54 protein-coding genes and 1 tRNA gene (1 of these 55 cut by a window edge) are annotated in these 56,746 nt (G+C 74.3%); 15 read left to right on the top strand and 40 right to left on the bottom strand.

The window, feature by feature from the left end; genetic code table 11:
* The 8 genes from ACYVJ4_RS00275 to ACYVJ4_RS00240 all read right to left on the bottom strand — a co-directional run.
* Window positions 1-403, bottom strand: partial view of a GspE/PulE family protein gene (locus tag ACYVJ4_RS00275; protein ID WP_460458094.1) — the 5' end (the start) only. 1,262 nt of this gene lie to the left of the window's left edge; the window shows 403 of its 1,665 coding nt (coding positions 1-403); the start codon lies at window positions 401-403; its stop codon lies off the left edge, out of view.
* A gap of 87 nt (window positions 404-490) precedes the next feature.
* Complete coding sequence (locus ACYVJ4_RS00270; protein WP_460458093.1) at window positions 491-1,345, bottom strand: shikimate dehydrogenase; 855 nt, start codon at window positions 1,343-1,345, stop codon at window positions 491-493.
* A 22-nt stretch (window positions 1,346-1,367) separates the two neighbouring features.
* Window positions 1,368-2,549 (bottom strand): endolytic transglycosylase MltG, encoded by a 1,182-nt coding sequence (gene mltG, locus ACYVJ4_RS00265; protein WP_460458092.1) that lies wholly within the window; start codon window positions 2,547-2,549, stop codon window positions 1,368-1,370.
* The gene (gene ruvX / locus ACYVJ4_RS00260) at window positions 2,542-3,126 is read right to left on the bottom strand and encodes a Holliday junction resolvase RuvX (protein WP_460458091.1); all 585 of its coding nucleotides are present in this window, start codon (window positions 3,124-3,126) and stop codon (window positions 2,542-2,544) included. The genes mltG and ruvX overlap by 8 nt, the downstream gene beginning before the upstream one ends.
* Before the next feature lie 7 nt (window positions 3,127-3,133).
* Window positions 3,134-5,809 (bottom strand): alanine--tRNA ligase, encoded by a 2,676-nt coding sequence (gene alaS, locus ACYVJ4_RS00255; RefSeq protein ID WP_460458090.1) that lies wholly within the window; start codon window positions 5,807-5,809, stop codon window positions 3,134-3,136.
* 55 nt (window positions 5,810-5,864) lie between these two features.
* Complete coding sequence (locus ACYVJ4_RS00250; RefSeq protein WP_460458089.1) at window positions 5,865-6,224, bottom strand: hypothetical protein; 360 nt, start codon at window positions 6,222-6,224, stop codon at window positions 5,865-5,867.
* A gap of 5 nt (window positions 6,225-6,229) precedes the next feature.
* The gene (locus ACYVJ4_RS00245; RefSeq protein ID WP_460458088.1) at window positions 6,230-6,616 is read right to left on the bottom strand and encodes a DUF948 domain-containing protein; all 387 of its coding nucleotides are present in this window, start codon (window positions 6,614-6,616) and stop codon (window positions 6,230-6,232) included.
* A gap of 141 nt (window positions 6,617-6,757) precedes the next feature.
* Window positions 6,758-8,050, bottom strand: coding sequence for a replication-associated recombination protein A (locus tag ACYVJ4_RS00240; protein WP_460458101.1), 1,293 nt, complete (start codon window positions 8,048-8,050; stop codon window positions 6,758-6,760).
* Between the two features lie 119 nt (window positions 8,051-8,169).
* Here ACYVJ4_RS00240 and ACYVJ4_RS00235 point away from each other — a divergent pair, with 119 nt between their 5' ends.
* The 4 genes from ACYVJ4_RS00235 to ACYVJ4_RS00220 are packed head-to-tail and all read left to right on the top strand — an operon-like array spanning window position 8,170 to window position 14,301.
* Window positions 8,170-9,855, top strand: coding sequence for an NAD(P)/FAD-dependent oxidoreductase (locus ACYVJ4_RS00235; protein ID WP_460458087.1), 1,686 nt, complete (start codon window positions 8,170-8,172; stop codon window positions 9,853-9,855).
* 4 nt (window positions 9,856-9,859) lie between these two features.
* Window positions 9,860-11,287, top strand: coding sequence for an ATP-binding protein (locus tag ACYVJ4_RS00230; protein ID WP_460458086.1), 1,428 nt, complete (start codon window positions 9,860-9,862; stop codon window positions 11,285-11,287).
* A gap of 42 nt (window positions 11,288-11,329) precedes the next feature.
* Window positions 11,330-13,546, top strand: a complete 2,217-nt coding sequence (locus tag ACYVJ4_RS00225) for an MMPL family transporter (RefSeq protein ID WP_460458085.1) — start codon at window positions 11,330-11,332, stop codon at window positions 13,544-13,546.
* Window positions 13,546-14,301 carry a GNAT family N-acetyltransferase gene (locus tag ACYVJ4_RS00220; protein WP_460458084.1) on the top strand — a complete coding sequence of 252 codons (756 nt, stop codon included), beginning with the start codon at window positions 13,546-13,548 and terminating at the stop codon, window positions 14,299-14,301. Before ACYVJ4_RS00225 ends, ACYVJ4_RS00220 begins: the two co-directional genes overlap by 1 nt.
* On the opposite strand, the gene ACYVJ4_RS00215 is transcribed toward ACYVJ4_RS00220, so the two are convergent.
* Window positions 14,277-14,936, bottom strand: a complete 660-nt coding sequence (locus ACYVJ4_RS00215) for an SRPBCC domain-containing protein (protein WP_460458083.1) — start codon at window positions 14,934-14,936, stop codon at window positions 14,277-14,279. The genes ACYVJ4_RS00220 and ACYVJ4_RS00215 overlap by 25 nt on opposite strands.
* Before the next feature lie 62 nt (window positions 14,937-14,998).
* A complete protein-coding gene (gene aspS / locus ACYVJ4_RS00210; RefSeq protein ID WP_460458082.1) occupies window positions 14,999-16,822 on the bottom strand; it encodes an aspartate--tRNA ligase in 1,824 nt (607 codons plus the stop codon).
* A 194-nt stretch (window positions 16,823-17,016) separates the two neighbouring features.
* Here aspS and ACYVJ4_RS00205 point away from each other — a divergent pair, with 194 nt between their 5' ends.
* The gene (locus ACYVJ4_RS00205) at window positions 17,017-17,721 is read left to right on the top strand and encodes a PilZ domain-containing protein (RefSeq protein WP_460458081.1); all 705 of its coding nucleotides are present in this window, start codon (window positions 17,017-17,019) and stop codon (window positions 17,719-17,721) included.
* Between the two features lie 35 nt (window positions 17,722-17,756).
* Here ACYVJ4_RS00205 and hisS read toward each other — a convergent pair whose 3' ends face one another.
* Window positions 17,757-19,112: a histidine--tRNA ligase gene (gene hisS, locus ACYVJ4_RS00200; protein ID WP_460458080.1), complete on the bottom strand. Its 1,356-nt coding sequence runs from the start codon at window positions 19,110-19,112 to the stop codon at window positions 17,757-17,759.
* A 14-nt stretch (window positions 19,113-19,126) separates the two neighbouring features.
* Window positions 19,127-19,831 carry an MBL fold metallo-hydrolase gene (locus ACYVJ4_RS00195; protein WP_460458079.1) on the bottom strand — a complete coding sequence of 235 codons (705 nt, stop codon included), beginning with the start codon at window positions 19,829-19,831 and terminating at the stop codon, window positions 19,127-19,129.
* A gap of 158 nt (window positions 19,832-19,989) precedes the next feature.
* Here ACYVJ4_RS00195 and ACYVJ4_RS00190 point away from each other — a divergent pair, with 158 nt between their 5' ends.
* A complete protein-coding gene (locus tag ACYVJ4_RS00190) occupies window positions 19,990-20,784 on the top strand; it encodes a peptidylprolyl isomerase (RefSeq protein ID WP_460458078.1) in 795 nt (264 codons plus the stop codon).
* Window positions 20,785-21,077: 293 nt separating this feature from the next.
* Entirely contained in the window at window positions 21,078-22,442 is a 1,365-nt protein-coding gene (locus tag ACYVJ4_RS00185) for a DUF349 domain-containing protein (protein WP_460458077.1), read from the top strand.
* Here ACYVJ4_RS00185 and ACYVJ4_RS00180 read toward each other — a convergent pair.
* The 11 genes from ACYVJ4_RS00180 to pdxT all read right to left on the bottom strand — a co-directional run bounded on the left by ACYVJ4_RS00180 (window position 22,422) and on the right by pdxT (window position 34,518).
* Window positions 22,422-24,017, bottom strand: a complete 1,596-nt coding sequence (locus ACYVJ4_RS00180) for a GGDEF domain-containing protein (RefSeq protein ID WP_460458076.1) — start codon at window positions 24,015-24,017, stop codon at window positions 22,422-22,424. The genes ACYVJ4_RS00185 and ACYVJ4_RS00180 overlap by 21 nt on opposite strands.
* Window positions 24,018-24,175: 158 nt before the next feature.
* The gene (locus tag ACYVJ4_RS00175) at window positions 24,176-26,452 is read right to left on the bottom strand and encodes a RelA/SpoT family protein (RefSeq protein WP_460458100.1); all 2,277 of its coding nucleotides are present in this window, start codon (window positions 26,450-26,452) and stop codon (window positions 24,176-24,178) included.
* 158 nt (window positions 26,453-26,610) lie between these two features.
* The gene (locus tag ACYVJ4_RS00170) at window positions 26,611-27,138 is read right to left on the bottom strand and encodes an adenine phosphoribosyltransferase (protein ID WP_460458075.1); all 528 of its coding nucleotides are present in this window, start codon (window positions 27,136-27,138) and stop codon (window positions 26,611-26,613) included.
* Window positions 27,135-28,301: a protein translocase subunit SecF gene (secF, locus tag ACYVJ4_RS00165; protein WP_460458074.1), complete on the bottom strand. Its 1,167-nt coding sequence runs from the start codon at window positions 28,299-28,301 to the stop codon at window positions 27,135-27,137. Before secF ends, ACYVJ4_RS00170 begins: the two co-directional genes overlap by 4 nt.
* Window positions 28,301-30,127: a protein translocase subunit SecD gene (secD, locus tag ACYVJ4_RS00160; RefSeq protein ID WP_460458073.1), complete on the bottom strand. Its 1,827-nt coding sequence runs from the start codon at window positions 30,125-30,127 to the stop codon at window positions 28,301-28,303. Before secD ends, secF begins: the two co-directional genes overlap by 1 nt.
* 9 nt (window positions 30,128-30,136) lie before the next feature.
* Window positions 30,137-30,496 (bottom strand): preprotein translocase subunit YajC, encoded by a 360-nt coding sequence (gene yajC / locus ACYVJ4_RS00155; protein ID WP_460458072.1) that lies wholly within the window; start codon window positions 30,494-30,496, stop codon window positions 30,137-30,139.
* Window positions 30,497-30,650: 154 nt separating this feature from the next.
* Window positions 30,651-31,769 (bottom strand): Holliday junction branch migration DNA helicase RuvB, encoded by a 1,119-nt coding sequence (ruvB, locus tag ACYVJ4_RS00150; RefSeq protein ID WP_460458071.1) that lies wholly within the window; start codon window positions 31,767-31,769, stop codon window positions 30,651-30,653.
* Window positions 31,766-32,374 carry a Holliday junction branch migration protein RuvA gene (gene ruvA, locus ACYVJ4_RS00145; RefSeq protein WP_460458070.1) on the bottom strand — a complete coding sequence of 203 codons (609 nt, stop codon included), beginning with the start codon at window positions 32,372-32,374 and terminating at the stop codon, window positions 31,766-31,768. The genes ruvB and ruvA overlap by 4 nt, the downstream gene beginning before the upstream one ends.
* Window positions 32,371-32,892, bottom strand: a complete 522-nt coding sequence (ruvC, locus tag ACYVJ4_RS00140) for a crossover junction endodeoxyribonuclease RuvC (protein WP_460458069.1) — start codon at window positions 32,890-32,892, stop codon at window positions 32,371-32,373. Before ruvC ends, ruvA begins: the two co-directional genes overlap by 4 nt.
* Before the next feature lie 253 nt (window positions 32,893-33,145).
* Window positions 33,146-33,910, bottom strand: a complete 765-nt coding sequence (locus ACYVJ4_RS00135; RefSeq protein WP_460458068.1) for a YebC/PmpR family DNA-binding transcriptional regulator — start codon at window positions 33,908-33,910, stop codon at window positions 33,146-33,148.
* Window positions 33,907-34,518, bottom strand: a complete 612-nt coding sequence (gene pdxT / locus ACYVJ4_RS00130) for a pyridoxal 5'-phosphate synthase glutaminase subunit PdxT (RefSeq protein WP_460458067.1) — start codon at window positions 34,516-34,518, stop codon at window positions 33,907-33,909. Before pdxT ends, ACYVJ4_RS00135 begins: the two co-directional genes overlap by 4 nt.
* A 35-nt stretch (window positions 34,519-34,553) precedes the next feature.
* Between pdxT and ACYVJ4_RS00125 the strand changes: the two genes are divergently transcribed.
* Entirely contained in the window at window positions 34,554-35,156 is a 603-nt protein-coding gene (locus ACYVJ4_RS00125; RefSeq protein WP_460458066.1) for a GNAT family N-acetyltransferase, read from the top strand.
* Here ACYVJ4_RS00125 and ACYVJ4_RS00120 read toward each other — a convergent pair.
* Window positions 35,116-35,283, bottom strand: coding sequence for a hypothetical protein (locus ACYVJ4_RS00120; RefSeq protein WP_460458065.1), 168 nt, complete (start codon window positions 35,281-35,283; stop codon window positions 35,116-35,118). The genes ACYVJ4_RS00125 and ACYVJ4_RS00120 overlap by 41 nt on opposite strands.
* Window positions 35,280-36,197 (bottom strand): ABC transporter substrate-binding protein, encoded by a 918-nt coding sequence (locus ACYVJ4_RS00115; protein ID WP_460458064.1) that lies wholly within the window; start codon window positions 36,195-36,197, stop codon window positions 35,280-35,282. Before ACYVJ4_RS00115 ends, ACYVJ4_RS00120 begins: the two co-directional genes overlap by 4 nt.
* A 38-nt stretch (window positions 36,198-36,235) precedes the next feature.
* On the opposite strand from ACYVJ4_RS00115, the gene kynU reads away from it, so the two are divergent.
* Window positions 36,236-37,480: a kynureninase gene (kynU, locus tag ACYVJ4_RS00110; protein WP_460458063.1), complete on the top strand. Its 1,245-nt coding sequence runs from the start codon at window positions 36,236-36,238 to the stop codon at window positions 37,478-37,480.
* A 183-nt stretch (window positions 37,481-37,663) separates the two neighbouring features.
* Here the strand turns inward: kynU and pdxS are convergent, their stop codons facing one another.
* The 5 genes from pdxS to pgsA form a co-directional block, all read right to left on the bottom strand.
* Window positions 37,664-38,566 (bottom strand): pyridoxal 5'-phosphate synthase lyase subunit PdxS, encoded by a 903-nt coding sequence (gene pdxS / locus ACYVJ4_RS00105; RefSeq protein WP_460458062.1) that lies wholly within the window; start codon window positions 38,564-38,566, stop codon window positions 37,664-37,666.
* 119 nt (window positions 38,567-38,685) lie between these two features.
* On the bottom strand, window positions 38,686-39,255 hold the full coding sequence (locus tag ACYVJ4_RS00100; protein WP_460458061.1) for a hypothetical protein: 570 nt from the start codon (window positions 39,253-39,255) through the stop codon (window positions 38,686-38,688).
* 10 nt (window positions 39,256-39,265) lie between these two features.
* Window positions 39,266-40,384 carry a glycosyltransferase family 4 protein gene (locus tag ACYVJ4_RS00095; protein WP_460458060.1) on the bottom strand — a complete coding sequence of 373 codons (1,119 nt, stop codon included), beginning with the start codon at window positions 40,382-40,384 and terminating at the stop codon, window positions 39,266-39,268.
* On the bottom strand, window positions 40,381-41,307 hold the full coding sequence (locus ACYVJ4_RS00090; protein ID WP_460458059.1) for a phosphatidylinositol mannoside acyltransferase: 927 nt from the start codon (window positions 41,305-41,307) through the stop codon (window positions 40,381-40,383). The genes ACYVJ4_RS00095 and ACYVJ4_RS00090 overlap by 4 nt, the downstream gene beginning before the upstream one ends.
* On the bottom strand, window positions 41,304-41,930 hold the full coding sequence (gene pgsA, locus ACYVJ4_RS00085; protein WP_460458058.1) for a phosphatidylinositol phosphate synthase: 627 nt from the start codon (window positions 41,928-41,930) through the stop codon (window positions 41,304-41,306). The genes ACYVJ4_RS00090 and pgsA overlap by 4 nt, the downstream gene beginning before the upstream one ends.
* A 118-nt stretch (window positions 41,931-42,048) precedes the next feature.
* On the opposite strand from pgsA, the gene ACYVJ4_RS00080 reads away from it, so the two are divergent.
* The 3 genes from ACYVJ4_RS00080 to ACYVJ4_RS00070 are packed head-to-tail and all read left to right on the top strand — an operon-like array spanning window position 42,049 to window position 45,569.
* The gene (locus tag ACYVJ4_RS00080) at window positions 42,049-44,199 is read left to right on the top strand and encodes an elongation factor G-like protein EF-G2 (RefSeq protein WP_460458057.1); all 2,151 of its coding nucleotides are present in this window, start codon (window positions 42,049-42,051) and stop codon (window positions 44,197-44,199) included.
* A 9-nt stretch (window positions 44,200-44,208) separates the two neighbouring features.
* Window positions 44,209-44,694 (top strand): hypothetical protein, encoded by a 486-nt coding sequence (locus tag ACYVJ4_RS00075; protein ID WP_460458056.1) that lies wholly within the window; start codon window positions 44,209-44,211, stop codon window positions 44,692-44,694.
* The gene (locus tag ACYVJ4_RS00070) at window positions 44,691-45,569 is read left to right on the top strand and encodes an MFS transporter permease (protein ID WP_460458055.1); all 879 of its coding nucleotides are present in this window, start codon (window positions 44,691-44,693) and stop codon (window positions 45,567-45,569) included. Before ACYVJ4_RS00075 ends, ACYVJ4_RS00070 begins: the two co-directional genes overlap by 4 nt.
* 16 nt (window positions 45,570-45,585) lie before the next feature.
* On the opposite strand, the gene ACYVJ4_RS00065 is transcribed toward ACYVJ4_RS00070, so the two are convergent.
* The 6 genes from ACYVJ4_RS00065 to ACYVJ4_RS00040 all read right to left on the bottom strand — a co-directional run bounded on the left by ACYVJ4_RS00065 (window position 45,586) and on the right by ACYVJ4_RS00040 (window position 50,234).
* Window positions 45,586-46,275: a maleylpyruvate isomerase N-terminal domain-containing protein gene (locus ACYVJ4_RS00065; RefSeq protein ID WP_460458054.1), complete on the bottom strand. Its 690-nt coding sequence runs from the start codon at window positions 46,273-46,275 to the stop codon at window positions 45,586-45,588.
* A 4-nt stretch (window positions 46,276-46,279) separates the two neighbouring features.
* Window positions 46,280-46,837, bottom strand: a complete 558-nt coding sequence (locus ACYVJ4_RS00060; protein WP_460458099.1) for an HIT family protein — start codon at window positions 46,835-46,837, stop codon at window positions 46,280-46,282.
* 5 nt (window positions 46,838-46,842) lie between these two features.
* Window positions 46,843-48,837 (bottom strand): threonine--tRNA ligase, encoded by a 1,995-nt coding sequence (thrS, locus tag ACYVJ4_RS00055; protein WP_460458053.1) that lies wholly within the window; start codon window positions 48,835-48,837, stop codon window positions 46,843-46,845.
* Window positions 48,838-48,939: 102 nt separating this feature from the next.
* Window positions 48,940-49,590, bottom strand: coding sequence for an MOSC N-terminal beta barrel domain-containing protein (locus ACYVJ4_RS00050; protein WP_460458052.1), 651 nt, complete (start codon window positions 49,588-49,590; stop codon window positions 48,940-48,942).
* 34 nt (window positions 49,591-49,624) lie between these two features.
* Window positions 49,625-49,699: transfer RNA gene (locus ACYVJ4_RS00045), tRNA-Val, on the bottom strand.
* 76 nt (window positions 49,700-49,775) lie between these two features.
* Window positions 49,776-50,234 carry a TIGR02611 family protein gene (locus tag ACYVJ4_RS00040; protein ID WP_460458051.1) on the bottom strand — a complete coding sequence of 153 codons (459 nt, stop codon included), beginning with the start codon at window positions 50,232-50,234 and terminating at the stop codon, window positions 49,776-49,778.
* A 221-nt stretch (window positions 50,235-50,455) separates the two neighbouring features.
* Between ACYVJ4_RS00040 and ACYVJ4_RS00035 the strand changes: the two genes are divergently transcribed.
* A complete protein-coding gene (locus ACYVJ4_RS00035; protein WP_460458050.1) occupies window positions 50,456-50,869 on the top strand; it encodes an SsgA family sporulation/cell division regulator in 414 nt (137 codons plus the stop codon).
* 16 nt (window positions 50,870-50,885) lie between these two features.
* On the opposite strand, the gene ACYVJ4_RS00030 is transcribed toward ACYVJ4_RS00035, so the two are convergent.
* From ACYVJ4_RS00030 to ACYVJ4_RS00015, 4 genes are read right to left on the bottom strand one after another with little or no spacing between them, the layout of a single operon-like run.
* Window positions 50,886-51,722 (bottom strand): aminotransferase class IV, encoded by an 837-nt coding sequence (locus ACYVJ4_RS00030; RefSeq protein WP_460458098.1) that lies wholly within the window; start codon window positions 51,720-51,722, stop codon window positions 50,886-50,888.
* Between the two features lie 44 nt (window positions 51,723-51,766).
* A complete protein-coding gene (locus ACYVJ4_RS00025; protein ID WP_460458049.1) occupies window positions 51,767-52,366 on the bottom strand; it encodes a class I SAM-dependent methyltransferase in 600 nt (199 codons plus the stop codon).
* Between the two features lie 28 nt (window positions 52,367-52,394).
* On the bottom strand, window positions 52,395-53,441 hold the full coding sequence (locus ACYVJ4_RS00020; protein WP_460458048.1) for a chorismate-binding protein: 1,047 nt from the start codon (window positions 53,439-53,441) through the stop codon (window positions 52,395-52,397).
* 8 nt (window positions 53,442-53,449) lie between these two features.
* The gene (locus ACYVJ4_RS00015) at window positions 53,450-53,929 is read right to left on the bottom strand and encodes a GNAT family N-acetyltransferase (protein ID WP_460458047.1); all 480 of its coding nucleotides are present in this window, start codon (window positions 53,927-53,929) and stop codon (window positions 53,450-53,452) included.
* A 176-nt stretch (window positions 53,930-54,105) separates the two neighbouring features.
* On the opposite strand from ACYVJ4_RS00015, the gene ACYVJ4_RS00010 reads away from it, so the two are divergent.
* A complete protein-coding gene (locus ACYVJ4_RS00010; protein ID WP_460458046.1) occupies window positions 54,106-54,828 on the top strand; it encodes a hypothetical protein in 723 nt (240 codons plus the stop codon).
* Window positions 54,825-56,746 (top strand): hypothetical protein (locus tag ACYVJ4_RS00005; protein WP_460458045.1); only part of this gene is annotated, 1,922 nt, incomplete at its 3' end. The genes ACYVJ4_RS00010 and ACYVJ4_RS00005, both read left to right, overlap by 4 nt.

The following is a 56,746-nucleotide window of genomic DNA, read 5'->3' as shown; positions in this document are numbered from 1 at the left end:
CGATCGCGGCGATGACGTCGGCGCGCGTCGCGACGACCGGGCGCACCTCGAGACCGGTCATCGACCGGATGTCGTCCAGCGCGAAGACGTTGCCGGGGTCGGCCATCGCCACGAGCAGCTTGCCGTCCTCGGCATAGCCGATCGGCAGGCAGTTGTGGCGGCGGACGACGGCCCCGGGCACGCGCCCGGTGGCCGACCCGTCGACCTGGTAGTCCTGCAGGTCGACGAAGGGCAGACCGATCTGCTGCGCGAGCGCGGCGACGAGCTGGGTCTCGGTGAGCACGCCCTGGTCGACCAGGACCCGCCCGAGGCTGCGGCCCACCCTCTGGTGCTCGTCGAAGGCGGCGCTGAGCTGCCCCTCGTCGACCAGACCGTCAGCGAGCAGGATCTCGGCAAGCTGCATGAGTCGTGCGCTCCCTGGGGTCCGGACCGGTTTCGCCTGATGATCGGTCGTGGCGCGCGTCACCTTGAGCGCAGGCCCCCGGAGCCGTCAGCGACGGGCGAGCTCGGCGGCGCCGGCCGCCCGCACGGCCTCGACGTCCGGGACCCGACCGGTCATCAGGCGCACCTGCGCGACCGCCTGGTGCAGCAGCATCCCGAACCCGCCGGTGGCCGCCCCCCCGGCGGCCTGCCACGCCTCGGCGACCGCGGTCGGCCACGGGTCGTAGGTGACGTCGAGCAGCAGGCCGCGCACGGGACCGGCCGCCCGCACGACCGGCAGCACCGCCTCGTGACCGGACGACGGCACCGTGCTCACGACGACGTCCGCCGCCGCCAGCTCGACCGCTGCCGTCTCCCAGGGCACCAGCCGCACCGGCGTGCCCAGCGTCTCGCCGGCCGCGACCACCTGGCCCGCCCGCTGCGGTGACCGGACGACGACCGCCGGGCTGGCGCAGCCCAGCTGCCCGAGGGCCGCCACCGCCGAGGCCGCCGTGGCTCCCCCTCCGAGCACGACGCCGGCCCCGCCCGACGCCAGACCCGCCTCGCGCAGCGCCACGACCAGCCCCTCGACGTCCGTGTTGTCGCCGAGCAGCCGCCCGTCGCCGCCTCGCACGACCGTGTTGACCGACCCGGTGGCGCGGGCGAGCGGCGAGAGCTCGTCCAGGAGCGGCTGCACCAGCCGCTTGAGCGGCATGGTCAGCGACAGCCCCGCCCAGCCCTCGTCGAGGCCGCGAACGAGCACCGCCAGCGCGTCGGCGTCCGCGACGTCGACCGCGTCGTACCCCCAGCCGACCAGCCCGAGCGAGGCGTACGCCGCGCGGTGCAGCACCGGCGACAGGCTGTGCGCGACCGGGTGCCCGAGCACGGCAGCGCGGCGCGCCGGCGCAGCGCTCCCGGGACCCACGGACGTCACAGCGGGCGCCGCGTCAGCAGGTGCCGGGGTGGTCCTGGCACCAGGCGCGGAACTGCTGCACGTTGGCCTGGTGCTCGGCGTCGGTCGTGGCGAACTTGGTCTCGCCCGTCGACGGGTTCACCGTGACGAAGTACAGCCACGGACCCGGCGTCGGGTCGAGCGCGCCCTGGATCGCCGCCTTGCCCGGGTTGCTGATCGGCCCGGCGGGCAGCCCGGGGAACTTGTAGGTGTTGTACGGCGAGTCGACGTCGCGGTCGGCGGCGGTGGTCGTGATGGTCCGCTTGCCCACCGCGTAGCTGACCGTCGAGTCCAGCTGCAGCCGGCCGCCGTTGCCGAGCTTGTTCTCGAGCCGGTTCTCGATGACGCGCGCGACCTTGGCGTAGTCCTCGGCCGAGCTGGCCTCGACCTCGTTGATGCTCGCGATCGTCAGGACCCGCTGGGCCTGGGCGTCCGAGACGCCGAGCTCGTCGAGGACGTCGTGGGTGTGCGCGACCATGCGCTGCAGCTGCTGGGCAGCGGTGACCTGGGTGCCGAACTCGTAGGTGTCGGGGAACAGCCAGCCCTCGACCTTGCCCTTGGCCGACGACGGCAGCCCCAGGGCTTCGGCGTCCTTCAGCGCGGCCGCGTAGTCGGCGGCCGGCCGGCCGGTCTCCTTGGCCAGCAGGGCCACGACCTCCTTGGCGCGCAACCCTTCTCGCACCGTGACCCGCTCGGCGCTGCGAGCCTTCGGGTCGAGCAGCAGCGAGATGGCCGAGGCGGCACTCATCTGCTTGCGGAGCTGGTACTCCCCCGGCTGGATCGAGCTGGCCTTGGTGTTCTTGGCGCTGGCGTCGACGAACGCCTTGGCCGACTTCACGACGCCCGCCTGCTCGAGGGTGCGGCCGATCTCGCGGCCGGTCGCCCCGTCGGCGATGGTGACGGTGACCTTGCCGGTGCCCGACCCGGTGTAGTCGTCGCTGGCCGTCAGGTGCGAGTAGATCGGTTTGAGCCCCGCGTACGCGCCGATCGCACCGAGCGCGACGACGAGCAGCGTGACGACCAGCACGCCGCCGCGACGGCCCTTGCGGCGTCGCCGCCGCGCGTGGTGCGCCTGGGCCGCCCGGCGCTCGGACCGGCTCGCGTAGCCCGGCTGCCCGTGCGCGTCGGCCAGCACGGACCCCAGGTCGTGGTGGTCGTCCGGGTGCTGGTCAGACATCGCGCTCGCTCATGTCGCGCTGGTCCATCGCGGGCAGAGCCTCCGGTCGGTCGGGTGCGGCCGAGCCGGCCGCGGGGCCCCCACCGCGGGTCGAGGGTACCTGCTCGACCTGCTCGCCCGGCGCAGCGCCGCTCGCGCGCTCGGCGTCCAGGGCGGCCTGCAGCAGCACGACGGCGGCCACCTGGTCGACCACGGCCCGCTGCTTGCGCCCCTTGACGCCGGACTCGCGCAGGGAGCGGTGGGCGGCGACGGTCGAGAGCCGCTCGTCGACCAGCCGCACGGGGACGTCGAGCCCCGCGGCCGCCAGCCGCTGCACCAGCTGCTCGGCCCACGCGCGCGCCGCGGTCGCCGCCGGACCCTCTCGCCCGGACAGCGACCGCGGCAGCCCCACGCACACCTCGAGCACCTCGCGCTCGACGACCTCGCGCACCACGCGGTCCTGGTCGGCCCGCCCGTCGACGTCCCGGGCGAGCGTCTCGACCGGCGTGGCCAGGAACCCGCTCGGGTCGCTCGCCGCCAGCCCCACCCGCACGGCGCCGACGTCGACCCCGAGCCGCACCCCGCGCCGCGTGGTCACCGCGAGGTCACCGCTGGGTGACCCGCTCGCCGACGACGTGCTCGATCCGGGCCAGCGCCTCGGCCGTGCGGGAGGCGTCGGTGCCGCCGCCCTGCGCGACGTCGTCCTTGCCGCCGCCCCCACCGCCGAGCACCTGCGCGGCCTCGCGCACCAGCTCGCCCGCCTTGACGCCCCAGCGGCGCGCCTCCTCGTTGGTGGCGACCACGACCACCGGGCGGCCCTTGGCCACCGCGGTGCCGGCGACCACCGACGGACGGTCGCCGGGCAGCCGGCCGCGGACGTCGAGCACCAGCGAGCGCAGCCCGTCGGGCGCGATCTCACCCGCGTCGTGCCCGACGTACGACACGCCGTACACGTCGCGCGCGGACGCCGCGAGCCCCGCCGCTGCGGCCAGCACCTGCTGCTGGCGCATGGTGGCGATCTCCTTCTCGGCCTCGCGCAGCCGGGCCAGGATCGAGCCGACCCGGTCGGGCAGCTCGTCCGGGCGCACCTTCAGCACCTCGGTGAGCTGGCCGACGAGCGCGTGCTCGCGCGCCAGGTAGTCGTAGGCGTCGGTGCCCACCAGCGCCTCGACGCGGCGCACGCCCGAGCCGATGGACGACTCGCCGAGCAGCGAGACCAGGCCGAGCTGGCCCGAGCGCTGCGCGTGCGTGCCGCCGCAGAGCTCGCGGGCCCAGTCGCCGACCGAGACCACGCGCACCTCGTCGCCGTACTTCTCGCCGAACAGCGCCATGGCGCCGATGTCGACCGCCTGGGCCTGGGTCATCGTCTCGGCGTGCACCTCGAGGTCCTCGGCGAGCAGCGCGTTGACGCGCGCCTCGACGTCGCGCAGGACCGACGGCGGCACCGCGGCGTTCGCGCTGAAGTCGAACCGGAACCGGCCGGGCGCGTTCTCGGAGCCCGCCTGCGTCGCCGTCTCGCCGAGCGCCTCGCGGATCGCCTTGTGCACCATGTGCGTCGCCGTGTGGGCGCGCGAGATCGCCCGACGGCGGTGGACGTCGACGAGCGAGCGCCCGACGTCGCCGACCGTGACCTCGCCGCTGAGCACCTTCGCCCGGTGCACGACGAGCTGGCCCAGGGGCTTCTGCACGTCGGACACCTCGACGACGGCGCCGTCCAGCTCGATCCGTCCGGCGTCGGCGAGCTGGCCGCCGCCCTCGGCGTAGAACGGCGTGCGGTCGAGCACGATCTCGACCTCGTCGCCCTGCACCGCGGACGGCGCGGGGACCCCGCCCACCAGCAGGCCGCTGACCCGCGACTCGCTGACGACCTCGTCGTAGCCGGTGAACTCGACCGGTCGGCCCAGGCCGTCGGCGAGCGCCCGGTAGGCGGACGTGTCGACGTGCCCGGTCTTCTTGGCTCGCGCGTCGGCCTTGGCGCGCTCGCGCTGCTCGGTCATCAGCTGGCGGAAGCCGACCTCGTCGACGTCCACGCCCTGCTCGGCCGCCATCTCGAGGGTGAGGTCGATCGGGAAGCCGAAGGTGTCGTGCAGCTGGAAGGCCTTGTCGCCGCCGAGGGTGCCCTGCCCGCTCTGCTTCACGTCGCGCACGGCGGTGTCGAGGATCGTGGTGCCGGCCGCGAGGGTGCGGCGGAACGCCTCTTCCTCGGCGTAGGCGGCGGCGCTGATGCGCCCGAAGTCGCGCTCGACCTCGGGGTAGCTGGCCTTCATCCGGTCGCGGCTGACGGGCAGCAGCTCGGGCAGCGTCGGGTCCTCGACGCCGAGCAGCCGCATCGAGCGCACGGCGCGGCGCAGCAGGCGGCGCAGCACGTAGCCCCGGCCCTCGTTGCCGGGCGTGATGCCGTCACCGATGATCATCAGCGCGCTGCGCACGTGGTCGGCGACCACGCGCAGGCGGACGTCGTCGTCGTGGTTCGCGCCGTACCGCTTGCCCGCCAGCTCGGCCGCCCGCTCGACGACCGGGTAGACCTCGTCGATCTCGTAGATGTTGTCGACGCCCTGCAGCAGGAACGCCATGCGCTCCAGGCCCATCCCCGTGTCGATGTTCTTGCTCGGCAGCGGCCCGCGGACGTCGAAGTCGTCCTTGGCGCGCACCGCGCTGAGCTCCTCCTGCATGAACACGAGGTTCCAGAACTCGAGGTAGCGGTCGCCCGCCTTCTCGACGTCGCCCTCGGGGCCGAACTCGGGGCCCCGGTCGATCAGGATCTCGCTGCAGGGGCCGCCCGGGCCGGGGATGCCCATGTGCCAGTAGTTGTCCTTCTTGCCCAGACGCACGATCTTCTCGTCCGGCAGCCCGGCGATGCGCTTCCAGAGCTGGTAGCTCTCGTCGTCGTCCTGGTAGATCGTCACCAGCAGGTCGGACTCGGGCAGGCCGTAGCCGCCGTCGGACTGCGACCGGGTGACGAGGTCCCAGGCCAGCTCGATCGCGCCGGCCTTGAAGTAGTCGCCGAAGCTGAAGTTGCCGTTCATCTGGAAGAACGTGCCGTGGCGGGTGGTCTTGCCGACCTCGTCGATGTCGAGGGTGCGCACGCACTTCTGCACGCTGGTGGCGCGGCGGTAGGGCGCGGACTCCTGGCCGACGAAGTACGGCACGAAGGGGACCATGCCCGCCGCGACGAACAGCAGGTTGGGGTCGTCGAAGGGCAGCGGCGCGCTCGGGACGACGGTGTGACCGTTGTCGCCGAAGAACCGCAGCCACCGACGGCGGATCTCAGCCGTCTCCATGGGGATCATTCCTGTCGTGGCTCGGGTACGGGGGGCGGAGCGGGGGCGTGCGCCCCTAGGAAGCTCGCCCGCCGTCAGCACCGGTGCGCGCGCGGTGCGCGGGGTTGGTGGCGCGCTCGTGGTCGCGCGGCTCGCCGATCGTCCACTCGTGGCGCTCGGTCGGCCGGTCGATCAGGCCCTGCGCCTGCTCCGGGTCGATCGCGCCCTCGTCGATGCCGAGGGCGAGCCGCAGCTCGGCGTCGCGCTGCTCCATCGACTCGCGCACGACCTGCGCCATCTCGCGCAGGCCCTCGCCCAGGCCGGACAGGCCGCGCGCGACGCCCTCGGGGGTGTACGCCTCGGCCGTGCGGGTCAGCTTGCGGACGACGAGCACGCCCACGGTGGCGCCGAGCGCCGTCCAGAAGATGCGTCGCACGGCGATCAGCCCCGACGCCGACGTCGGCGGGACCGGCTCGCGCCGGCCTCGCGGCCGCTGAGCGCCTGGCGCACCCCGTAGGTGAACGCCGCGACCTTGATGACCGGCGAGCCCAGCGTCGCCGCGAACAGCGCGGTCAGCGCCGAGACGTTCGTGGTCATCTGCTGCACGTTGGTCGTGATCGCCGAGACCCGCTCGAGCTCGCCGTTGGTGGTGCTCACCGTGGTGGTCACCTCGCGCAGCAGCGGCACGCTCTCGTTGGTGACGCCCTGGACGGTTCCGCGGGCGTCGTCGATGAGGCGCCCCAGCTTCAGGATCGGCACGGCCAGCAGCGCCACGAGCGCCACGAAGGCGACCGCGGCGATGAGTCCCGCGATGTCTCCAGCCGACATCCGCTGCATCCCTCCAGGGGTGCCCGGCGGCGCGGGCGGCGGTCGCCGTCCGGAGGCCCCGGGCTCAGGGGTCACGACCCTACCCGAGCCCCCGGAGGCCTCCCACCCGGAATCCCGAGCGCGCTGGCGCCTGGGCCGCCTTCAGCCACCGCGCAGGATGCGCCGCAGGCGCGCCAGCCGTGAGCTGATGTCGCGCTCGGCGCCGCGGTCCGTCGGCGTGTAGTACTCCCGGCCGACCAGGGTGTCCGGCAGGTGCTGCTGCTCGGCGACGCCGTGCGGCTGGTCGTGCGCGTAGACGTAGGACTGCCCGTGCCCCAACGACTTCGCCCCCGGGTAGTGGGCGTCGCGCAGGTGCGCCGGCACCGTTCCCGCCCGTCCGGCCCGGACGTCGGCGATCGCCGCGTCGATGCCGAGGTACGCCGCGTTGGACTTGGGCGCCGTGGCGAGGTGCACCACGGCCTGGGCCAGGACGATCCGCGCCTCGGGCATGCCGATCAGCTGCACCGCCTGGGCGGAGGCGACCGCGGTCTGCAGCGCCGTCGGGTCGGCCATCCCGACGTCCTCGGAGGCCGCGATGACGATGCGCCGCGCGACGAAGCGCGGGTCCTCGCCGGCCTCGAGCATGCGCGCCAGGTAGTGCAGCGCGGCGTCGACGTCCGACCCGCGCATCGACTTGATGAACGCGCTGGCCACGTCGTAGTGCTGGTCGCCCTCGCGGTCGTAGCGCAGCACGGCGGCGTCGATCGCGCGCTCGGCGTGCTCGGTCGTCACCACCACCCCGCCGTCGCCGTCCGAGCCTTCGTCGTCGGCCGAGAGGGCCGCACCCGCCGCGGCCTCCAGCGCGGTCAGCGCGCGACGGGCGTCACCGCCGGCCAGCCGCACCAGGTGCTCGAGGGCGTCGTCGTCCAGCCGCACCGCGCCGTCGAGCCCGCGCGGGTCGGACACCGCGCGCTGCAGCAGGCCGCGGACGTCGTCGTCGTCCAGCGGGCGCAGCGTCAGCACCAACGAGCGCGACAGCAGCGGCGAGACCACGCTGAAGGACGGGTTCTCGGTGGTTGCGGCCACCAGCACCACCCAGCGGTTCTCGACGCCGGGCAGCAGCGCGTCCTGCTGGGCCTTGGTGAAGCGGTGGATCTCGTCGAGGAACAGCACCGTGGTGCGCCGGTGCAGCGCGAGGTCGTCGCGGGCGGCGTCCATGACCGCACGGACGTCGCGCACGCCCGCAGTGATCGCCGACAGCTCGACGAACCGCCCCCCGGTGCCGTTCGACACCACGTGGGCCAACGTCGTCTTGCCGGTGCCGGGCGGACCCCACAGCACCACGGACGTGGGCCCGGCCGGCCCGTCGCCGTGGTCGACCAGGCGGCGCAGCGGCGAGCCCGGCTCGAGCAGGTGGGACTGGCCGACGACCTCGTCCAGGGTGCGAGGACGCATGCGCACCGCCAGCGGCGCGGCCGGGCGGTCGCTGCCGTCGTCCACGCTGAACAGGTCGGCCACCCCCGCAGGCTAGCCGCGGGGTATGGAAACCGCCGCGACGGTGGTTGGCTACGGACATGACGAGCCCCGCGACGTCGGCCGCCCCTCGTCGGCCCGTGCTGCTCACCGTGGACGACGACCCGAGCGTCTCGCGCGCCATCGCCCGCGACCTGCGGCGGCGGTACGGCGACGACTACCGCGTCGTGCGCGCGGAGTCCGGCCCGGACGCCCTCGACGCCCTGCGCGAGCTCGCGTCGCGCGGCGAGCGGGTCGCGGTGCTGCTCGCCGACCACCGCATGCCGGAGATGAGCGGGGTCGAGTTCCTCGAGCAGGCGATGGACCTGTTCCCCATGGCCCGCCGGGTGCTGCTGACGGCCTACGCCGACACCGAGGCGGCCATCACGGCGATCAACACCGTCGACCTCGACCACTACCTGCTCAAGCCGTGGAGCCCGCCCGAGGAGCTGCTCTACCCGGTGATCGACGGCCTGCTCGACGTGTGGCGCAGCAGCGGCGACGCACCCGTCGACGTCATCCGGGTGATCGGCCACCGCTGGTCCGCCCGCTCGCACGAGGTGCGCGAGTTCCTGGCCCGCAACGGCGTGCCCTACCAGTGGGTCTCGGCCGACGAGCCCGAGGGCGTGCGTCTCCTGGAGGCGTGCGGCGCGGCGGCGACCGACGTCCCGGTGGTGCTGACGCCCGGCGGCGAACCGATGGTCGCCCCCGCCGTCGCCGAGCTGGCCGAGCGCGTGGGCCTGCTCACCACGCCAGGCACCGACTTCTACGACGTCGTCATCGTGGGCGGCGGACCGGCCGGGCTCGGCGCCGCGGTGTACGCCGCGTCCGAGGGCCTGAAGACCGTCGTGGTCGAGCGCCAGGCCACCGGCGGGCAGGCCGGGCAGAGCTCGCGGATCGAGAACTACCTCGGCTTCCCCGACGGCGTCTCCGGCGCCGCCCTCACCGACCGCGCCCGCCGCCAGGCCGTGCGGTTCGGCGCCGAGATCGTCACCGCCCGCGAGGTCGTCGGGCTCGAGCTGCAGGGGCCGCGCCGCGGCGTGCGGTTCGCCGACGGCGCCTGCCTGCAGGCCCGCACGCTCGTGCTCGCCACCGGCGTGCAGTACCGCCGGCTGCCGGCCGAGAACGCCGAGCGCTTCACCGGTCGCGGCGTCTACTACGGCGCGGCGCTCACCGAGGCCTCGGAGTGCCAGGACGAGGTCGTGTACGTCGTCGGCGGGGCCAACTCGGCCGGTCAGGCCGCGGTGTACCTGTCGGGCTACGCGTCGCGCGTCGTGCTGCTGGTGCGCGCGCCGTCGCTGACGGCGTCCATGTCGCAGTACCTGATCGACCAGATCGCCGGCATCCCGACGATCGACGTGCGCACCTGCTCGGCCGTCGTCGGCATGCAGGGCGACGGCCACCTCGAGCAGATCACCGTCGAGGACCTCACGACGGGAGAGCGCGCGACGCACAGCACGGGCCACCTGTTCGTGTTCATCGGCGCCCAGCCGCTGACCGACTGGCTCGACGGCGACGTCCGGCGCGACGACCACGGCTTCGTCGTGTGCGGCCCCGACCTGCTGGACGCCGGCGCGCGGCCCGCCGGCTGGCCGCTGCAGCGCGACCCCTGGCCGCTCGAGACGTCCGTGCCCGGGGTCTTCGCGGCGGGCGACGTCCGCGCCGCGTCGGTCAAGCGCGTGGCGTCCGCCGTCGGCGAGGGGGCCCTCGCCGTCACGCTCGTCCACCAGTACCTGGAGAGGTTGTGACCCGATGACCGTCGACCGCATGTCGCCGCAGGAGCTGCGCACGCTGTTCCTGCTGGAGGCCCTGGACGACGACCAGCTGGCCTGGTTCGTCGAGAACGGCGAGCTCGTCCGCGTCGAGCCGGGCGAGTACCTGAGCCGCGAGGGCGACCCGGCGGAGTGCTTCTACATGCTCGTCGAGGGCACGCTCGCCATGTCGCGCATGGTGGGCGACGTCGACGTCGAGGTCGTCCGCAGCTCGCAGCGCGGCGCCTACGTGGGCGCGACGGCGTCGTGGCTCACCGCGGACGAGCGCCCGCTCACCTACAGCGGCTCGGTGCGCGCCATCACCGAGTGCACCTTCCTGGCGGTCTCGGCCACGGGCTTCGCGGCCTTCATGAACGAGCACTTCCCGATGGCCGTGCACCTGCTCGACGGCCTGCAGCAGGGCATGCAGCGCAGCCAGCAGCGCATCGGCGAGCGCCAGCACCTGCAGGCCCTCGGCGCGCTCTCCGCCGGCCTGACCCACGAGCTCAACAACCCGGCGTCCGCCGCGGTGCGCGCCGTCGACGGGCTGCGCAGCCGGGTGGAGGGCATGCGCGGCAAGCTGCGCTACCTGGCCGACGGGCACGTGCCGGCCGACGTCCTGCACGAGCTGATCGACCTGCAGAACCAGGCGCTGGAGCAGTTCGCCACCGCGCCGCGCCGCAGCCCGATGCAGGTCTCGGACGCCGAGGACGAGCTCGGCGACTGGCTCGACGAGCACGGCATCCGCGGCGCCTACGAGCTGGCCTCGACCTACGTGGCGGCCGGCCTGGACGTCGGCTGGGCCGAGAAGGTGCAGGCGACCCTGACGGGCGAGGACCTGCAGAGCGGCTTCCACTGGGTCGGCTACTCGCTCGAGACCGAGTCGCTCATGCGCGAGATCACCGACTCGGTGCAGCGGATCAGCCAGCTGGTCGGCGCCGCCAAGCAGTACTCGCAGCTCGACCGCGCGCCGTTCCAGCGCACCGACGTCCGCGAGGGGCTCGAGTCGACCCTGGTGATGCTGAGCGGCAAGCTGCGCGAGACGACGGTCGTGCGCGACTACCCCGACGACGTCCCGCTGGTGCCCGGCTACCCGGCCGAGCTCAACCAGGTGTGGACGAACCTCGTCGACAACGCGGTGCAGGCCATGGGTCCCGGCGGGACGCTCACGCTGCGCATCGCGCTCGAGGAGGACTGCCTGCTGGTGAGCGTGGGCGACACCGGGCCCGGCGTGCCCGACGACCTGCGCACGCGCATCTTCGAGCCGTTCTTCACCACCAAGCCGGTGGGGACGGGCACAGGCCTGGGGCTCGACATCTCCTACCGCGTGGTGACGGTGAAGCACGGCGGCGACCTGCGCGTGGTGGGCGGGCCGGGCGACACGCGGTTCGAGGTGCGGCTGCCGCTGACGGAGCACGCCGCGGCCTGAGCCACCTGCGGGGACGCCGGCGCCGCCTGGCAGGCTGTCGCCGTGACGAGGCTGGAGCGGCTCGGGCGCTTCGAGGCGCGGCACGCGCGCTGGGTGGCGGTCGGCTGGGTGCTGGTCGTCGTCGCGGCGTTCGCGGTGGCGCTGGGGGCCTTCGGCGGCGGGTCGCTCTTCGGCCGGCTGAGCAGCGGCGAGCCCACCGTGCCCGGCGAGAACCGCACCGGCCGTGACCTGCTGGCCCAGACGGCGTCCGGCCCGCAGGTGCTGGCGCTGCTCGACGGCGTCGATCCCGCGTCGACCGACGTCCGCCGGGACGTGACGGCGCTGGCCGCACGCCTCTCGGCCGCCGACGACGTCGCCTCGGTGCGGTCGCCCTACACCGTGCTCGGCGGCCCGACCGGCGCGCTCGGTCGCACCATGGTCGGCTCGGACGGCCGCGGCGTGGCGCTGGTCGTCGAGCTCGACCGCGACCTGCCGGCCGACCGCGAGTCCGACCGGGCCGGCCTGGTGCAGCGCGAGCTCGACCGGACGGCGGCCGGCCTGCCGGGCGCGACGACCGGCACCGGCTCGACCCAGCAGCTGGTCGACGAGATCAGCCACCAGGTCGAGGTGGACCTGCGCACCGGCGAGGGCGTCGCCCTGCCGATCAGCCTGCTGGTGATGGTGCTGGTGTTCGGCGGTTTCGTCGCGGCGGGCCTGCCCCTGGCCGGCGCCGTCGCCTCGATCGCGGGCGGGCTCGCCTCGCTCTGGGCCTTCTCGGCGTTCATCGACCTCGACGCGACCGTCGTCAACGTCGTGACGATCCTGGGGCTGGGCCTGTGCATCGACTACGGCCTGCTGGTGGTCAGCCGGTTCCGCGAGGAGCTGCACCGGGCGCTCGACGGCAGCGCAGCTGGTGGGGCGCCGACCCCGGAGCAGGTCGAGACCGCCGTGGGCCGCACGGTGGCGGTCGCCGGCCGCACGGTGCTGTTCTCCGGCCTCATCGTGGCGATCAGCCTGAGCGGCCTGATGTTCTTCCCGGCCGCGATCCTGCGGGCGCTGGGTGCGGCCGGCGTGAGCGTCGTGCTGGTGGCGCTGCTGGTCGCGCTCGGGCTGGTGCCGGCGCTGGTGGCGCTGGCCGGCCGCCGCCTGGTGCGCCCCGGACTGATGACCCGCGTGCCGCTGCTGCGGCCGGTGCTGACCCGGCTCGGCGACGTCGCACCCGCCGTCGGGGCGTTCTCCCGCCTGGCCGCCCGCGTGCAGCGCCGGGCGTGGGTCGTCGCGCTCGGCGTCGCGGCCCTGCTGCTGGTCGCCGCCGCCCCGGCCCTGGGCATGCACCTGCGCTCGTCCGGGCCCGAGCTGATGCCCGTGGGCACCGGCCAGCGGACCTTCTTCGCGACGGTCGACGCGCGGTGGCCCGCCCTGTCGGGACCCGACGTCACGGTCGTCACCCGCGGCACGCCCGCCCAGGTGCAGGCGTGGCGCTCGGACGTCGAGCGGCTGGACGGCGTCGCGTCCGTCGACGCCCCGCGCCAGCAGGGCGACCTAGTGCTGCTCGGCGTCCGGGTCGACGGCGGCGACGCCGGCGGGACGACGGCCCGCCAGGTGGTCACGGCCCTGCGGTCGGACCGGCCGGGCTTCCCCACCTGGGTCGTCGGCCAGGCGGCCGGCGCGATCGACTTCGGCGACTCGATCGCCCGCAACGCCCCGCTCGCGGTCGGGCTCGTCGTCCTGGTGACGTTCGTGCTGCTGTTCCTCATGACCGGCTCGGTGCTGGTGCCGGTCAAGGCCCTGGTGATGAACGTGGTCTCGCTGGGTGCCTCGCTCGGGCTGGTGACGTGGCTGTTCCAGGACGGCCACCTGCAGGACCTGCTCGGCTTCACCTCGACCGGTGGCGTCGAGACGACCATCCCGCCGCTGGTGCTGGCCTTCGGCTTCGGCCTGGCCATGGACTACGAGGTCTTCCTGCTCTCGCGGATCAAGGAGCAGCGCGACCTCGGGCTGCCGAACGACGCCGCGGTGGCCGCCGGGCTGCAGCGCTCGGGCCGGATCATCACCTCGGCCGCGCTGCTCGTCGTCATCGTGTTCGCCGGCCTCGTCGCCGCCAAGGTGCTGGTGGTCAAGCAGACCGGTGTGGCCCTGACCGCCGCCGTCGCGGTCGACGCCACCCTCGTGCGGATGCTGCTGGTGCCGGCCACCATGACGCTGCTCGGCGAGTGGAACTGGTGGGCGCCGCGCCCGCTGCGCCGCCTGCACGACCGCATCGGCATCGGGGCGCACTGATGCGCGAGCTGCACGACCACACCGACCTGCTGGCGGCCAGCGACGGCGACGCCTTCGTCCGCTGGATGGTCGACCCCGCCGTCCCGCTGCGCGGCTGGGCGCTGGCGACCGGCGTCGCGTGGGTGCGCCGCACGCCGCGCCGGCGCACCACCCTGACCGTCCGCGCGGACGTCGACGACGCCGTCCGGGCGACGGCCCAGCTGCTGGCGGCGGCACCGGAGGTGGACTTCGTGACGCTGCCGCGCGGTGCGGCCGAACCGCTCGCCGACCTGCTCGACCTGCGCGTCGGCGACGACTGGGACTGGATGAGCACGGCGACGCCGCCACCCCGGCACCCGCTCGAGCACCTGGTGCAGCCGTTGGGCGACGCCGACCGCGACGACGTCGCCGCCCTGCTCTCCGCGGCCAGCCCGCGCCACAGCGCCGAGCCGGACGAGCCCGGCGTGCGCTGGGACGGCGTCCGTGCGGACGACGGCCGGCTGGTCGCGTGCGCGGCGCGCCAGGTCGTCGGCCCCGGCGTGCCGCACCTGGCGTCCATCGCCACGCGCCCCGACGTCCGCGGTCAGGGCCTGGGCGCGGCGGTGACGGCCGCTGCGACCCGGCGCGGCTTCGACGACGGTGCGCCCGTCGTCACGCTGGGGATGTACGCCGACAACGCGGTGGCGCGCCGGCTGTACGAGCGCCTCGGCTTCGTCTGCGAGCACCGGTGGTCCAGCCGGCGCCGGCGCGCTCAGCGGCGCCGGGACGGGTCGTAGCGGTCGAGCTCGATCGTCGGCGGTCGCTCCGCGGGCGCTGGCGGGGGCGGTGCCTCGGCCGCTTCCGCCTCGGGTGGCGGTGGCGGGGCGGCGACGGGCGGCGGCGGGGTCGGCCGTTCCTCGACCGGCAGCAGCGCCCACCAGTGCGGCTTGAGCTGCGCCTCGAGCGCCCGGCAGTCGTGCTGCGGCACCTGCTGGCCGCGCAGGTGCTCCTCGAGATGGGCGAGCCGCTCCTCCCAGCTCGGCCCGTACCCCATGAGCACCGGGTTGCGGATGCCGGCGTGCTCGACGACGACCTCGGTGCCGCCGGGCCGCGCGGTGATGCTGAGCCGCAGCTGGTTGGTCTCGCCCATCAGGGTCCAGCTCAGCTCGAGCAGGCGCGGCGGCTCGCACCGCACGACCTGGCAGGTCGCGCCGTAGAACGTGAACATCTCGCCGTACTCGAGCCGGCCCTGCGGGGTGCCGATCCACTGCGGCAGCCGGTCGGGGTCGGTGCAGGCCGACCACACGGCGTCCGGGGCGGCGTCGACCGTGCGCGCCATCATGACCGAGCGCGACCCGATCCCGGCGAGCACGCGCCGGTCCGTCGCCTCGGGGTCGAACGCGCTGGCAGCGGCCCAGCCCGGTGCGGACACGCTCTCACCAGACCACCGGCCGGTGCGCGCGGCAAGTCGCCACGCGGCACCGGCCGAGCGGCTCAGAGCTGGGTGGGCACCTCGGCCGTGGTCTGCGACGGGTTGTCGGCCGCCGGCGCCTTGGGCGTGGCGTCGACCCCGGCCTCCTTGCGCTGCAGGGCCGTGATCGGCGCGGGGGCGCTGGTGAGCGGGTCGAAGCCGCCGCCGGACTTGGGGAAGGCGATGACGTCGCGGATGGAGTCGGTGCGCGACAGCAGGGCGCAGATCCGGTCCCAGCCGAACGCGATGCCGCCGTGCGGCGGCGCGCCGAAGGCGAAGGCGTCGAGCAGGAAGCCGAACTTCTCCTGCGCCTCCTCCTGGCTGAGCCCCATGACCTTGAAGACCCGCTCCTGCACATCGCGGCGGTGGATACGGATCGACCCGCCGCCGATCTCGTTGCCGTTGCAGACCATGTCGTAGGCGTACGCGAGCGCCGGGCCGGGGTCGGTGTCGAAGGTGTCCATGAACTCGGCCTTGGGCGAGGTGAAGGCGTGGTGGACGGCGGTCCAGGCCCCCGAGCCCACGGCGACGTCACCGCTGGCGACGGCGTCGGACGCCGGCTCGAACAGCGGCGCGTCGAGCACCCACGCGAACGCCCAGGCGTCCTCGTCCACCAGCCCGCAGCGGCGGCCGATCTCGAGCCGCGCCGCGCCGAGCAGCGCGCGCGAGGCCTTGGTGGCCCCGGCCGCGAAGAAGACGCAGTCGCCCGGCTGGGCGCCGACCTGCGCCGCCAGACCCGAGCGCTCGTCGTCCGAGAGGTTCTTGGCGACCGGGCCGCCGAGCTCGCCGTCCTCGCCGACCAGCACGTACGCCAGGCCGCGGGCGCCGCGCTGCTTGGCCCAGTCCTGCCACGCGTCGAGCTGCTTGCGCGGCTGGCTGGCGCCGCCGGGCATGACGACCGCGCCGACGTACTCGGCCTGGAACACGCGGAACGGCGTGCTCGCGAAGTACTCGGTGCACTCGACGAGCTCGTTGCCGAAGCGCAGGTCGGGCTTGTCGGTGCCGTAGCGGCGCATCGAGTCGGCGTAGGTCAGGCGCGGCAGCGGCGTCGGCAGGTCGTACCCGACGAGCGCCCACAGGGCCTTGGCCACGGCCTCGCCGAGCTCGAGCACGTCCTCCTGCTCGACGAAGCTCATCTCGATGTCGAGCTGGGTGAACTCCGGCTGGCGGTCGGCGCGGAAGTCCTCGTCCCGGTAGCAGCGCGCGATCTGGTAGTAGCGCTCCATCCCGGCGACCATCAGCAGCTGCTTGAACAGCTGCGGGCTCTGCGGCAGGGCGTACCAGCTGCCCGGCTGCAGGCGGGCAGGCACCAGGAAGTCGCGCGCACCCTCCGGCGTCGAACGGGTGAGGGTGGGCGTCTCGATCTCGACGAAGCGCCGCTCGTCGAGCACCGCGCGCGCCGCCTTGTTGACCTCGCTGCGCAGCCGGATCGCCGCGCCCGGGCCGGGACGGCGCAGGTCGAGGTAGCGGTGCTTGAGGCGGGCCTCCTCGCCCACCTCGACGCGCTCGTCGATCTGGAACGGCAGCGGGGCGGCCTCGCTGAGCACCTCGAGCTCGGACGCCGTCACCTCGATCTCGCCGGTGGGCAGGTTCGGGTTCTGGTTGCCCTCGGGGCGCAGCCCGACCGTGCCGGTGACCTTGATGCAGTACTCGTTGCGCAGGCCGTGGGCGCCGGACGACGCCAGCACCTCGTCGCGCACGACCACCTGGCCGACGCCGCTCGCGTCGCGCAGGTCGAGGAACGCCACGCCGCCGTGATCGCGCCGACCACCGACCCAGCCGGTGAGCGTGACGGTCTGGCCGGCGTGGTCGGCGCGGAGCGTGCCGACCTCGTGCGTGCGCAACACGGTGGTCCCCTTCGGGGTCTGGGTGACGTGACCGACCGATCCTACGGGGCAGGCGGGGTGCGGCTCGCTCCGGTTTCTCCTCGCCCGCCAGCAGGCCGTCGTCCGAAATCCTGCGGACGACGGCACCGGCGGCCGATAGGACGTGCGGACGTGTGCCAGGGCACGTCCACCGCCAGCGGCCAGGAAGGGAGCCGATGGACGTCAGGATCGACGCCGGGGCCACCTTGACGCTGCACGCCGGCGGTCAGCGGGTGACCCTCAAGGCGCTCGCCGCGGCGCGCGTCGCCGAGAGCGGCGGCTCGCACGAGGCGGCGTCCGGCGCCCGCATCGCCGTCATGGGACCCACCGAGGCCCTGCGGCTCGGCGCGGGCCAGGTCGAGGTGGTGACGCCGTCCGGGGTCGTGACCCTGCCCGGCCGCGCGGTCGACGACGGCGCCGGCATGGTGCTGCGCGTCGGCTCCCCCGGTCCCCTCACCCAGCGCCGCCGCGAGGTGCGCGGCGACGTCGAGCTCGTCGTCCGGGTCACCATGCCCGGACCGGCCGAGACGCCCGAGCACCTGTTGCGCGTCCTGCGCGGCCGCACCCGCAACCTGTCGGCCGGCGGCATGCTGTGCACGCTCGACCTGGGCACCTCGCCCGACGTCCACCCCGGCTCGCTGCTCGACGTCGACGTCGAGCTGCCCGAGGGCGGCGGCCTGGTCGCCACCCGGGTGTTCGTCATCCAGGTCACGCACTTCGGGCTGCGCGGCGCGTTCGTCGGGCTCGAGCACGTGCACGCCGAGAAGTTCGCGCGGCTGGTCTTCGCGCGCGAGCGCGAGCGGCTGGCCGCCCGGCGCCAGCGCGCCGACCTGCGGGCGGGCACCGACGCCCCGGTGCCCGGCCGCGACCGCAGCTGGTAGCTCGCGCTCGGTCTGTCCGGCTGAGTCCGACCGGCTCAGCCCTCGCGCACGGCCTCGCGCACGACGGCGGGGCGCAGGTCGGCGTCCGGCGGGCGCCAGGTGGCGTCGTCCGCCGCGACCTGCTCGCCGGTGCGGATGTCGCGCACCGCGGCCACGCCGTCGGCCGACGCCTCGGCCGGGAACCAGACGTACGGGATGCCGCGCCGCTCGGCCTGGCGGATCTGCTTGCCGTACTTCTGCGGCGCGGGCGCCAGCTCGCACGCGATGCCGCGAGCCCGCAGCGCGGTGGCGACGGCGCGTGCGGCCGGGCGGGCGTCGTCCGACGCGAGCGCGACCAGCACCGCGCTGGGGGTCGACCGCGAGCCGGTGAGCACGCCGCGGCTCAGCAGCGGTGCGAGCGTGCGGGTGACGCCGAACGAGATCCCCACGCCGGGGTAGGTCGTGCGGCCGTCGCTGGCCAGGGCGTCGTAGCGGCCGCCGGCGCTGATCGAGCCGAGGTGCTCGTAGCCCTCCATCACCGTCTCCATGACGGTGCCGGTGTAGTAGTCGAGCCCGCGGGCGATCTTGAGCGCGGCGACGACCTCGACCGAGCCGCGGCGGCCGCCGACCGCGTCGAGCAGCGCGGCCAGCTCGTCCAGGCCCTCGTCCAGCTCGTCCGACCGGACGCCGAGGTCGCGCACCGCGTCGACCACGCCGGCGTCGGTGCCGGTGAGCTCGGCCAGCCGCAGGCAGGCCTTCGCGACGGCGTCGCTGTGCCCCTCGGCGGTGATCGCGGCCGCGACGGCGTCCGGGCCGATCTTGTCGAGCTTGTCGACGGCGCGGAGCACGGCGGCGACGTCCTCGACCCCCAGCCCGCGGTAGAAGCCCTGCACCAGCTTGCGGTTGTTGACCTGCATCCGTAGCGGCGGCAGCGGCAGCCGCGACATGGCCTCGACCATCACCTCGACGACCTCGACGTCGTGGTGGAACGGCAGCACGCCGTCGCCGACGACGTCGATGTCGGCCTGGCAGAACTCGCGGTAGCGCCCCTCCTGCGGCCGCTCGCCGCGCCACACCTTCTGGATCTGGTAGCGACGGAACGGGAAGTCGAGCTTGCCGGAGTTCTCGAGCACGTAGCGGGCGAACGGCACCGTGAGGTCGAAGTGCAGCCCGAGGCCGCGGCCGTCGTCCGGCTCGTCGGGGTCCGCGTGCAGCCGGCGCAGCACGTAGACCTCCTTGTCGATGTCGCCCTTGCGCAGCAGCTGCTCCATGGGCTCGACGGCGCGGGTCTCGACGCCGGCGAAGCCGTGCAGCTCGAACGTGCGGCGCAGCTCGTCGACCACCTGCTGCTCGACGGCGCGCTGGGCGGGCAGCCACTCGGGGTACCCGGACAGGGGGGTGGGTCGGGACATGCGGGTTCCTTCGGTCAGGACGCCAGGAGCTCGCGCAGGAAGGGGTTGCTCGCGCGCTCGCGGCCGATGGTCGTGGCGGGTCCGTGGCCGGGCAGGACCAGGGTGTCGTCGGGCTGCGGCAGGACGCGCTCGCGCAGGGAGCGCAGCATGGCCGCGTGGTCGCCGCCCGGCAGGTCGGTGCGTCCGATGCTCCCCGCGAACAGCACGTCACCGGTGAGGAGCGTGCGCCGGACGTCGTCCGGTGCGCTCTCGGGGACGTCGGGCAGGGCGAACATCACCGACCCCTCGGTATGGCCCGGGGCGTGGACGACGTCCAGGCTCAGGCCGGCGAGCTCGAGGGTCTGGCCGTCGGCGACCTCGACGACGTCGTCCGGCTCGGCCCACGTGGCGGCCCGGCCGAACTGCTGCTCGAGCATCTGCAGCAGGCCGCTGGACGCGAACTCGTGCAACGGGTCGACCAGGCGCTCGCGGTCGTCGGCGTGGACGTACGCCGCGATCCCGTGCGCGCCGCAGACGGGCGTGACCGAGTACGTGTGGTCGACGTGGCCGTGGGTCAGCAGCACCGCGGCCGGGCGCAGCCGCTGCTCGCGCAGCACCTCGGCCAGCGGCTCGACCACCTCGATGCCCGGGTCGACCACGAGGCAGTCCTCGCCGGGACCGGTCGCCAGCACGAAGCAGTTCGTGCCGAAGACGGCGCTGGGGAACCCGGTGATGAGCACCGGTCGAGCCTACCGGGGCGGCGCGAGGGTGCTCGTGACCGGTTCGTGACCACGCCGCGCGACCCGCACCAGGCGGCATCCCTAGACTGACCGCCGCAGGACCTGGCAGGGGCCTGGCGGGGGCCGCCCGCAGGACGCGAACGAGCAGGAGGACCGGCGTGCCGATCGAGCGCGACCGCGAACGAGCCAAGCGACGTTACGCGAAGCGGCAGGCCAGTCTGCAGGCCCGCGCCGCCCGCGCCCGGCGCAACCAGCAGATCGCCGGCGCCGTGGTGGCCGTGCTGGTCGTGGTCGTCGGCGTCGTCCTGCTCACCCGGCTCGTCGGGGACGACGGCACGACGACGGCGGGGTCGACGTCCACCGCGACCGGCTCGTCGACGCCGAACCCCACCGAGTCCGAGACGCCCACGGCCACGCCGAAGTCGTACCCGACGCCGCCGCCGAAGACGCTGGCCGAGGACTCCGTCTGGCAGGCGGACGTCAAGACCAGCTCGGGCGACATCACGCTCGAGCTCGACGGCAAGGTGGCGCCGCAGACGGTCTCGTCGTTCCTCTTCCTGTCGAAGGAGAAGTTCTACGACGGCTCGCGCTGCCACCGGCTGACGACGTCCGGCATCTACGTGCTGCAGTGCGGCGACCCGACCGGCACCGGCAGCGGCGGTCCCGGCTACCAGTACGGCATCGAGAACGCGCCGAAGGACGGGAAGTACCCCGCAGGCACGCTCGCCATGGCCCGCACCAGCGACCCGAACTCCAACGGCAGCCAGTTCTTCCTGGTGTACCAGGACTCCACGCTGCCCACCGAGGGCGGCGGCTACTCGATCTTCGGCAAGGTGACCAAGGGCCTCGACGTGCTGCAGAAGGTCGCCGCGCTGGGCACGGCGGACGGCAGCGGCGACGGCGCCCCCAAGGACCCCGTCACGATCTCGAGCATCTCGGTGGAGCAGCGGTGAGCGACCAGACCCCCGACCCCACGCCCGACGCGCCCGAGGCGCCCGAGGCCGCTGCGTCCGAAGAAGTGGCCGCTACTGCGACCGATACTTCGGACGCAACGCCCGAACCCGCCGCGCCCGCCGCCGACGCACCCGCCGAGCCCGAGAGCGCGACGTCCGAAGAAGTGGCTGCTACTGCGACCGATCCTTCGGACGCAACGCCCGAACCCGCCGCTGCGTCCGAAGAAGTGGCCGCTACTACGACCGATCCTTCGGACGCTTCGCCCGAGCCTGCCCCGAGCGAGCCGGTAGCGGTGCCGAGCGCGCCGAAGCCCGGGCCGCCGTCCCCTCGCCCGACGCCCGGTCCCCCGCCCGCGGCCCTGCACCCGCCCGTGCCCGCCGCCGCGCCGACCGCCGACACCAGCTTCGGCCGGGTGGCGGACGACGGCACCGTCTACGTGCGCACCGGCGACGGCGAGCGGGCGGTCGGCTCCTACCCCGACGCCCCGGCCGCGGAGGCGCTGGCCTACTTCGCGCGCAAGTACGACGAGCTCGTCGCCCAGGTCGAGCTCTTCGAGCAGCGGCTCGCGACCGCCGACGTCCCGCCCGGCGAGATCGACTCCGGCGTCGCCAAGCTGCGCGAGGCCGTCACCGACGTCCACGCGGTCGGCGACCTGGACGCCCTCACCGCCCGGGTCGAGGCGCTGGCTCCGCTCGCCAAGGAGCGCCGCCAGCAGGCCGACGCCGCCCGCTCGCAGGCCCGCGACGCCGCGCGCGCCCGTCGCACGGCGCTGGTCGAGGAGGCCGAGACCATCGCGGCCGTGCCCGCCGAGCGCACCCAGTGGCGCGCCGAGGGCCAGCGGATGAAGGAGCTCTTCGACGCCTGGCGCACCGAGCAGAAGGGCGGCGGCGACCCGCACGGCGTCCGCCTCGACCGCCGCTCCGAGGACGAGCTGTGGAAGCGGTTCAGCCACGCCCGCACCGCGTTCGACCGCAAGCGCCGCCAGCACTTCGCGCACCTGGACGAGTCGCACGCCGAGGCCAAGGCGGCCAAGGAGGCGCTGGCCAAGGAGGCCGAGGCCCTGCGCGACTCGACCGACTGGGGTCCGACCGCCGCGGCCTTCAAGCGTCTGATGGACCGCTGGCGCGCCGCCGGCCGCGCCGCCCGCAAGGACGACGACGAGCTGTGGAACCGGTTCCGCGCCGCGCAGGACACCTTCTTCGCCGCCCGGCACGCCGTGCAGGCCGAGCAGGACGCCGAGTTCAGCGCCAACCTCACCGTCAAGGAGGCGCTGCTGGTCGAGGCCGAGGCGCTCGTGCCGGTCAGCGACCTGGAGAAGGCCAAGGCCGCGCTCCGCGACATCCAGGACCGCTGGGAGGCGGCGGGCAAGGTGCCGCGCGGCGACCTCGACCGGGTCGAGCGGCGGATGCGCGCCGTCGAGCAAGCCGTGCGCGCCGACGAGGACGCCCGCTGGCGCAACACCAACCCCGAGGCCCGCGCCCGCGCGCAGAGCGCGGTCGACCAGCTCGAGACCGCGATCGCCGACCTCGAGGCCGACCTGAAGAAGGCCACCGACCAGGGCAAGGCGAAGCGGGTGGCCGAGGCCGAGGCCGCGCTCGCCGCCCGCCGCGAGTGGCTCGAGCAGGCGCGGCGCGCGCTAGCCGACTTCGGCGGCTGACCGCACCTCGTCGTCCGGGCTCTCGCCGACGACACCGGCGGCGGTGACCACCCGGTTGCGGCCGGCGCGCTTGGCGACGTAGAGCCGCTGGTCCGCGCACGCGAGCAGCACCAGCCGCTCCGTGCCGTCCTGGGGCGCCGTGGCACCGCCCAGGCTGGCCGTGACCGGCAGGCCAGCGGTCAGCCCGGCCCAGTCCAGCGCCTCGACGTCGACGCGCACCCGCTCCAGCAGCGCGGGCGCCGCACCGGCGTCGATCCCGGGCAGCACCAGCAGGAACTCCTCGCCGCCCATGCGGGCCGCGAACCCGTCGGGCACCTCCTCCGCACGCTCCGCGAGCAGCCGGGCAACGCGGCGCAGCACCTCGTCGCCGACCTCGTGCGAGCACGTGTCGTTGACCAGCTTGAAGTGGTCGAGGTCGACGAACGCCACCGCGACGGACGACGGCCCGCCCCGCTGCCCGAGGGCGTCGAGCAGCGAGGTGAGGTGGTCGTCGACGTAGCGGCGGTTGTGCAGCTGGGTCAGGGCGTCGCGGTAGGACAGCTCGCGGAACCGGGCGCTCTCGCGCCGGGCGCGCTCGGTCTCGAAGATCGCCTGCATCATGCGGGCCCGGGCCTCGCGCTCGACCGCGTGCTGGGTCAGCTGCCGGTCGTGGAACTGCTTGTAGAGCTCGAACGCCGCCCGGAAGTCGCCACGGGCCGCGAACAGCTCGGCCTGCTCGCCCATGGCTCGCACCTCGACGTCGCCGAGGTCGTGGTCGGCGCAGGTGCCGACGCAGCGGTCGAGCGACTCCTGCGCCCCGGCCAGGTCGCCGCGGTCGCGCCGCAGCCGGGCCAGCGTGAGCCAGGACTCGGCGGCGTCCTCCGGCGCGGCCTCGGCGAGGTCGACCCGGACGAACAGCTGCTCGGCGTCGTCCGGCCGGCCGACCGCCAGGTAGGCGTTGGCCACGGTGTCGAGCACGTGCAGCGGCAGCTCGAGGTCGTGCTCGGCCAGCAGGGCCAGCATCTGCTCGCACAGCGCGACCGACTCCTGGTCGGAACCGATCTCGTACAGCGTGTACGCGAAGTTGTTGAGCGCCAGCAGGTGCAGGTCGACCTGCCCGCTGCGCCGGCCCAGCTCGACGGCGGCGCGGTAGGCGGCGACGGCCTCGGCCGACGAGCCCGACACCGACAGCGCGTCGGCCAGGCCGATCTGGTGGTCGGCGCGGATCGCGACCGGCGCGTCGGCCGCGAGCAGGCTCACCGAGGCCACGGCGTGCTCGAGGCTGCCCGACGCCTCGCCGGCCCGGCGCAGCAGCACGCCCAGCTGCCGCTCGGCCCGCGCCTGCAGGTACCACTCGCCCTGCTCGTGGGCCCAGTCGCGGATGCCGCGCATCGTGGCGGCGCCGTCCTCGAGCCGGCCGCGGCGGGCGTCGGCGACCGCCCGCACCAGCTGCATCCGCCGCACCTGCACGGGGTCGGCGTCCGGGCCGGCCTGCGCCAGCCAGCCGGCCGCGGTCTCGGCCACCTCGTCGAAGCGGTCGCTGACGCGCAGCTCGAGGTGCATCATCCAGCTCTGCTGGTCGGTCGCGCTCGACACGGTGACGCCTCCCCTCCGACGGTGGCCGTGCGGTGATCATCGACGCCGCATGACCATCAGTTTACTGTTCGTTGACCATTCGCTACGCAAAGTCGCCCGAACTGGTCAGACCTGCGCGGCGCCGCCCGCCCGGTGCCCAGCACCCGCGAGCGCGCCGCCTACTCCTCGGTGCTGGGGGTCGGTCGCCCCCCGGTGACGCGGTAGGCGTCGAACACGCCGTCGACACGGCGCACGGCGTTGAGCACGTGCCCCAGGTGGCCCGGGTCGCCCATCTCGAAGGTGAAGCGCGAGATCGCCACCCGGTCGCGCGAGGTCTGCACGCTGGCCGACAGGATGTTGACGTGGGCGTCGGACAGCACGCGGGTCACGTCCGAGAGCAGGCGCGAGCGGTCGAGCGCCTCGACCTGGATCTGCACCAGGAACAGCGTCGCGGACGACGGCGCCCACTCGACCTCGACGACGCGGTCGGGCTCGGCCCGCAGACCGGCCACGTTGGTGCAGTCGTCGCGGTGAACGGAGACGCCGCTCCCCCGCGTGACGAAGCCCATGATCGGGTCGCCCGGCACGGGCGTGCAGCAGCGCGCGAGCTTGACCCACAGGTCGTCGACGCCCTTGACCACCACGCCGGGGTCGCCGCTGCGGGGACGGCGGGCCACCTTGTCGGGCAGGGTCGCCTCGGCGAGGTCCTCGCTCGCGCCCTCCTCGCCCCCGAGCGACTGCACCAGCCGGGCGACGACGCTCTGCGCCGACACGTGCGACTCGCCGATCGCGGCGTACAGGGCGTCGATGTCGGCGTAGCGCAGGTCGGTGGCGATGCCGAGCAGCGAGTCGTGCGACATCAGGCGCTGGATCGGCAGGTGCTGCTTGCGCATCACCTTGGCGATCTCGTCCTTGCCGCGGTCGATGGCCTCCTCGCGGCGCTCCTTGCTGAACCACTGGCGGATCTTGTTGCGGGCCCGCGGGCTGCGCACGAACGAGAGCCAGTCCTGGCTCGGCCCGGCCGTCACGGCCTTGGAGGTGAGCACCTCGACGACGTCGCCGTTCTCGAGCGTGCTCTCGAGTGGCACCAGCCGGCCGTTGACCCGGCCGCCGATCGTGCGGTGCCCCACCTCGGTGTGCACCGCGTACGCGAAGTCGACCGGCGTCGAGCCGGCGGGCAGCGCGACGACGTCGCCCTTGGGCGTGAAGACGTAGACCTCGCGCGCGTTGATCTCGAATCGCAGCGAGTCGAGGAACTCGCCCGGGTCGGCGGTCTCCTTCTGCCAGTCGAGCAGCTGGCGCAGCCAGGCCATGTCGGTCGCGGCACCGGACTCGCCCTCGACCGGCACCGCGGCCGACGGCTGCTCCTTGTACTTCCAGTGCGCCGCCACGCCGAACTCGGCGCGGCGGTGCATGGTGAAGGTGCGGATCTGGATCTCGACCGGCTTGCCGCTCGGCCCGATGACCGTCGTGTGCAACGACTGGTACATGTTGAACTTGGGCATCGCGATGTAGTCCTTGAACCGGCCGGGCACCGGGTTCCACCGCGCGTGCAAGGCGCCGAGCGCCGCGTAGCAGTCGCGCACCGACTCGACCAGCACCCGCACGCCGACGAGGTCGTAGATGTCCTCGAAGTCACGGCCGCGCACGATCATCTTCTGGTAGATCGAGTAGTAGTGCTTGGGCCGACCGGTGACCGTGGCCTTGAGCTTGGCGCTGCGCAAGTCGGCCGTGACCTGCTCGCGCACCGTGGCGAGGTACTCCTCGCGGGCGGGCGCCCGCTCGCTGACCAGCCGGACGATCTCGTCGTAGACCTTGGGGTAGAGCGTCGCGAACGAGAGGTCCTCGAGCTCCCACTTGATGGTGTTCATGCCCAGCCGGTGGGCCAGCGGCGCGTAGATCTCGAGCGTCTCGCGGGCCTTGCGCTGCGCGGAGGCGACCGACACGTAGCGCCAGGTGCGCGCGTTGTGCAGCCGGTCGGCGAGCTTGATGACGAGCACCCGGATGTCGCGCGCCATCGCGACGACCATCTTGCGCACGGTCTCGGCCTGGGCCGCCTCGCCGTAGGTGACCTTGTCGAGCTTGGTGACGCCGTCGACGAGCATCGCGACCTCGTCGCCGAACTCCTCGCGCAGGCCGTCGAGCGTGTAGTCGGTGTCTTCCACCGTGTCGTGCAGCAGGGCCGCCGCCAGCGTGGCCTCGGTCATGCCGAGCTCGGCGAGGATGGTGGCCACCGCGAGCGGGTGCGTGATGTACGCGTCGCCGCTCTTGCGCTCCTGCCCCTCGTGCGCGCGCTCGGCGACGGCGTAGGCCCGCTCGATCAGCCCCACGTCGGCCTTCGGGTGCGTGACCCGGACGGCCCGCAGCAGCGGCTCGAGCACCGGGTTGCCGGCCGAGCGCTGGCTGCCGAGACGGTTGAGCCGCGCCCGCACCCGGCTGGTGGTCGGGATCGGGATCGTCTGCTCGGGGTCCCACTCCCCGGCCGGGCGGTCGGGCGACGACGAGCCGCTCGCGGCCGTGCGCGTGGGGTCTGCCACCTGACCTCCTCGCCCGTCGCCGGTGAGGGCCGTGGCCCCCTCGTGCACCCAGTCTACGGAATCAACGGGGCCCGGGCTCAGACGGTCAGCAGGCTGTGGACGACGCGCCCGGGCAGCCGCTCGCGGCCGTGCAGGAAGCTCAGCTCCAGCAGCATCGCGACCTCCACCACCTCGGCGCCGGCCCGCTCGACCAGCTCGCAGCACGCCTCGGCCGTCCCGCCCGTGGCCAGGACGTCGTCCAGCACCAACGCGCGCTGGCCGGGCCGGAAGGCGTCGCCCTGCACCTCGATGCGGGCGCTGCCGTACTCGAGGTCGTACTCGGCGCCGAGCGTCGCGCCCGGCAGCTTGCCGGCCTTGCGCACCGGCACGAAGCCCAGCCCGAGCGCGTACGCCAGGGGCGCCGCCAGCACGAAACCGCGCGCCTCGATGCCGACCACGACGTCGACCCGGCCCCGGTAGCGCTCGGCCAGGTGCTCGACGACGGCGCCGAACGCCGGGCCGTCGGCCAGCAGCGGCGCGATGTCCTTGAAGACCACCCCGGGCTCGGGGAAGTCCGGGACGTCGCGGACGTGCTGGCGCAGCAGCGCCCCGACGTCCTGGCTCACCTGCGGCGCCGCGTGTTCTTGCGCCGCGGCTGGTTGCGCGGGCCGGTCGCTCGCGGCGGTCGGCCGGGCTCGACGACCGCGTCCTGGGGCTCGACGTCGTCCTGCACGTCCTGGTCGTCCTGGACGTCGGCACCGCGCTCGAGCACGGCCGTGCCGCCGGTACGGGGCCGGGTGGTCTCGCGCACGGCCGCGTTGTTGCGGCGCGACAGCACCCGCTTGGCGAGCGCGCGCATCTCGGGCTCGCGCTCGCGCAGGTCCGCCAGCAGCGGCGTCGCGATGAAGACCGAGGAGTACGTGCCGGTGGCGATGCCGACGAACAGCGCGAGCGAGAGGTCCTTCAGCGTGCCCGCGCCGAGCAGGAAGGCGCCGATGAACAGGATCGAGCCGACCGGCAGCAGCGCCACCACGGAGGTGTTGATCGAGCGCACCAGGGTCTGGTTGACCGCGAGGTTGGCCGCCTCGGAGTAGGTGCGGCGGGTCTGGGTCGTGATGTGGTCGGTGTTCTCGCGCACCTTGTCGAAGACGACGACCGTGTCGTACAGCGAGTAGCCGAGGATCGTCAGGAAGCCGATGACCGACGCGGGCGTGACCTCGAAGCCGACCAGCGCGTAGATGCCGACGGTGATCATCAGGTCGTGCAGCAGCGCCACGATCGCCGCCACGGCCATCTTCCAGGTGCGGAAGTAGACCGAGATGACCAGCGCCACCAGCAGCAGGAAGACCACGAGCCCCTGCAGGGCCTTCTTCGAGACCGTCTCGCCCCAGGACGGGCCGACGAACGACACCGTGACGTCGTCCTTGGTGACCCCGTAGGCCGAGGCGAGGGCGTCGCGCACCTGGTCGCCCTGCTCGGTGCTGATCTTGTCGAGCTGCACGCGCATTGAGTCGTTGCCGACCTGCGCGACCTTGGGGTCGGCGTCCGGGACGACGGAGTGCACGGCGTCGGCGCCGGGCAGGTCGCTCGTGGTCTTGACCCCGCTGATGCGGAACTCGGACCCGCCGGTGAACTCCAGGCCGAGCGTCAGGCCGCGGGTCAGCAGGCCGACGAGCGAGAGGAGCAGCAGCACGGCCGAGATGGCGTACCAGAGCTTCTGGCGACGCACGACCTCGATCGAGCGCTCACCGGTGTAGAGCTGGTTGCCGAACCTCGCGAAGCTGAACATCACGCGTCCTGACGGGTCGAGCCGGCGGCCGCGGCGCGGCGCGAGGCGATGGTGCCGAGGTTGGACTTGACCCCGAGGTTGAGCCCGGAGCCGAGCCGCTGGGGGTCCAGGCCCGACAGGCGGTGGCCCTGGCCGAAGAACGTGGTGCGGGCCAGGATCGTCAATAGCGGGTGCGTGAAGAGCATGACCACGACGATGTCGATGATCGTGGCCAGGCCCAGCGTGTAGGCGAAGCCGCGCACGCCACCCGCCGCCAGGATGTACAGCACCACGGCGGCCAGGAAGTTGATCGCGTCGGCGGCCAGGATCGTGCGTCGGGCGCGCTTCCAGCCGGTCTCGACGGCCGAGCGCAGGCTGCGGCCCTCGCGGACCTCGTCGCGCACGCGCTCGAAGTAGACGATGAACGAGTCGGCGGTGACACCGATCGACACGATCAGGCCGGTGATGCCGGCGAGCGTCAGACGCAGCCCGGCCGAGTTGCCCAGCAGGACGACGGCCTCGTAGGTGATCGCGCCCGCGACCAGCAGCGAGGCGACCGTGACGAACCCGAGGGCGCGGTACTGCGCCAGCGAGTAGAGGACGACCAGCACCAGGCCGATGAGGCCGGCGAGCAGGCCGCGCTGCAGCTGCTCGGCGCCGAGCAGCGGGCTGATCTGCTCCTCGGTCTGCTTGGTGAACGACAGCGGGAGCGCGCCGTACTTGAGCTGGTTGGCGAGGTCGAGCGAGCTCTTCTGGGTGAAGTTGCCCGTGATCGAGGCCTGGCCGCCGGTGATCGGCTCGTTGGCGCTCGGGGCCGAGATGACCAGCCCGTCGAGCACGATGCCGAAGCGGTTGCGCGGCTCGGCGAGCGTGTACAGGCGGGTGGTGACGGCCCGGAACTTGTCGGCGCCGCTGCTCTTGAAGTTCAGCCGCACCTCCCAGGTCGTCGACGTCCCGCCGTTCTGGGTGGGCTGCAGGCCGGCGGTGGCGTCGGCGATGTCGTTGCCGTCGACCTCGACCGGCCCGAGCACGTACTTCTCGGTGCGGTCGATCGAGCAGGTGACCAGCGGCTTCTTCGGGTCGTCGGTGCCGCCCTGGATCTTGCTGGTGTCGGAGCAGTCGAGCGCCTGGAACTCCTGCTCGACCGAGGCGGTGACCCAGGCCGGGTCGCTCGCGTCGGTGGGCGTGGCGCTCGGGGTCGCGCCGCCGGACGCCGTGCCGGTGGCGGTGGCGGTGGCCGTCGGGGTCGGCGTGGTGGTCGCCGCCTTCAGCAGCGACTGCGGCAGGCCGCGGTTCGAGCTGGACTTCGTGGGGGCGTTGCTCGCGGTCGCGCCACCGGTGGCCGTGGCGCTGGGGGTGGCGGTGCTGCCGGAGGTTGCCGTGCCGGTCGCGGTGCCGGTGCCGGTCGAGGTGCCGGTCGAGGTCGGCACGGGCACCTGCACCGAAGCGGCCTCGAGCACCGGGCGGAAGCGCAGCTGCGAGGAGCGGGTGATGAGGTCGCGCTGCTGGTCAGAGATCTTGCCGGGCACCGCGACGACGATGTTCTGGCCGCCCTCGGTGGTGATCTCGGCCTCGGCGACGCCGCTGCCGTCGATGCGGGCGCGGATGATGTCGACCGACTGCTGCAGCGTCTGCGGCGTGACCTTGCCGCCGCCCTGCACGACCGGCTTGAGCACGATCTGCGTGCCGCCCTCGAGGTCGAGGCCGAGGCGCGGCTTGACCGACCCGTCGGCCCAGGCCACCTGCGCGGCGACGATGCCCGCGAGCACGACGACCAGGCCCAGCAGGGCGGTCAGCGTGCGGCCGGGGCGGCCGTGCCGGGAGCTGCGTCGGTTCGGACCGGCCACGTCAGGCGCTCACTTCTCGGTGCTCGGGGCGTCGGGGTGACCGTCCGCCGGGGTGGGAGGGTCCTGCGGGCTCTCGACCGCCGGGGTGGTCGGGTCGGACGACGGGTCGCCCGTGCCGGCCGGCACGACGCTCGCGATGGCGCGCCGGTCCCAGCGCACGGTCTGGCCCGGGCCGGTCTCGAGCACGGCCACGGAGTCGTCGATCGACACGATCGTGGCGAACAGCCCCGACGTCGTGACGACCTCCTGGCCCGGCTGGAGCCCGGACTGCAGGTCGGTGAAGGCCCGCTGCCGCTTGCGCTGCGACGAGAACATGAAGAGCAGGAGCAGCACCGGCAAGGCGAAGATCAGCAGATCCGTGGCTTTCACGAGCCCAGAGTCCTTCCGCCGACGCCCCGCGCCGGTCGATGTCGAGGTCAGACCCTCGCCGTACGGACAGGCTGGGCCAACAGGCGAGTGTAGGTGAGCCTCGCCACAGCACCAAAGACGGGCCTGCCGGGCGAGTCGGACGCCGGCACCCGGGTCAGCCGAAGCGCCCGCCCACGGCGTCGTCGTCCGCGCCCTCGGTGTCGGGCAGCACCAGCTGGTCGGGGACGCCCGCGGCCCGGCGCGGTGGCGTCAGGCCGAGGTGCTGCCAGGCCTGCGGCGTGGCGGCCCGGCCCCGCGGGGTGCGCAGCAGCAGCCCCTCGCGCACGAGGAAGGGCTCGACGACGGTCTCGACGGTCTCGACCTCCTCCCCCACCGCGACGGCGAGCGTGGCGACCCCGACAGGTCCGCCGCCGAAGCGCTGGCACAGCGCGAGCAGCACCGCGCGGTCGAGCCGGTCGAGGCCGGCCTCGTCGACGTCGTACAGCTCGAGGGCGGCGCGCGCCGCCGGCAGGTCGATGGCGCCCCCGCCGTGCACCTGGGCCCAGTCGCGCACCCGCCGCAGCAGGCGGTTGGCGATGCGCGGCGTGCCGCGCGAGCGGCGCGCGATCTCGGTCGAGCCCGCGTCGGCGAGCTCGACGCCGAGCAGCCGGGCCGAGCGGTGCAGCAGCTGGTCGAGCTCGGCCGGGCTGTAGAAGTCCAGGTGGGCGGTGAAGCCGAACCGGTCGCGCAGCGGAGCCGGCAGCAGACCCGACCGGGTGGTGGCACCGACCAGGGTGAACCGCGGCAGCTCGAGCGGGATGGCGGTGGCGCCGGGACCCTTGCCCACCACGACGTCGACCCGGAAGTCCTCCATCGCCAGGTAGAGCATCTCCTCGGCCGGCCGCGACATCCGGTGGATCTCGTCGAGGAAGAGCACCTCGCCCTCGCCGAGCGAGGACAGGATCGCCGCCAGGTCGCCCGCGTGCTGGATCGCCGGCCCGCTCGTGACGCGCACCGGGGCCGAGAGCTCGGCGCCGACGATCAGCGCCAGCGTGGTCTTGCCCAGACCGGGCGGCCCCGACAGCAGGACGTGGTCCGGCGGCGTGCCGCGGCGCCGGGCCGCCTGGAGCACCAGGTCGAGCTGGTCGCGCACGCGGGTCTGGCCGACCAGCTCGGCCAGCCGGGTCGGGCGCAGGGCGCTCTCGACCACTCGCTCGTCGGTGTCGGCGTCCGGCGCGACGACGCGGGCCGTCATCTCGTACGAGCCGTCGTCGGGGTGCAGGTCGTCGCTCATGCCCGGCCCAGCCGCTGCAGAGCCGCCCTCAGCACCGCCGGGACGTCGACCGGCTCGCCCGCCGCCGGGGCGACCTTGTCGACCGCGTCGTCGGCGGCCTTGGCGGCCCAGCCCAGCCCGACGAGGGCGTCGCGCACCTGGCCGCGCCAGGTCTCGTCGTCCGGCGTGGTGTCGTCGGGTGCCGGGGCGTGCTCGACCGCACCGGGCAGCCCGAGCTTGCCCTTGAGCTCGAGGGCCATGCGCTGGGCCCCCTTGAGGCCGACCCCGGGCACCTTGCGCAGCGCGGTGAGGTCGTCGGTGGCCACGGCCCGGCGCAGCGCCTCGGGCTCGTGCACCGCGAGCATCGCCAGGGCCAGCCGCGGACCGATGCCCGAGACGGTCTGCAGGGTCTCGAACGTGGTGCGCTCGTCGTCGTCGGCGAAGCCGAACAGCGTCAAGGAGTCCTCGCGGACGACGAGCGAGGTGGCGAGCTCGACCGGCTGGCCCTCGCGCAGCCCGGCCAGCGTGCGCGGGCTCGCGTGCACCAGCACGCCCACCCCGCCGACGGCCACGACCACGGCGTCGAGCCGCAGCCGCTGCACCAGCCCGTGCACCGAGGCGATCACCGCGCACCGCCCGCCCGCGCCACGGCGGCCTCGATCCGGGCCGCCGCCCCGCCGCGCCAGACGTGGCAGATGGCCAGGGCCAGCGCATCGCTCGCGTCGGCGGGACGCGGCGCCTCGGCCAGGCGCAGCAGCCGCGTCACCATCGCGGCGACCTGCGCCTTGTCGGCCCGGCCGTTGCCGCTGACGGCGGCCTTGACCTCACTGGGGGTGTGCAGCGCGACCGGCAGCCCGCGGCGGGCGGCGACGACCATCGCGACAGCCGACGCCTGCGCGGTGCCCATCACGGTGCGCACGTTGTGCTGGCTGAAGACCCGCTCGACCGCGACGGCGTCCGGCGCGGTGCGCTCGACCCAGCGCTCGAGCTCGGCCTCGAGCCGGGCCAGCCGCTGCGCCACGGGCAGGTCGGCGGGGGTGCGGACGACGTCGACCGCCACCAGCTGCAAGGGCCGGCCGGGGCTGCCGTCGACGACGCCGACACCGCACCGGGTCAGCCCGGGGTCGACGCCCAGCACGCGCACCGCAGCCCTCCGATCGTCCGAACAGGTGTTCGGGCGCCACGCTACACAGGCGACGGGCCGCACCCCGGACGGCGCGCCGGACGCCCGCCGAGGTCTCGACAGGCCGGGTGCGGCAGCCCACACTGGCGCGCATGGCCCCGACCTCGCAGGCGCAGGAGGCGATCCGCGACCAGCCGTCGCGCCCGGAGCCCTGCGCGCCGGCGAGCTGGGTGCCGCACGGCGAGCCCGGCCCGGTGCCGGGCGGGGCCGTCGCTCAGGCGTCGACGAGCTCCATCGTCTCGTCGCTGACGTCGTAGTTCGCGTACACGTTCTGGACGTCGTCGGAGTCCTCGAGCGCGTCGAGCAGCCGGAAGACCTTCTTGGCGCCCTCGACGTCGAGCTCGACCTGCGTGCTGGGGACGAACGAGGCCTCGGCCGACTCGTAGTCGATGCCGGCGTCCTGCAGCGCGGTGCGGACGGCGACCAGGTCGCCCGGCTCGCTGACGACCTCCCAGGTCTCGCCGTTGTCGTTGACGTCCTCGGCGCCGGCGTCGAGCACGGCCTCCATGACGTCGTCCTCGGTGAGCTCGCGGTCGCCCTGCTGCTTGTCGAGCAGGACGACGCCCTTGCGCGCGAACAGGTAGGCGACGCTGCCGGGGTCGGCCAGGCTGCCGCCGCTGCGGGTGAGCGCGGTGCGGACCTCCATCGCGGCGCGGTTCTTGTTGTCGGTGAGGCACTCGACGAGGAACGCCACGCCGCCCGGGCCGTAGCCCTCGTACATGATCGTCTGCCAGTCGGCGCCGCCGGCCTCGGCACCCGACCCGCGCTTGACCGCGCGGTCGATGTTGTCGTTCGGCACCGACGTCTTCTTGGCCTTCTGGATGGCGTCGTAGAGCGTCGGGTTGCCCGCCGGGTCGCCGCCGCCGGTGCGCGCCGCGACCTCGATGTTCTTGATCAGCTTGGCGAAGAGCTTGCCGCGCTTGGCGTCGATCGCAGCCTTCTTGTGCTTCGTGGTCGCCCACTTGGAGTGGCCGCTCATTGACGCTCCTTCACCATCTCGACGAACAGGCGGTGCACCCGGACGTCGCCGGTCACCTCGGGGTGGAACGACGTCGCGAGCAGCGCGCCCTGCCGAACCGCGACGATCCTACCGGCGGCCGGCCCCTCCTCCACTCGGCCGAGCACCTCGACGTCCGGGCCGGTGTCCTCCACCCACGGCGCGCGGATGAACACCGCGCGCACCGGGCCGCCCTCCAGGGCGTCGAGGTGCAGGTCCTCCTCGAACGAGTCGACCTGGCGGCCGAAGGCGTTGCGCCGCACGGTGATGTCGAGGCCGCCGAAGGTCTGCTGGTCGGCGCGGCCGTCGACGAGCCGGTCGGCCAGCATGATCATGCCCGCGCACGAGCCGTAGGCCGGCAGGCCGTCGCGCAGCCGGGCGACGAGCGGCTCGCGCACCTCGAAGATGCGGCTCAGCTTGTCGATCGTCGTGGACTCCCCGCCCGGCAGCACGATCCCGTCGAGCCCCTCGAGCTCGGCCGCGCGGCGCACCGGGCGCGCGAGCGCGCCGAGGTCGGCCAGCACGGACAGGTGCTCGCGCACGTCGCCCTGCAGGGCCAGGACGCCGATGACGGGGTCGGAGGGGCTCACGGACGACCAGCCTAGGAGGCTGGTAGGACAGGTCCGTGACCACCCCGGCCGAGCCCCCGGCGCACGAGCTGCGCACCGCACGACTGCTGATGCGGCGCTGGCGCGACGCCGACCGCGAGCCGTTCGCGGCGCTGAACGCCGACCCCGAGGTGATGCGCTACTTCCCCTCGGTGCAGGACCGCGCGACGTCCGACGCGCTCGTCGACCGCGTGGAGGCACGCTTCGACGAGCTGGGCTGGGGCCTGTGGGCGGTCGAGCGGCTCGACACCGGCGAGTTCATCGGCTTCACCGGGCTCAACCCGGCGCCCGAGGGACTGCCGCCGGCGGTCGAGGTCGGCTGGCGGCTCGCGCGGCCCCACTGGGGCCAGGGGTTCGCACCAGAGGCGGGCGCCGAGGCGCTGCGCGTGGCGTTCGAGCACCTCGGGCTCGACGAGGTCGTGTCGTTCACGACGACGCGCAACGAGCCGTCGCGCCGGGTCATGGCCAAGCTCGGCCTCACCCACCGGCCCGAGCGCGACTTCGACCACCCGCGCACGCCCGGCTGGTCGGGCCGGCGGCACGTGCTCTACGCGATCGACGCGCCGACCTGGCGCGGCCTCAGCGGCACTCGGGCAGCGCCGACCCCTCGCAGCAGGTGACGGTCTTCTGCTTGCACGTCGGGCACAGCCACCGGCTGGCTCGCGGGTCGTACTGGGTGCCGCAGTGCAGGCACTCGACGCCCGCGGTCACCACCGGCACGGGCTGCACCAGGTCCGTCGCGCTCATGGCCCGACGGTAGGACGTCCGGCCGCCGGGACGCGCGCGACGCGCCCGGCGGGCGGTGCCGCGACGACGTCCGGGTGCAGCGCGTGCGCCACGGCCTGCACGCCGTCGACGACGCGCGGGCCGGGGCGGGTGACGAGGCCGCCGGCGTCGACCGCCCACACCGCGGCGTGCGGCGGCAGCCGGTGCAGGACGCCGGCGGCCAGCGCCAGCGCGGCGTCGACGTCCGCGCAGCGCGGCGTGACCAGCACGGCGTCGACGTCCAAGGCGGCGACGTCGTCCCACGTCGTGGTGGTCGAGCGGCCGCCCGGCGCTGCGAGCACCGGGTCGCCACCAGCCGCCGAGACGACCTCGGGCACCCAGTGCCCCGCGACGAAGGGCGGGTCGACCCACTCGAGCACCAGCACGCGCGGGCGCGGGCGTCCGTGCACGGCTGCCGCGACGGCGTCCAGCCGCGCGTGGAGCCGGTCGCGCAGCGCCTGCCCCTGCTCGGCCGCCCCGGCCGCGGTGCCCACGGCGACGGCGCCGTCGAGCACCTCGGCCAGCGTGCTCGGGTCGAGCGTGACCACGGACGACGGGCAGCCCACGGCCGCGAGCGCCCGGTCGGCCGCGTCGGCGGGCAGCGCGCAGACCCGGCACAGGTCCTGGGTCAGGACGACGTCCGGTGCGAGGTCGGCGAGGGCCTGCTCGTCGAGCTGGTAGAGCGGGGCCCCGGCGGCCACCCGCTCTCGCACGAGGGCGTCGACCTCGCCCGGTGACCTGCCCGCGGTGTCCAGGCCGGTGACGACGACCCGGTGGTCGCTGCGGGCCGCGGCGGGCTCGTCGCACTCGAAGGTGACGGCGGTCAGCCGGTGCTGCAGGCCGAGCGCGTAGACCCACTCGGTGGCGGACGGCAGCAACGACACGATCCCGGGCACGGGCCGAGCCTACGAGGACGACGGATACCGTCAGCGCCATGAGCACCTCCGAGGCCCTGCGCGACCGAGCCGCCGCCCTCGACGCCGCCGACCCCGTGGCCGTCGCGCGCGAGCGGTTCGACCTGCCCGACGGGGTCGTGTACCTGGACGGCAACTCGCTCGGCGCGCTGCCGTCGTCCGTGCCCGACGTCGTCGCGGACGTCGTGCGCCGGCAGTGGGGCCGCGACCTGATCGCGTCGTGGAACCAGCACGACTGGTGGGGCGCCCCGCAGCGCGTCGGGGACGCCGTCGGCCGGCTCGTCGGGGCCGGTCCCGGTCAGACCGTGGTCGGCGACTCGACGTCCGTGAACCTCTTCAAGTGCTACGTCGCCGCGGCGCGCCTGCGCCCCGGCCGCCGCGTGGTGGTGAGCGACCCGGGCGTCTTCCCCACCGACCAGTACGTGCTGGAGGGCGCGGCCGCTCTGGCCGGGCTCGAGATCGTGCACGCCCGGCCGGACGCGGTGCCGGCCCTGCTCGCCGAGCGCGGGCACGAGGTCGCCCTGGTGTCGCTGTCGCACGTCGACTACCGCACCGGCGAGCTGTGGGACCTGCCCGGCATCACCGCCGCGACCCATGAGGCGGGCGCGCTGTCGCTGTGGGACCTGTGCCACTCGGCCGGCGTGGTGCCGGTCGACCTCGACGCGCACCACGTGGACCTGGCGGTGGGGTGCGGCTACAAGTACCTCAACGGCGGGCCGGGTGCGCCCGCCTACGTCTACGTCGCGAGCCGGCACCTGTCGGAGTTCGACCAGCCGCTGACCGGCTGGCACGGGCACCTGCGGCCGTTCGCGATGGAGGGGTCGTTCACCCCGGCGTCCGGCATCGAGCGCGCGCGGGTGGGCACTCCCCCGCTGATCTCGGTGCTGGCGCTCGAGGAGGCGCTGCGCGCCTACGACGGGCTCGACCTCGCCGACGTCCGCGCGAAGTCGGTGTCGCTCACCGGGTTCTTCGTCGAGTGCCTGCGCGAGCTCGTGCCCGACGCGGTCGTGGCCACGCCGCTGGACGACTCACGCCGCGGCTCGCAGGTCGCGCTGCGGCACGAGCACGCCTACGGCGTCGTCCAGGCCCTGATCGCTCGGGGCGTGGTCGGCGACTTCCGCGAGCCCGACGTCGTCCGCCTCGGCTTCGCCCCGCTCTACCTCTCGCACGCCGACGTGCTGACCGCCGCCACCCATCTCCACGACGTCCTCGCCGCCGGCGAGCACCTCGCGGAAGCCTTCGCCACCCGCTCCCAGGTCACCTGACCCCACCCGCCAACGCGACGACGTCCGAAGACCCGGCCGCCATAGCAACCAGATCTTCGGACGCAACGAGGTGCGCAAGGAGCGCGGCGCACGCGCTCTCCGGAGGCGCGCGTCAGAGCGAGCTTGCGAGCAGCGCGCCGGAGCGAGGGCGCGTGCGTCGTGCGGCACCGATAGAGCGCCGGGTCACCAACCGCGCTCGGCGAGCCGGTGCGGCTCCGGGATCTCGTCGACGTTGATCCCCACCATCGCCTCGCCGAGCCCCCGCGACACCTTCGCGATGACGTCGGGGTCGTCGTGGAACGTCGTGGCCTTGACGATGGCCTCGGCACGCTGGGCCGGGTTGCCGGACTTGAAGATGCCGGAGCCGACGAAGACGCCCTCGGCGCCGAGCTGCATCATCATCGCGGCGTCGGCCGGGGTGGCGATGCCGCCGGCGGTGAACAGGACGACGGGGAGCTTGCCCTTCTCGGCGACCTCCTTGACCAGCTCGTACGGGGCCTGCAGCTCCTTGGCCGCGACGTAGAGCTCGTCCTCGCTCATCGAGGTGAGCCGGCGGATCTCGCCGCCGATCTTGCGCATGTGCGTGGTGGCGTTGGAGACGTCGCCGGTGCCGGCCTCGCCCTTGGAGCGGATCATCGCCGCGCCCTCGGTGATGCGGCGCATGGCCTCGCCGAGGTTGGTGGCGCCGCAGACGAACGGCACGGTGAACTGCCACTTGTCGATGTGGTTGGCGTAGTCGGCCGGGGTCAGCACCTCGGACTCGTCGATGTAGTCGACGCCGAGCGACTGCAGCACCTGCGCCTCGACGAAGTGGCCGATGCGGGCCTTGGCCATGACCGGGATCGAGACGGCCTCGATGATGCCGTCGATCATGTCGGGGTCGCTCATCCGCGAGACGCCGCCCTGGGCGCGGATGTCGGCGGGCACGCGCTCGAGCGCCATGACGGCCACGGCACCGGCGTCCTCGGCGATCTTCGCCTGCTCGGCGTTAACGACGTCCATGATGACGCCGCCCTTGAGCATCTCGGCCATGCCGCGCTTGACGCGGGCGGTGCCGGTGACGGGAGCGGTGCTGTCGGTGGACACGGGGTACCTCGCTAGGACGTCGCGATCGGCGGACCGCACCATCGTACGGGCCGCCGAGCACCGGTCCGGCACGCATCCTGCCTCGTGGGACGCGGATCACCTGCCACGGTGTCGCGTCGTCAGCGGGTGAGCGCCACCGGCGGCTCGTCGTCCATCTCGAAGGTCTCGGGCGGCGCGGCCCGGCCGGCCAGCCGGGCCCAGCGCACGACCCGCTTGCGGCGCACCCGGGTGGCGTCGGTGACCGCGTTGTTGAGGAACCGACGGGCCAGCTGCACGCGCTGGCACGCCGCGACCAGGCGGTCCAGCAGCGGCACGAGCAGCGGGTCGTCGCCCAGCTCGGCGACGGCGTGCTCGTCGAGCGTGGCGCGCAGCGCCTGCGACAGGTCGCTCTCGGCCCGTTCGCGCGCCACGGCCTCGGGGCCGTGGACGCCGTCGGTGCCGGACCGCTCCCCCACCTCCATGGCCCGCGAGGCGGCGTCGGCCACGATCAGCCCGGACGCCGGGTCGACCGCCCCGGAGGTGGCCAGCTCGACAGCGGCCTCGGCCCGGCGCACCAGCTGCGCGTCCAGCGCGTTGCGCGCGCCCTCCACCCGGTGGTGCAGACGGTCGAGCCGGGCCGCGGAGTAGGACAGGTACCAGGCGAGCAGCGCCAGCAGCAGCGCGATCGCGAGGAAGAGCGGCAGGTCCACGGCGGCCACCCTACGGACGCGCGCCGTCGGCGACGGTCTCGTACACCGCGAGGACGTCCTCGGCGACGACCGACCAGTCGTAGCGCCGGACGCCGGCCGACGCCGCCGCGCGCAGCGCCGACCGACGCGACGGGTCGCGCAGCAGGTCGACGAGCGAGCGGGCCAGGGCAGCGGCGTCCTCGGCCGGGAACAGGACGCCGAGCGTGCCGTCGTCCAGCACCCGCCGGAACGCGTCGAGGTCGCTGGCCAGCACCGGCGCGCCCGCGCTCATGGCCTCGACCAGCACGATGCCGAAGCTCTCGCCGCCGGTGTGCGGCGCGACGTACACGTCGACCGACCGCAGCAGCGCCGCCTTGTCGGCGTCGCTCACCATGCCCAGGAACGTCATGGAGCCCCGCACCTCGGGCGGCAGCAGCTCGGCGGCCTCGTCCTCGTCGCCCCGCCCGGCGACCAGGAAACGCGCACCCGGGATCGCCTCGAGCACCGCCGGCACGGCCTCGCAGAGCACCGGCAGGCCCTTGCGCGGCTCGTCGATCCGCCCGACGAACGCCACTGTCGGTGCATCGGGCGTGCCCTGCCACTCCGGCCGCACCGGCGCGTCGGCGAACGCGTCGACGAAGACGCCGTTGGGGATCACGACGGCGTCGCCGCCGATGTGGGTCGTGACGGTCCGGCGGGCGTCCTCGCTCACCGCGATGCGCGCGGCGATCTTCTCCAGGCTCGGGCGCACCAGGGGGTAGGCGGCCTGCATGGCCCGCGAGCGCAGGTTGGAGGTGTGGAACGTCGCGACGATCGGGCCGTCGTAGGCCCACAGCGCCAGCAGCGACACCGACGGGGTGACGGGCTCGTGGATGTGCACGACGTCGAAGTCGCCCGCCTCCAGCCACCGCCGCACGCGCCGGGCGCTGACCGGGCCGAAGGTCAGCCGCGCCACAGAACCGTTGTAGGGCACCGGAACCGCGCGCCCCGAGGGCGTCACGTAGTCGGGCACGGGGGTGTCGTCGTCCGCCGGGGCGAGCACGCTCACCTGGTGCCCGCGGCCGATCAGGTGCTCGGCCAGGTCGCGCACGTGGAACTGCACCCCGCCCGGGACGTCGAACGAGTAGGGGCACACGATGCCGACCTTCATCGGTCGACCTCCGCGGCAACGCCTCGCGGCTCGAGGTCGGCGACGAACACCCGCTGCAGCATGTGCCAGTCCTGCGGGTGCTCGCGGACGGCGGCGCCGAGCTGGTCCGCGCACCGCTGGGTCAGCGCGGCCACGGCGTCACGGCCGGACCCGACGTCCGAGGTGTCGACCTGCGGGTGCCAGGTGATGACGATCCCGTGCCGGGCACCGGCCCGCTCCTCGTACCGGATGCTCACCGTGAACAGCGCGGCCCCCGTGGCCAGCGCCAGGGCGGCCGGCCCGACCGCCATGCGTGCGCGCTCGCCGAGGAAGTCGACCTCGACGCCGCCGGAGGTGAGGTCGCGGTCAGCCAGCAGAGGCACGAAACCGCCGTCCCGCAACGTCTTCAGCAGCTGGCGGAAGACGTCGGAGCCGCCGGTGAGCGGCACGATGCGCATGCCGAGCCGCTCGCGGAAGCTCACGAAGCGGTCGAACAGCCGCTCGGGCCGCAGCCGCTCGGCGACGGTCGTCACGGGAGCGAGGTTCACGGTCGACCACGCGCCGGCGTGGTCCCAGTTGCCGAGGTGCCCCAGGAACATCACCACCCCGCGGCCGGACCCCAGCGCGGCACGCACCGGCTCGTCGCCGACGACGGTGACGGTCGACGTCAGCCGCTCGGGCGCCCAGTCGGGCAGCCGGAAGCTGTCGCACCAGTAGCGCAGGTACGACCGCATGCCCGCCCGCGACAGGGCCCGCAGCCCGGCGGCGTCGAGGTCGGGACGGGCGCGGCGCAGGTTGGCCTGCAGCCGTTGCACGCCCTTGCCCTCGCGCCGCCACGCGACGTCGGCGACCCGGTCGAACAGCCCGTAGGCGACGCCCTCGGGGAGCAGCCGCACCAGCCGCCAGCCCGCGGTGTAGGCGAGGTACGACAGCCGTTCGCTCACGGGGTCGGGGGCGGCACGGCGGACAGCGCCTGCCGGCGCACCTCGAGCATCCGCTGGACGACGGTGACCAGGCTGGCCAGGGCGAGGAGCGCCAGCACCACGGTGAGGACGACGACCGGCAGGCCCAGCCCGACGAGGCCGGTGGTGACGAGCACGGCCACCAGCCGGTCGGCGCGCTCGGCGATGCCGACGTTCGCGGTCATGCCCAGCCCCTCGGCCCGGGCCTTGGCGTACGACACGACGGCGCCGAGGGCGAGGCACGCCAGCGCCAGCACCGCGGTCAGCCGGTCGTCGCCGCCGCCGGTGAACCACAGCACGATCCCGCCGAAGACGGCGGCGTCGCCGACGCGGTCCAAGGTCGAGTCGAGGTAGGCGCCCCACGAGCTCGACCGGCCCGACGCGCGCGCCATGATCCCGTCGACGGTGTCGCTGAAGACGAAGGCCGTGATGACGAGCGTGCCCGCCAGCAGGTGCCCGGTGGGGTAGAACACCAGCGCCCCCGCGGCGACGCCGAGCGTGCCCACGAGCGTGACGACGTCCGGGCTGACGCCCAGGCGCAGCAGGGCGTTCGCCACCGGCGTCAGCAGGCGGGTGAAGAAGGCACGGGCGAAGCGGTTGAGCACCGCCCGATCCTAGCCAGGGCGCCACGGCGCTCGTGCGGGCGCTTGTGCGGGCGTCGGCGTCGGGCCAGGGTGGAGGCTGGGCGCTTCGGGCAGCGAGGCAGGTCTGAGGGAGGGTGGCATGGCGCACGAGGCCAGCACGCCGCAGCAGGTGCGCAACGTCGTCCTGGTGGGGCACACGGGCGCCGGCAAGACCACGCTCGCCGAGTCCCTGCTGCTCGCCACCGGCGCCGTCACCCGCCTCGGCTCGGTGCAGGACGGCACCACCGTCACCGACTTCGACGAGCAGGCGCGCAAGCAGCACCGGTCGGTCGGGGTCGCCGTGGCGTCGACGCAGCACCAGGGCGTCAAGCTCAACGTCATCGACACCCCCGGCCACCCCGACTTCGTCGGCGAGCTGCGCGCGGGGCTGCGCGCCGCCGACGCCGCGCTGTTCGTGGTGTCGGCCGTCGACGGCCTGGACGGCGCCACCGCCCTGCTGTGGGACGAGTGCGCGGCCGTGGGCATGCCCCGAGCGGTCATCGTGACCAAGCTGGACCAGCCGCGCGCGGACTTCGAGGAGTCGGTCGCGGTGTGCCAGCGGGTCTTCGGCGAGGGCGTCGTGCCGCTGTACCTGCCGCTGCACGACGAGGGCCCCGGCGGGGACGACGACGTCGCCGGGGTGATCGGGCTGCTGTCGTTGCAGCTGTACGACTACAGCGGGGGCGGCCGCAGCGCGCGGGCCGCGGACCCCGAGCACCGCGAGCTCGTCGACGGCCGCCGGTCGGACCTGATCGAGGCGATCATCCAGGAGTCCGAGGACGACGCGCTGATGGACCGCTACCTCGCCGGTGACGAGGTGGGCCTCGACATCCTGGTGCCCGACCTCGAGCGCGCCGTCGCCCGCGGCTCGTTCTACCCCGTGCTGCCGCTGGTGCCGACGTCCGGCGTGGGCGTGCACGAGCTGCTCGAGATCCTCACCCAGGGCTTCCCCTCCCCCGCCGAGCGCCCGCTGCCCGCGGTGACGACCCCGGACGGCGATCCGCTGCAGCCCATCGCGTGCGACCCGGGCGGCCCGCTCGTCGCCGAGGTGGTCAAGACGACGACCGACCCGTACGTCGGTCGGGTCAGCCTGGTGCGGGTCTTCTCGGGGACCCTGCATCCCGACTCCGCGGTGCACGTCTCGGGCCACAGCGCGCGCTTCGTCGGCGCCGCGCTCGAGAACCACGAGGACCACGACGTCGACGAGAAGGTCGGCGTGCTCTCGAGCCCGCTCGGCTCGACGCTGCGGCCCACCGGCCGGTGCATCGCCGGCGACATCTGCGCGGTGGCGCGGCTGTCGAAGGCCGAGACCGGCGACACGCTCTCGGACGTCGGCCGCCCGACCCTCGTCGAGCCGTGGGTGCTCCCCGAACCCCTTCTGCCCGTGGCGATCCGGGCCGCGACGCCGTCGGACGAGGAGAAGATGGCCGAGGCGCTCGGCCGGTTGACGGTCGAAGACGCCACCGTGCGGGTCGAGCACGACGCCCGCACCCAGCAGCTGGTGCTGTGGGCCATGGGCGAGGCGCACGTGGCGCTGGTGCTCGACCGGCTGCACGACCGCTACGGCGTGCGAGTCGAGGCCGTTCCCGTGCGGGTGTCGCTGCGCGAGACCTTCACCACCGCCGGTCAGGGGCGCGGCCGGCTGGTGAAGCAGAGCGGCGGCCACGGCCAGTTCGCGGTCTGCGAGATCGACGTCGAACCGCTGCCGCCGGGTACCGGCCTCGAGTTCGTCGACAAGGTCGTCGGCGGGGCGGTGCCGCGGCAGTACATCGCGAGCGTCGAGAAGGGCGTCCGCGCCCGGGCCGAGCGCGGCCTCATGGCCGGCTACCCGGTGACCGACGTGCGCGTCACGCTCACCGGCGGCAAGTCGCACTCGGTCGACTCGAGCGACGCCGCCTTCGCGACGGCCGGGGGCCTGGCCCTCGAGGACGCCGCGAGCCTGGGCCTGCGCCTGCTCGAGCCGGTCGACGAGGTCGAGATCACGGTGGACGACGAGTTCGTCGGCGCGGTGATGACCGACCTGTCGTCGCGGCGTGGGCGGGTCACCGGCACCGAGCCGCTCGGCAACGGGCGCAGCACGGTGCGCGCCGACGTCCCGGCGACGTCGCTGTCGCGCTACGCGGTCGAGCTGCGATCGGTGGCCCACGGCACGGGCGTCTTCACCCGGGCGTACGCGCGGCACGAGCCGGTGCCGGCGAACGTGGCCGAGCGGATCCTCGAGGCGGCCGGGCCGGCGCACCCGCACGGCTAGCATGCCGGGGTGCTGACGCAGGGGGCCGTGGGGACGGGTGCGGACGAGGCGCTGCGGCTGGGCCGCGGCGCCCGCTGGTGGCGCTCGGGCGTGCTGGCGGTGCTGGCCACGCTGTTCCTGCTCGGCTCGGTCGTCGGGCAGGACGAGTGGTGGCCGTTCGGGCCGTGGCGGATGTTCTCGACGTCCACACCACCGACCGGCGCCGTGGTGGCCATGGCCCTCGAGGTGCGCACGGCCGCCGACCCGGGATGGGTCGGCACCGGCCTGACGCCGGAATCGGTCGGCCTGAACCGCGCCGAGGTCGAGGGGCGCATCCCGCAGATCACGTCCGACCCCTCGATGCTCGGCACCCTCGCGGCCAGCCACGCCCGGCTGCACCCCGACGCGCCGCGCTGGACCGCGGTGCGGCTGGTGCGGCGCGAGACGGTGATCGTCGACCGTCGTCCGACCGGCGAGGTGCGCGAGAAGCTCGTCGCCGAGTGGGACGCGCCGTGAGGGCCTGGCTGTTCACGCCGGTGCCGTTGGCGCGGGTGGCGCTGCTGCGGGCCGCCGTCTACGCCTTCGTGGTCGTCGACGTCCTCTTCCTGCACACCTCGGGCTGGTACCACGGCGCGGCCGACCCGGTCTGGTACGAACCGCTGGTCGGCGGCGAGCTGCTGCACCTGCCGGCCGCGACGTTGCTGCTGGTGGAGCTGCTCAAGTGGGGCTCGGTGGTCCTCGCGCTGGTGGCCGTCACCGGACGCTTCCCGCGGGCCGCCGGCTGGGCGGTGGCGATCACCTGGTCGTGGTACCAGTACGTGGCCTTCAGCTACGGCAAGGTCGACCACGACCGCGGCGACTTCGTGCTGGCGCTGCTGCTGCTGCCGACGGTCGGGACGGCGCACCTGTCCGACCGCCGGCTCAGCGAGGCCGCCGGGTTCGCGATCCGGGCGGTCCAGCTCGGCGCCATCGCGACGTACTTCCTGTCGGCGATCGCCAAGCTGCGCTTCGGCGGCCCCGAGTGGGTCAACTCCGCGACGCTGGTGCGCGCGGTGGTGCGGCGCGGGACGCCGTTCGGCGAGCTGTTCCTGCACACGCCGTGGGTGCTGCACTTCGGGCAGTGGTTCATCATGGGCGCCGAGCTGTTCTCGTGGGTGATCTTCTTCCTGCCCGAGCGGTGGCGACGGCTCATGGTGCTGGGCTGGTACCTGTTCCACGCCGGCACCTACGCCTCGATCACCATCGCGTTCTGGCCGCACCTGGTGATGCTGCTGGCCTTCCTGCCGCTCGAGGAGTACCGCGACAAGCTCCTCGCCCGCTACCGCGCCCGCCGTCAGCGCAGCCGTCATCGCAGCGAGACAGGTGCGATCAAGACCGACCAGGTGCGATGACGCGTGCGGTGACGGATCAGGACAGCAGCGGGAGGCGGGCCGCCAGGTCGCCGAGGGCGGCGCGCTCGGCGTCGGTGGGCTCAGCACGGCCGGTGGCGACGAGGGCCCAGCGCTCGTCGGTCCAGGCGTCACCGGCAGGCGCTCCCGCGAGCCCGTCCAGCACCCGCCGCACCTCCCGCAGCCCGGACGACGACGGGCCGGGCGTTCCAGCCGGCTGACCGACGAGCAGGTCCAGGTGGTGCAGCGTCACCTCGACCACGAGCGTGCTCAGCAGGTCGTCGGCCCGCAGCACGTGGCCCTGCGTCGCCAGCAGCGCGTCGGGCTCGACCTCCGCCGCGGCCCGGACGACGGCCGCCGCTGTCTCGAGGTGCAGGGCCTGCAGCGGAGACCAGTCGCGGAACATCGTGGCCGCGACGCGCGTCCAGCGCCGACCGTCGGCGGCGGCCTGCGCGGCGGTGCGGCCGTCGACGCCGGCCGCCGGGCTCTCGCGCCAGTAGCTGACCGCGTCGAGGTCGGCCGGGCCGTCCGCCGGCGTGTGCAGCGCCACCAGGGCCCGCTGCGCGTCGCCCAGGCAGTGGAGCACCAGGTCGCGCGCGCTCCACCCGGTGCAGCCGGTCGCGGCCCAGCTCGCGTCGTCGTCCAGGCCGCGCACCAGCTCGGCCAGGGCCTCGTAGCCCTGGGCCAGCAGGAGCGCGGCCTCGGTCACCGGGTCAGCCCGGCCAGGCGTCGGCCAGCTGCTGCCGGGTGTCGCCGAGCAGCACCGGCAGCGCCTTGGTGCGCGCGACGATGGGCAGGAAGTTCGCGTCGCCGCCCCACCGCGGCACGACGTGCTGGTGCAGGTGCGCGGCGATGCCGGCACCCGCCACCTCGCCCTGGTTCATGCCGAGGTTGAACCCGTGCGGCGCCGACACCGCGGTCAGCACGCGGATCGCCTCCTGGGTCAGCGCGGCCACCTCGTGCGTCTCGTCCTCGGTCAGGTCGACGTACGCCGACACGTGCCGGTACGGGCACACCATGACGTGCCCCGGGCTGTACGGGTACAGGTTGAGGACGACGAACGCCGTGCGCCCCCGGTGGACGACGAGGCCGGTCTCGTCGTCCACGGTCGACGCGCGGCAGAACGGGCACTCGCGCGGGCTGTCGTCGGCGGGCTTGCTCTCGCCGCCGATGTAGGCCATGCGGTGCGGGGTCCACAGCCGCTCGAACCCGTCCGGCTCGCCCGCGAAGGACGAGCCCGGCTCGAGCGGCACCTCGCCGGACGACGGCACGTCGGTCACGGGGTCGTGGCCCGCGAGCGGATCGCCTCCACGACCTCGGCCACCGCGTCGGCGACCGGCACGCCGTTGTTCTGCGAGCCGTCGCGGTAGCGGAACGACACCGCGCCCTTGCTGACGTCCTCGTCGCCCGCGATGAGCATGAACGGCACCTTGGACTTCTGCGCGTTGCGGATCTTCTTGGGGAACCGGTCGTCGGCGACGTCGACCTCGACCCGCACGCCCTGCGCGCGCAGCTGGGCCGCGACGTCGTGCAGGTAGTCGGCGTGGACGTCGGCCACCGGGATGCCGACGACCTGCACCGGTGCCAGCCAGGCCGGGAAGGCGCCGGCGTAGTGCTCGACCAGCACCCCGAAGAAGCGCTCGATCGAGCCGAACTTCGCCGAGTGGATCATCACCGGCTGCTGCCGGGTGCCGTCGGCCGCCTGGTACTCCAGGCCGAACCGCTCGGGCTGGTTGAAGTCGTACTGGATGGTCGACATCTGCCAGGTGCGCCCGATCGCGTCGCGCGCCTGCACCGAGATCTTCGGCCCGTAGTACGCGGCGCCGCCCGGGTCCATGACGAGCTCGAGACCGGACTCGGTCGCGACGTCGCGCAGCACCTCGGTGGCGAGCTCCCACTGCTCGTCGGAGCCGATGAACTTGTCCTTCTTCTCGCCCTCGGTCTCGCGGGTCGACAGCTCGAGGTAGTAGTCGTCCATCCCGAAGTCGCGCAGCAGCGACAGCACGAACTCGAGCAGGTGCTTGATCTCGCCCGGCGCCTGCTCGGCGGTGACGTACGAGTGCGAGTCGTCTTGCGCGAAGCCGCGCACCCGGGTCAGGCCGTGCACGACGCCCGACTTCTCGTTGCGGTAGACGTGCCCGAACTCGAACAGCCGCATGGGAAGCTCGCGGTACGACCGCCCGCGCGAGCGGAAGATCAGGTTGTGCATGGGGCAGTTCATGGCCTTGAGCCGGTAGTCGGTGCCGTCGACGTCGAACGGCGCGAACATGCCCTCCTCGTAGTACGGCAGGTGCCCCGAGGTGTGGAAGAGCTGCTCCTTGGAGATGTGCGGGGTGCCGACGTACTCGAAGCCCTCGTCGATGTGGCGCTGGCGGACGTAGTCCTCCATCTCGCGCTTGATGACGCCACCGCGCGGGTGGAACACGGGCAGCCCGGAGCCCAGCTCCTCGGGGAACGAGAACAGGTCGAGCTCGGCGCCGATGCGCCGGTGGTCGCGGCGCTCGGCCTCGGCCAGCCGGTCGAGGTAGGCCTTGAGGTCGTCCTTGCTCGGCCAGGCCGTGCCGTACACGCGCTGCAGCTGCGGGTTCTTCTCGCTGCCGCGCCAGTACGCGGCCGCGGTGCGCATCAGCTTGTAGGCATTGCCGATGATCTTGGTGGTGGGCAGGTGCGGGCCTCGGCACAGGTCCTTCCAGGCCACGGTGCCGTCACGGCGCACGTTGTCGTAGATGGTCAGCTCGCTGCCGCCGACCTCGGCGGCCGCACCCTCGGCGGCGTCCTCGGCCGCGCCGCCCTTGAGCCCGATCAGCTCGAGCTTGTACGGCTCGTCGGCGAGCTCGGCGCGCGCCTCGTCGTCCGAGACCGGCCGGCGCACGAAGGTCTGCCCCTCGTTGATGATGCGCTGCATGGCCTTCTCGAGCGCCTTGACGTCGTCCGGGGTGAACGGGGTGTCGACGTCGAAGTCGTAGTAGAAGCCGTCGCGCACGGGCGGGCCGATGCCCAGCCGCGCCTTCGGGTGGATCTGCTGCACGGCCTGGGCCAGCACGTGCGCGGTCGAGTGCCGCAGCACCGCCAGACCGTCCTCGCTGTCGACGGTGACCGGCTCGACGACGTCGCCGTCGGACAGCGCGTGCGACAGGTCGACCAGCTCGCCGCCGACGCGCGCGACCACGACGGGACCCCGGCCGTCGGCCTCGAGCAGCTCGCCCGCCGTCGTCCCCGCCGCGACCGATCGCTCGCTCCCGGCGACGGACACGGTGATCTGGGCGGGCACGGGGACCTCCTGGTCGGGGTGGTGCGTGGACGGTGCAGGTCGGCCGGCGAGCGCCGGCCCCCGCCAGCGTATCGACGCGCCGCGGGTGGGGCCGAGCGGGTTTCAGCCGAGCTGGACGTCGTCGCCGACGCGCAGCGTGCCGGGGCTGACGACCTCGGCGTAGACGCCGAGGCAGTGCCGCGGCTGCTGGCTGATGCGCAGGACGACGTCTCCGAGCCGCAGCTCCTGGCCGACCCAGGCGGTCTCCAGCCCGGCGTCGTCCGCGAGGTCGAGCACGACGTTGGCGCGCGGCTCCTCGACGCTGCAGGCCGGGTCGCCCAGGGTGGTCCCCTCGTCGGCCGCCGCCCGCTCGACGGCCTGCCGGCTGACCAGGTGCACCGCCGCCACCTCGTTGAAGCGGGCACCGCCCTGGTCGGCGCGGCGCAGGGCCACCGGGCGGCCGACCGCCTGCGACAGCGCGGCGTCGGCGTCCGCACCGGTCAGCTCGTCCGTGCGGCCGGGCAGGCGCAGCGTCGGCGAGCCGTCCTCGGACGTCGGAGCACCGGCGCGCACGTCGCGCAGCTGCGGCAGCGCGCGGGCCGTCAGCACCTCGTCGCCGTCGGCCACGGCCCAGCCGCGGTCGTGCTCGAGGCCGCCGGGCAGGACGACGGCGCGGTCGACCTCGACGGCGTCCATGGACTTGACGGGGAAGGACCGCAGGGACGCCACGCGCCCCAGCGCGGGACGGGACGACGACGGCTCGGGAGCGCTCACGAGGAGGAGCCTACGACCGGGGGCCGGGTGGTGCTGGTGGGCGATACTGGGTTCGAACCAGTGACCTCCTCGGTGTGAACGAGGCGCTCTACCACTGAGCCAATCGCCCGTGCTCGCACGGATGCGCCACCCGCGGTGGCGCGGCACCTACCGTACCGGATCGGTGCGCCCGCGCCCCAATCGCCTCAGCCGCCCAGCCCGGGCACCTGCAGCAGCAGGTCGCGGCCGACGTCCGGCAGCCAGCCCGGCACCCCGGTGAGCGCGAAGTAGGTCCAGAACAGCGCCAGCACCAGCGCGAGGGTGGCCAGCGCGACGACGCCTCGCACCCACAGCGGCTGGTCGCCGATCCAGGTGGTCCAGCGCCTGACGTGGCGGCGGGCGAACTGCAGCAGCCGGTCGGCCGGCTCGAACTCGCTGGCGAGCACCGCGAGCGCGACGAAGACCAGCGCCCAGCCGGGGCCGGGCAACGGGATGGCGATGATGCCGACCACCAGCAGGGCCAGCCCGACGACGAGGACGGCGCCGCGGTAGAGCCGGCGGGTCGTGGGGTTGCGCTTGAGGCGGGCCCGCCACTGCCAGCGGTCCTCGTCGGCGTCGACCAGGACGGTGTCGGTGTCGGCGCCCCCGTGCCCCTCTGCCTGCATGACCTCAGGGTACGAGAGAGACGTCAGCAGACCGTCGTCTGGTGCGGGGTTGACCGTCGAAGGAGAGGCGCTTTGCCTTCTCTTTGCTCGGGATTACCAGCAGATCGGACATTGCGGACGACTTTTGCCGGATATCGGACACCGAGGTTTGAGGGCGCCGCGCGGCGGGCACACCTGAAGCAGCCGAGGGCACCCCCGCCCCCCACCCAGGAGGACCCACCATGCTGCAGCCGCCCGTCCAGGTCGTGGACGACGTCGACCTCAAGCTCGTCGTCCCGGGTGACGAGGGCCTGCTGCTCACGGCCACCCTGCGCTACGAGGTCGCCGACCCCTACGCGGTCGAGGCGACGTTCCGGGCCGGCGACGAGTCGATCTCCTGGGTGCTGGGTCGCGACCTGCTCAGCGACGGCCTGCTGCACGAGTGCGGCGACGGCGACGTGCGCGTCTGGCCGACGACCGACGGCGGCACCTCCGTCGTCATGCTGCAGCTCAGCTCGCCGGACGGTTGCGCGCTGCTGGCCGCCGACGCCGAGGGCCTGCAGGCGTTCCTCGCCCGCACCTACGACGCGGTGCCGCTCGGCTACGAGGGCGACCACATCGACGTCGACGCCGCGATCACGCAGCTGCTGGCCTGAGGCGCGACCGACCCGATCAGGGGTCGACGTCCTGCGCCGCCCGGCGGCGGAACAGCTCGAGCGCGCGAGCGGCCAGCGGGCCGGGCGCGTCGAGACGGCGGTCGTCGACCGCGTGCACGGCCTGGACGTCACGGGTGGACGACGTCAGCAGCACCTCGTCGGCCGCGCGCAGGTCGTCCAGCCCGAGCTCGGTCTCCTCGACGTCCAGCCCGTCGGCGATCGCCCACTCCAGCAGCAGCTCTCGGGTGATGCCGGCCAGGCAGCCGGACGACAGCGGGGGTGTCACCAGCCGCCCGCCGACCCCGAGGAAGATGTTCGAGCCGGTGCCCTCGCACAGCTGGCCGCGGGTGTTGGCCAGCAGCGCCTCGCTGCCGCCGTGCTCGTGCGCGTACGACAGGGCGACGACGTTCTCGGCGTAGGACGTCGTCTTGAGCCCCGCGACGGCGCTGCGCTCGTTGCGCGTCCACGGGACGACGCTCACCGCGGTGCTCGCCTCGGGCCGCGACGCCAGACCGGCCAGGACCACGAGGGTGGACCGCGCGCCGTCGCGCCCTGACCCGAGCGGGCCGGGGCCGCCGGTGACGGTCAGCCGCAGCCGGCCGAACTCCATCGGCGGTGCGTCGCCCAGCACGGCCTCGACGCCCTCGCGCAGCCGCTCGACGTCCGGCGCGGGCAGGCCGAGCCCGGCCGCCGACGTGGCCAGCCGGCGCAGGTGGCGCGTCATGGCGAACGGCACGCCGTCCTCGACCTTGAGCGTCTCGAAGACCCCGTCGCCCACCGTCACGCCGTGGTCGTTGCTGCTCAGCGCGGGCTCGCCCGGGGCGAGCAGCCGGCCGTCGACCCAGGCCCGCAGTCCGTCGTCCGTCATGGGCCCAGTCTGTCACCGGTCGGCTGCGGTCAGCCCACCACGACCCGCACCCACTGGTAGTGACCGCCGTCCTCGCGCCAGTCCCAGGTGTCGAGGGCGACGACGTCGCCGAGCGGCGCGAGGTCGCGCCGCAGCGTCGCCTCGGACCGGTGCCGGAAGTACCGGCCGTCGGGCAAGGTGCGCTCGCGGTCGTCCGGCGCGCCCCAGACACCGATCTCGACCCGGCCACCGCTGCGGACCACCCGGCGCAGCTCGGCCACCGCAAGGGCGAAGCCGTCGCCCGGCAGGTGCATCAGCGTGCTCATCGACCACGCCGCGTCGAACGAGGCGTCGACGAAGGGCAGCCTGGTCGCCGAGGCCAGGACCGCGTCGAGCCCGCGCTCGCGGCAGAGACGCACGGCCGCGGCTGCGAGGTCGACGCCGGTGCACGCGCTGCCGCTCTGCTCCAGCAGCACGCCGTCGCGGCCTGCGCCGCAGCCGACCTCGAGCACGTGCCGCGCACCGGTGGCGCGCAGGTGGCCGGCGAACTCCTGGACGTGGGCCGTGCGCTCCTCGCCGAGCGGCCGCGCCGCGCGGTCCTGCATCTCGGCCGCGTCGTAGGCCTGCTGGGTGCGGTCCGTGACGTCCATGACGGTGAACCCTAGGCCGAGGCCCGCGTCACGACCGGTCCGGCGTGGCAGCCAGGCCGAGGAGGCGGTGCGCCTTGAGCTCGGTCTCGTCCCACTCCCCCGCCGGGTCGGAGCCCCACGTGATGCCGGCCCCCGCGCCGAACCGCAGCACCCGTGCGTCGGTGCCGTCGTCCGTCGTCCAGAAGGTGCGGATGCCGACCGCCAGCTCGGCGGAGCCGGCGTCCGCGTCGAGCCAGCCCACCGCCCCGCAGTAGGGGCCGCGGGCGACCGGCTCGAGGTCGGCGATCGCCCGCAGCGCGCTGGACTTCGGCGCGCCCGTGACCGAGGCCGGCGGCGTCGTCGCGCGCCAGAGGTCGGCCCAGGTGCGACCGGGAGCCAGCCGACCGCGGACCCGCGACACCAGGTGCACGAGCCCGGGATGCTCCTCGACGGCCAGCAGGTCGGTGACCTCGACCGAGCCGGGACGGCACACCGTCGAGAGGTCGTTGCGCGCGAGGTCGACGATCATCACGTTCTCGTCGACGTCCTTGGGCTGCAGGCCTTCTGGGGTCGGCGCGGTGCCCTTGATCGGCCCGGTCAGCACGACGTCGTGGTCGCGGTGCAGGAAGAGCTCGGGCGAGGCGCACACCACCTCCAGACCCGGCAGCCGGACGACGCCGGCGTGCGGGGCCGGGTTGCCGCGGTGCAGCCGGTGGGCCAGCGCGACGACGTCCGCCTCGGCGGGCAGCGGGTGCTCGAGCACGCGGCAGACGTTGACCTGGTAGACGTCGCCGCGCGCCACCCGCTCCCGGACGTCGGTCACCGCGGCCTCGTAGGCGTCGCGGTCGAGGGACGTCGTCCAGGTACCGGCCAGACCCGGCCACGGCGCCACCGGCTCGGGCAGCAGGCCGGGCCGCACCTCGTCGAAGCGGGCCGCCACCAGGTCGCCCTCGAAGCTTCCGACGAGCGCCCACCAACCGCCCGCCCGCTCGACGTCGGCCAGCACCGCGGCCGCGTCGTCGGCCGTGCCCGCCCGGCGCACCTCGGCCAGACCGCGCGCCAGCCGACCGCCGAACCAGGCGAACGCCTCGGGCACCGCGCTGGTCAGAGCGCCTTGCTCATGATGACGGCCTCCTCGCGGAAGCCCTGCGTGCGGTACAGCTGGCGGGCCACCTCGTTGTCGCCGAACACGTTGAGCCGCAACGAGGTGAGGCCCCACTCACGGGCGATCTCCTCGGCCCGCTGCATCAGCTGGCGACCGAAGCCCTCACCCCGTCGGTCGGCCTCGACCTCGACGTCGTAGATCCAGGCGTGCTCCCCCGGCGTGCCGGCCGCGCGATGGGCGAGCCACAGGATCCCGACCGCGCGGCCGTCGCCGTCGACGGCGCGCCACAACCGGTTCCCGGGAGCCGGCGTGCCGTCGGGGAACAGCTCGACCATGCTCTGCCGCGCCCGCTCGCGCGCCTCCTCGAGCGGCACCCCGCCCAGCGCGTGCATGTCGTCGGCGTAGGACTGCTCGAGGTGCACGAGGTAGCGGGCGAGGTCGTCGCCGGCGAGCTCCTCGTAGCGCAGGTCGTGGCTCATGGCGCGTGAGCCTACCGACCGGCCGGACGTCGGCCGAGAGCCCGTCGAGACACCCTGCGGCGCAGCGGGTCTGGGGACGAAACCGGGGCGATCCGGACGTGATCTTGTGGCGCCGTCGAGCGCGGGAGTAGCGTCGCCGGGCAGCGCACAGGGCCTCGCAAAGGGGTGGGTCCGCCATGGTCGCGAACGACGAGACACCTGGCCGCAGAGGCCGTGACGACGTCCGGCGCGGGCGCGACGACGAGCTCGACAAGGCCTGCCGCGCGCACCTCGACTTCTTGCGCAAGCGCTGCCCGCACCTGCTCCCCCGCGGCCCGCTCGAGCCCGGCCAGGTGTCCGACCCCTTGCCGCTGGACGTCGGTCGGGCCGGCGAGGTGCTCCAGGTCGCCGTGCAGCAGGTGACCGCCGACGCGCTGGCCCGCGAGAGCGGCGACCGGCGCGCGCGGCGCGACCTGCCGCGCGCCGTGGTCTGGACGCAGGGCGCCGACAGCCTGCTGGTGCTGCTCGACACGCTGCGCGTCAGCACCGGCGACGGCGTGGTGACCGTCGCGGTCGACGTCTCGTGCGACGAGCTGGTCAAGCTCACCCAGGAACGCCGCACCACCGTCGAGGTCGACCTGGTGGTCGGCACCGAGAAGCGGCCGGCCGGGCTGCTCGCCGCGGCCACGACGCCGCGCGGTCCGGCGCTGGTCGTGAGCCGGTGGGGCGACGCCCTGGTCGCGCTGGCCTGGCAGGGACTGCTCGACGCGTCCGCCGGCATCGCCGCCGCGTCCGGGTCCGACACCGACGGCGCGCCGCTCGTGCCGACGACCTGGACGGCGTCGGCGAACGGCCTGCAGATCGGCCCCCAGGCCCGCCACCCGTTCGACCGCCACCCCGTGGGGGCGAGCGGGAGGTGACCGCGGACCTCGGCGACATCGCCGGCCTGGCCACCGCGGTCGGGCTGCTCGACGAGGACGGCTCCCCCCGCGACGGCTGGTTCGCCGACCCCGGCCGGTTCCTGTCGTCGGTGCTGAAGGACCGGGTGCAGCGCCGAGCCCTCGTGCAGGTGGTCGACGACCTGCTCGGCGGGTCCGAGTCGGCGACCGACGCGCAGGGCCGCACCTGGCTGCCGCTGTTCGAGAAGGCGCCGCTGTCGGTGAGCGTCGTGCTGGCCGAGGTGCGCGGCGGCGAGCAGGTGCACGTGGGCCTCGGCGCGTCGGTGCGATCGCCGGGCGGGCCCGGCCGGGTGGGCGTCGAGGTCGACGCGTTCGTGCCGCTGTTCGCGGCCTCCGGCTCGGTGGCGGTGGGCGACCCCCTCCTCATCGGCCACCCCGGCGCGGACGTCGACGTCCGGCTCGCGCTCACCATGCCGTCCGGGACGTCGGCGGGCGGGGTGCAGCTGGCCTCGGCCGAGCTGACGGCGACGATCCCGACCGGCGGCGGCGACCCGCGGCTCGGCCTGGCGCTGCGCGGGCTGCGGCTGCCCGGCGCGGCGGCCGCCCGCGACGTCGTCGTCCACGCGGACGAGGTCGCCGACCTCGACGACGCGCTGCTCGAGCTCGTGATGGGGCTGGTGCAGGCCGGCACCGACGCCCTGCCCGCCAGCGACCCCGCCCACGGGCTGGCCGGCCTGCTCGGCCTGGTCGACGGCGACGGGGTGCCCGACTGCCCGGTGGCCGACCTGCTGGCCCGCGGCCCGGTGGCGCTGGCCACCTGGTGGGCGCAGTGCCTCGACGGCCCGGCGCGGACGCAGTGGCTCGAGCACCTGCGCACGCTGCTCGGCGGCACGACGCCCGCCCCGCCGGCGGCGCCGGGCGTGCACGTGGCCGTCGGCCCGGTCACGGTCGTGGTGGACGTCGTCGCGGCGCCGGCCGCCGGCGGCCTGCCCCAGGTGACGCCGCAGGTGCAGTTCTCGGCCACCGGTGCCGCCGGGACCTCGCTCGACCTCACGGTGCAGCCGGTGCGCCTCGACCTCGCCACCGGTGCAGCCGTCGCGCTGCCGCTGCTGAGCCTGACCGCGCGCGTCGGGTCCGGCACCGCCGACCCCTTGCTCGGGCCGGTCGCGGGACCGGACGGCCTGCAGATCACCGTCGGCTCCTTCTCGGCCGGCTTCGAGCTGGACGCCGCGCGCCGACCGCTGCTCGTGCTGCGCGCGCACCGGGCCGTGGTCGGCAGCACGAGCTACGACGTCCTGGACCTCACCGACGGCGACGCCCTCGCCGCCGTCGCGAGCAACGCGCTGGACGACGCCGCGGCCAGCCTGCTGGGCGGGCTCGGCCCGCTCGGCGACGCCGTGGCCGTGCTGCTGGGGCTGGCCGACCCGCCGTCCGGTCCGGCGCCGCGCGTGGACGCGGTGCGGCTGCTGCAGGACCCGGTGGGAGCGCTGCGCGACCGCTGGCGCGCCCTGCTCGCGTCGTCCGAGGCCACGGTGCGCTCGGTGCTCGCGACCTGGCAGCAGGCGACCGCGGCGCAGGCCTCGCAGGCCCTGCCGGTGAGCGGCACCGGCTCGGCCGTCGACCCGTACCGCGTGGCCGTCACCGACGACGTCGACGTCGTCCTGGTGGTCACCGGGTCGGTGCTGGCCGTCGACCTCGCGGCGCGGGTGCAGGCGCCGCTCGCCCTCGGCGCGCAGGTGGGCGCCGACGTGCGGCTCGGCCTGCTGCGCGCCGACCTGCAGGCAGCGGCGCCGTCGGCCCAGTTCGGCACCGGCCTGCTCGCGGTGCTCTCGCTCGGCGGCGAGCAGGACCACGACCTGCGCCTGGTGCCCGACGGCTCCGGCGTCGCGCTGCTCAGCGTCGGCGCGCGGGTCGCCTGGAGCCCGGCCACCGGGGTGCG

Source organism: Angustibacter peucedani (genome assembly GCF_054779595.1).
Note: the sequence above shows the minus strand (reverse complement) of the source record. Positions and strands in the feature narration are given on the sequence as shown.

Coding starts and splice junctions, on each gene's coding strand:
- ACYVJ4_RS00235 (WP_460458087.1), top strand. CDS start 8,170: ATGACGAGCCCCGCGACGTCGGCCGCCCCTCGTCGGCCCGTGCTGCTC.
- ACYVJ4_RS00095 (WP_460458060.1), bottom strand. CDS start 40,384: ATGAAGGTCGGCATCGTGTGCCCCTACTCGTTCGACGTCCCGGGCGGG.
- ACYVJ4_RS00080 (WP_460458057.1), top strand. CDS start 42,049: ATGGCGCACGAGGCCAGCACGCCGCAGCAGGTGCGCAACGTCGTCCTG.
- ACYVJ4_RS00220 (WP_460458084.1), top strand. CDS start 13,546: ATGCGCGAGCTGCACGACCACACCGACCTGCTGGCGGCCAGCGACGGC.
- ACYVJ4_RS00135 (WP_460458068.1), bottom strand. CDS start 33,910: ATGAGCGGCCACTCCAAGTGGGCGACCACGAAGCACAAGAAGGCTGCG.
- kynU (WP_460458063.1), top strand. CDS start 36,236: ATGAGCACCTCCGAGGCCCTGCGCGACCGAGCCGCCGCCCTCGACGCC.
- ruvB (WP_460458071.1), bottom strand. CDS start 31,769: ATGAGCGACGACCTGCACCCCGACGACGGCTCGTACGAGATGACGGCC.
- alaS (WP_460458090.1), bottom strand. CDS start 5,809: ATGGAGACGGCTGAGATCCGCCGTCGGTGGCTGCGGTTCTTCGGCGAC.
- ACYVJ4_RS00240 (WP_460458101.1), bottom strand. CDS start 8,050: ATGCGTCCTCGCACCCTGGACGAGGTCGTCGGCCAGTCCCACCTGCTC.
- ACYVJ4_RS00010 (WP_460458046.1), top strand. CDS start 54,106: ATGGTCGCGAACGACGAGACACCTGGCCGCAGAGGCCGTGACGACGTC.
- ACYVJ4_RS00120 (WP_460458065.1), bottom strand. CDS start 35,283: ATGAGCGCGACGGACCTGGTGCAGCCCGTGCCGGTGGTGACCGCGGGC.
- secF (WP_460458074.1), bottom strand. CDS start 28,301: ATGTTCAGCTTCGCGAGGTTCGGCAACCAGCTCTACACCGGTGAGCGC.
- ACYVJ4_RS00040 (WP_460458051.1), bottom strand. CDS start 50,234: ATGCAGGCAGAGGGGCACGGGGGCGCCGACACCGACACCGTCCTGGTC.
- ACYVJ4_RS00205 (WP_460458081.1), top strand. CDS start 17,017: ATGGACGTCAGGATCGACGCCGGGGCCACCTTGACGCTGCACGCCGGC.
- ACYVJ4_RS00035 (WP_460458050.1), top strand. CDS start 50,456: ATGCTGCAGCCGCCCGTCCAGGTCGTGGACGACGTCGACCTCAAGCTC.
- ACYVJ4_RS00015 (WP_460458047.1), bottom strand. CDS start 53,929: ATGAGCCACGACCTGCGCTACGAGGAGCTCGCCGGCGACGACCTCGCC.
- hisS (WP_460458080.1), bottom strand. CDS start 19,112: ATGTCCCGACCCACCCCCCTGTCCGGGTACCCCGAGTGGCTGCCCGCC.
- ACYVJ4_RS00230 (WP_460458086.1), top strand. CDS start 9,860: ATGACCGTCGACCGCATGTCGCCGCAGGAGCTGCGCACGCTGTTCCTG.
- mltG (WP_460458092.1), bottom strand. CDS start 2,549: ATGTCTGACCAGCACCCGGACGACCACCACGACCTGGGGTCCGTGCTG.
- ACYVJ4_RS00245 (WP_460458088.1), bottom strand. CDS start 6,616: ATGTCGGCTGGAGACATCGCGGGACTCATCGCCGCGGTCGCCTTCGTG.
- ACYVJ4_RS00025 (WP_460458049.1), bottom strand. CDS start 52,366: ATGGACGTCACGGACCGCACCCAGCAGGCCTACGACGCGGCCGAGATG.